The organism is Vibrio sp. 2130-1, assembly GCF_033339515.1.
Genome location: NZ_JAWOUT010000005.1, coordinates 114,930 through 172,600 on the forward strand (window position 1 = coordinate 114,930; position 57,671 = coordinate 172,600).

At 43.6% G+C, this 57,671-nt stretch carries 40 protein-coding genes (2 of these 40 cut by a window edge); 16 read left to right on the forward strand and 24 right to left on the reverse strand.

The window, feature by feature from the left end; genetic code table 11:
* Both R7Q09_RS09185 and R7Q09_RS09190 read left to right on the forward strand, forming a co-directional pair.
* A protein-coding gene (locus R7Q09_RS09185) for a trypsin-like serine protease (protein WP_248486631.1) crosses the window boundary here: on the forward strand, positions 1-1,022 show its 3' portion. The gene continues 310 nt to the left of window position 1, outside the view; 1,022 of the gene's 1,332 nt are visible here — the last part of the coding sequence; its start codon lies beyond the left edge, outside the window; the stop codon is at positions 1,020-1,022.
* Positions 1,023-1,407: 385 nt separating this feature from the next.
* A complete protein-coding gene (locus R7Q09_RS09190; protein ID WP_213877667.1) occupies positions 1,408-2,853 on the forward strand; it encodes a bifunctional NUDIX hydrolase/phosphatase PAP2 family protein in 1,446 nt (481 codons plus the stop codon).
* A 160-nt stretch (positions 2,854-3,013) separates the two neighbouring features.
* On the opposite strand, the gene R7Q09_RS09195 is transcribed toward R7Q09_RS09190, so the two are convergent.
* Positions 3,014-3,823, reverse strand: coding sequence for a Cof-type HAD-IIB family hydrolase (locus R7Q09_RS09195; RefSeq protein ID WP_258657527.1), 810 nt, complete (start codon positions 3,821-3,823; stop codon positions 3,014-3,016).
* Positions 3,824-4,039: 216 nt separating this feature from the next.
* On the opposite strand from R7Q09_RS09195, the gene queE reads away from it, so the two are divergent.
* A complete protein-coding gene (queE, locus tag R7Q09_RS09200) occupies positions 4,040-4,690 on the forward strand; it encodes a 7-carboxy-7-deazaguanine synthase QueE (protein ID WP_005377296.1) in 651 nt (216 codons plus the stop codon).
* Between the two features lie 308 nt (positions 4,691-4,998).
* Here the strand turns inward: queE and queC are convergent, their stop codons facing one another.
* The 3 genes from queC to eamB all read right to left on the reverse strand — a co-directional run bounded on the left by queC (position 4,999) and on the right by eamB (position 6,954).
* Positions 4,999-5,655 (reverse strand): 7-cyano-7-deazaguanine synthase QueC, encoded by a 657-nt coding sequence (gene queC, locus R7Q09_RS09205; protein ID WP_005377298.1) that lies wholly within the window; start codon positions 5,653-5,655, stop codon positions 4,999-5,001.
* A gap of 67 nt (positions 5,656-5,722) precedes the next feature.
* Positions 5,723-6,061, reverse strand: coding sequence for a helix-turn-helix domain-containing protein (locus tag R7Q09_RS09210; protein ID WP_005388200.1), 339 nt, complete (start codon positions 6,059-6,061; stop codon positions 5,723-5,725).
* A gap of 308 nt (positions 6,062-6,369) precedes the next feature.
* Positions 6,370-6,954: a cysteine/O-acetylserine transporter gene (eamB, locus tag R7Q09_RS09215; protein WP_005388201.1), complete on the reverse strand. Its 585-nt coding sequence runs from the start codon at positions 6,952-6,954 to the stop codon at positions 6,370-6,372.
* Between the two features lie 112 nt (positions 6,955-7,066).
* Between eamB and R7Q09_RS09220 the strand changes: the two genes are divergently transcribed.
* Positions 7,067-7,966 (forward strand): LysR family transcriptional regulator, encoded by a 900-nt coding sequence (locus R7Q09_RS09220; protein WP_025768138.1) that lies wholly within the window; start codon positions 7,067-7,069, stop codon positions 7,964-7,966.
* Between the two features lie 1,229 nt (positions 7,967-9,195).
* Here R7Q09_RS09220 and R7Q09_RS09225 read toward each other — a convergent pair.
* From R7Q09_RS09225 to R7Q09_RS09235, 3 genes are all read right to left on the reverse strand, one after another.
* Positions 9,196-10,125 carry a LysR family transcriptional regulator gene (locus R7Q09_RS09225; protein WP_318070757.1) on the reverse strand — a complete coding sequence of 310 codons (930 nt, stop codon included), beginning with the start codon at positions 10,123-10,125 and terminating at the stop codon, positions 9,196-9,198.
* Between the two features lie 145 nt (positions 10,126-10,270).
* Positions 10,271-13,411 carry an efflux RND transporter permease subunit gene (locus R7Q09_RS09230; RefSeq protein ID WP_005377311.1) on the reverse strand — a complete coding sequence of 1,047 codons (3,141 nt, stop codon included), beginning with the start codon at positions 13,409-13,411 and terminating at the stop codon, positions 10,271-10,273.
* A gap of 12 nt (positions 13,412-13,423) precedes the next feature.
* Entirely contained in the window at positions 13,424-14,593 is a 1,170-nt protein-coding gene (locus R7Q09_RS09235) for an efflux RND transporter periplasmic adaptor subunit (protein WP_258515497.1), read from the reverse strand.
* 378 nt (positions 14,594-14,971) lie between these two features.
* On the opposite strand from R7Q09_RS09235, the gene R7Q09_RS09240 reads away from it, so the two are divergent.
* Both R7Q09_RS09240 and R7Q09_RS09245 read left to right on the forward strand, forming a co-directional pair.
* The gene (locus R7Q09_RS09240; protein WP_005377321.1) at positions 14,972-15,895 is read left to right on the forward strand and encodes a LysR family transcriptional regulator; all 924 of its coding nucleotides are present in this window, start codon (positions 14,972-14,974) and stop codon (positions 15,893-15,895) included.
* Between the two features lie 140 nt (positions 15,896-16,035).
* Positions 16,036-17,010, forward strand: a complete 975-nt coding sequence (locus R7Q09_RS09245; protein ID WP_025768142.1) for a porin — start codon at positions 16,036-16,038, stop codon at positions 17,008-17,010.
* Between the two features lie 610 nt (positions 17,011-17,620).
* Here the strand turns inward: R7Q09_RS09245 and R7Q09_RS09250 are convergent.
* Positions 17,621-17,965 (reverse strand): DUF3316 domain-containing protein, encoded by a 345-nt coding sequence (locus R7Q09_RS09250; RefSeq protein ID WP_005377323.1) that lies wholly within the window; start codon positions 17,963-17,965, stop codon positions 17,621-17,623.
* 461 nt (positions 17,966-18,426) lie between these two features.
* Here R7Q09_RS09250 and R7Q09_RS09255 point away from each other — a divergent pair, with 461 nt between their 5' ends.
* From R7Q09_RS09255 to R7Q09_RS09270, 4 genes are all read left to right on the forward strand, one after another.
* Complete coding sequence (locus R7Q09_RS09255) at positions 18,427-19,215, forward strand: transporter substrate-binding domain-containing protein (protein WP_005377324.1); 789 nt, start codon at positions 18,427-18,429, stop codon at positions 19,213-19,215.
* A gap of 135 nt (positions 19,216-19,350) precedes the next feature.
* Positions 19,351-20,298, forward strand: a complete 948-nt coding sequence (locus tag R7Q09_RS09260; RefSeq protein ID WP_054579516.1) for an amino acid ABC transporter permease — start codon at positions 19,351-19,353, stop codon at positions 20,296-20,298.
* Between the two features lie 14 nt (positions 20,299-20,312).
* The gene (locus R7Q09_RS09265) at positions 20,313-21,047 is read left to right on the forward strand and encodes an amino acid ABC transporter ATP-binding protein (RefSeq protein ID WP_170893395.1); all 735 of its coding nucleotides are present in this window, start codon (positions 20,313-20,315) and stop codon (positions 21,045-21,047) included.
* Between the two features lie 276 nt (positions 21,048-21,323).
* A complete protein-coding gene (locus R7Q09_RS09270; protein WP_213867138.1) occupies positions 21,324-22,226 on the forward strand; it encodes a homocysteine S-methyltransferase family protein in 903 nt (300 codons plus the stop codon).
* 147 nt (positions 22,227-22,373) lie between these two features.
* On the opposite strand, the gene R7Q09_RS09275 is transcribed toward R7Q09_RS09270, so the two are convergent.
* Positions 22,374-23,366, reverse strand: coding sequence for a zinc-binding dehydrogenase (locus R7Q09_RS09275; protein WP_005377328.1), 993 nt, complete (start codon positions 23,364-23,366; stop codon positions 22,374-22,376).
* A gap of 346 nt (positions 23,367-23,712) precedes the next feature.
* On the opposite strand from R7Q09_RS09275, the gene R7Q09_RS09280 reads away from it, so the two are divergent.
* Complete coding sequence (locus R7Q09_RS09280; RefSeq protein WP_250157774.1) at positions 23,713-24,786, forward strand: permease; 1,074 nt, start codon at positions 23,713-23,715, stop codon at positions 24,784-24,786.
* Positions 24,787-24,884: 98 nt separating this feature from the next.
* Here R7Q09_RS09280 and R7Q09_RS09285 read toward each other — a convergent pair whose 3' ends face one another.
* Positions 24,885-25,646 (reverse strand): transporter substrate-binding domain-containing protein, encoded by a 762-nt coding sequence (locus R7Q09_RS09285; RefSeq protein WP_005377331.1) that lies wholly within the window; start codon positions 25,644-25,646, stop codon positions 24,885-24,887.
* Positions 25,647-25,766: 120 nt separating this feature from the next.
* Positions 25,767-26,285 carry a cysteine hydrolase family protein gene (locus R7Q09_RS09290; protein WP_005377333.1) on the reverse strand — a complete coding sequence of 173 codons (519 nt, stop codon included), beginning with the start codon at positions 26,283-26,285 and terminating at the stop codon, positions 25,767-25,769.
* Positions 26,286-26,399: 114 nt separating this feature from the next.
* On the opposite strand from R7Q09_RS09290, the gene R7Q09_RS09295 reads away from it, so the two are divergent.
* Complete coding sequence (locus tag R7Q09_RS09295; protein WP_054579521.1) at positions 26,400-27,311, forward strand: GlxA family transcriptional regulator; 912 nt, start codon at positions 26,400-26,402, stop codon at positions 27,309-27,311.
* A gap of 201 nt (positions 27,312-27,512) precedes the next feature.
* Here R7Q09_RS09295 and R7Q09_RS09300 read toward each other — a convergent pair whose 3' ends face one another.
* The 3 genes from R7Q09_RS09300 to R7Q09_RS09310 form a co-directional block, all read right to left on the reverse strand.
* On the reverse strand, positions 27,513-28,562 hold the full coding sequence (locus tag R7Q09_RS09300; protein WP_213867136.1) for an alcohol dehydrogenase family protein: 1,050 nt from the start codon (positions 28,560-28,562) through the stop codon (positions 27,513-27,515).
* Positions 28,559-29,080 (reverse strand): TetR/AcrR family transcriptional regulator, encoded by a 522-nt coding sequence (locus R7Q09_RS09305; RefSeq protein ID WP_042523849.1) that lies wholly within the window; start codon positions 29,078-29,080, stop codon positions 28,559-28,561. Before R7Q09_RS09305 ends, R7Q09_RS09300 begins: the two co-directional genes overlap by 4 nt.
* Before the next feature lie 143 nt (positions 29,081-29,223).
* Positions 29,224-30,405 carry an MFS transporter gene (locus tag R7Q09_RS09310; RefSeq protein ID WP_017635963.1) on the reverse strand — a complete coding sequence of 394 codons (1,182 nt, stop codon included), beginning with the start codon at positions 30,403-30,405 and terminating at the stop codon, positions 29,224-29,226.
* Between the two features lie 159 nt (positions 30,406-30,564).
* Between R7Q09_RS09310 and R7Q09_RS09315 the strand changes: the two genes are divergently transcribed.
* On the forward strand, positions 30,565-31,449 hold the full coding sequence (locus R7Q09_RS09315; RefSeq protein WP_005377338.1) for a LysR family transcriptional regulator: 885 nt from the start codon (positions 30,565-30,567) through the stop codon (positions 31,447-31,449).
* Between the two features lie 115 nt (positions 31,450-31,564).
* Here the strand turns inward: R7Q09_RS09315 and R7Q09_RS09320 are convergent, their stop codons facing one another.
* Positions 31,565-32,470, reverse strand: a complete 906-nt coding sequence (locus tag R7Q09_RS09320; RefSeq protein ID WP_064353954.1) for a TIGR03571 family LLM class oxidoreductase — start codon at positions 32,468-32,470, stop codon at positions 31,565-31,567.
* Between the two features lie 132 nt (positions 32,471-32,602).
* Entirely contained in the window at positions 32,603-33,508 is a 906-nt protein-coding gene (locus R7Q09_RS09325) for a LysR family transcriptional regulator (RefSeq protein ID WP_005377343.1), read from the reverse strand.
* A 112-nt stretch (positions 33,509-33,620) separates the two neighbouring features.
* Between R7Q09_RS09325 and dkgB the strand changes: the two genes are divergently transcribed.
* On the forward strand, positions 33,621-34,421 hold the full coding sequence (gene dkgB / locus R7Q09_RS09330; protein ID WP_064368441.1) for a 2,5-didehydrogluconate reductase DkgB: 801 nt from the start codon (positions 33,621-33,623) through the stop codon (positions 34,419-34,421).
* 198 nt (positions 34,422-34,619) lie between these two features.
* On the opposite strand, the gene R7Q09_RS09335 is transcribed toward dkgB, so the two are convergent.
* From R7Q09_RS09335 to R7Q09_RS09360, 6 genes are all read right to left on the reverse strand, one after another.
* Entirely contained in the window at positions 34,620-35,312 is a 693-nt protein-coding gene (locus tag R7Q09_RS09335) for an SDR family oxidoreductase (protein ID WP_053304419.1), read from the reverse strand.
* A 106-nt stretch (positions 35,313-35,418) separates the two neighbouring features.
* Positions 35,419-36,117, reverse strand: coding sequence for an IclR family transcriptional regulator (locus R7Q09_RS09340; RefSeq protein WP_104979219.1), 699 nt, complete (start codon positions 36,115-36,117; stop codon positions 35,419-35,421).
* 87 nt (positions 36,118-36,204) lie between these two features.
* A complete protein-coding gene (locus tag R7Q09_RS09345; protein ID WP_170897342.1) occupies positions 36,205-38,175 on the reverse strand; it encodes a diguanylate cyclase domain-containing protein in 1,971 nt (656 codons plus the stop codon).
* 187 nt (positions 38,176-38,362) lie between these two features.
* Positions 38,363-38,716 carry a DUF2750 domain-containing protein gene (locus R7Q09_RS09350; protein WP_005377352.1) on the reverse strand — a complete coding sequence of 118 codons (354 nt, stop codon included), beginning with the start codon at positions 38,714-38,716 and terminating at the stop codon, positions 38,363-38,365.
* Positions 38,717-38,891: 175 nt separating this feature from the next.
* The gene (locus tag R7Q09_RS09355; protein WP_171343397.1) at positions 38,892-39,506 is read right to left on the reverse strand and encodes an OmpA family protein; all 615 of its coding nucleotides are present in this window, start codon (positions 39,504-39,506) and stop codon (positions 38,892-38,894) included.
* A gap of 2 nt (positions 39,507-39,508) precedes the next feature.
* Complete coding sequence (locus R7Q09_RS09360) at positions 39,509-40,819, reverse strand: TolC family outer membrane protein (protein ID WP_017821962.1); 1,311 nt, start codon at positions 40,817-40,819, stop codon at positions 39,509-39,511.
* Between the two features lie 400 nt (positions 40,820-41,219).
* On the opposite strand from R7Q09_RS09360, the gene R7Q09_RS09365 reads away from it, so the two are divergent.
* A complete protein-coding gene (locus R7Q09_RS09365) occupies positions 41,220-53,345 on the forward strand; it encodes a tandem-95 repeat protein (protein ID WP_318071337.1) in 12,126 nt (4,041 codons plus the stop codon).
* 88 nt (positions 53,346-53,433) lie between these two features.
* Here the strand turns inward: R7Q09_RS09365 and R7Q09_RS09370 are convergent, their stop codons facing one another.
* Positions 53,434-54,048, reverse strand: coding sequence for an OmpA family protein (locus tag R7Q09_RS09370; RefSeq protein WP_031781371.1), 615 nt, complete (start codon positions 54,046-54,048; stop codon positions 53,434-53,436).
* Positions 54,049-54,050: 2 nt separating this feature from the next.
* Positions 54,051-55,367, reverse strand: a complete 1,317-nt coding sequence (locus tag R7Q09_RS09375) for a TolC family outer membrane protein (protein WP_195723090.1) — start codon at positions 55,365-55,367, stop codon at positions 54,051-54,053.
* A 401-nt stretch (positions 55,368-55,768) separates the two neighbouring features.
* Here R7Q09_RS09375 and R7Q09_RS09380 point away from each other — a divergent pair.
* Positions 55,769-57,671: part of a Calx-beta domain-containing protein coding region (locus R7Q09_RS09380; protein ID WP_318143696.1), annotated on the forward strand (this coding region is incomplete at its 3' end). Its footprint extends 58 nt past the window's final position; the window shows 1,903 of its 1,961 annotated nt.

A 57,671-nucleotide genomic window follows, 5' to 3' on the forward strand; every position in this document is an offset into this window, starting at 1 on the left:
ACGTCAGTGAGATCCATATGCACCCGGCATATCGCCGCGCGACGCTTTCTCATGACCTCGCGGTATTGAAGCTCGACTCTGTGCCTCAAGGTGTTTCTTCAGTTGAGATTGCGAATGGCAGTCTAACGCAATACGCGAGCATCGGAGATTGGCTTAGTGTTGCTGGCTTAGGGCGAACTTCTGAAGGAGGAAGCTCTCCGTCTCGATTGCAAGAGGTTGACGTCCCACTTGTGTCGGATATGACTTGCCGTCAAGCCGGTGGCAACTACACAACGGTTGGAGAAGTGTCATTCTGTGCGGGTATTCCTCAAGGTGGGATAGATTCTTGTCAGGGAGATAGTGGTGGTCCAATCGTCATTAATCGCAGTGGTGTAATTACTCAACTTGGTGTGGTCAGTTGGGGAATAGGTTGTGCTCGTCCTGGTATGTATGGGGTTTATAGCGATATCGCTGCTATGCGCAATTTTGTCGATGGTGTTATCGGAACAGCAACACCACCAAAAGAAAATGTTTCTGTTGGATACACCACCGAACAGACACTGGCATCATTTAATGTTGGGGAGTTACAGCAACATAGCTTGGTTATCCAGAATTCAGGGAGCACCACGTTCACTGTGGAAAATGTTCGCGCGTTTGCTTCGGGTGTTACTGATGCAGCTGTTATTGCCAATGATCAGTGCTCTCAGGCGACGTTAGCAATGAATGCAAGTTGTCGTGTTGATGTTGAATTTGGTGCTACTCAGAGCGGAGAAGCAAGAGTGGTTTTGAACTTCAACATTGATAAGACCAGCACACAATACCAAGCGTTAGTATCCGCTCAAGCGAAAACGGTGACAACGCCTCCCACAGATAGCTGTACAACTGTATGGCAAGCCAGCTTAGTGTATCTCAAAGGAGATACGGTCACTTGGAATGGTAAAGTTTGGCAAGCGCAGTGGTGGACTCAAGGTGATAATCCAGCAGACTCAGGGCCTTGGGGTGTTTGGCAAAAAGTAGGTGATGCGAATTGCACGTCTAACTAACTATCGGGCCAGTGAATTTGATTCGTTGACCATGAGATAAGATTCATTCTTGGTTTCAACGATCAGTACATAGTTATCATAACTGGGGTTTATTGTTTGCGAATAATAAGCCCTTTTTTATTGTGTCAACTATGAGAACCCACAAAATGTGTATGACTTTGTCCTGACGTTATCTTTATATAACTGGCAGAATTGCGATCAACATTTTATGTTTTGTCTGATTTTTGTCAGGTTTGCATTAAATTATTCTCCAGTGAGCGTTGAGATCAGGTTTTACGCGATCAACTCAGTTTGGCATAACTCGTTACTTAATTTTTGTCGAAAAAGATAAGATTAACTGCCATGATTCATTGGTTATCATTATGTTTATTTAAGGTCATATTTTGTGTTGAGACAGCTGTTATTACTCATCCTTTGTTTTATTTTGTTACCTGTTTCACCGATCTCTACGGCTAAAGCCACTGCGAGCGAAGTTAAAGGAGCGCTCTGTATTGTTCGCGCTGATGACAAGTTAGTGCTCGTTCATGAAGTATTAACGGATAAGATTTCTCTACCTGGCGGAACCATTATTGATGGTGAGTCTCCACAAGTTGCTGCTCAACGAGAAACGTGGGAAGAAACCGGTATAGTGGTTACGGTTGGAGAGGAGCTTGGCAGAACGGACACTGCGGTTTTTTACGACTGTATATCAGACTCTGACATTATCGCTTTTTCTATGAATAATTCTTTAGGTGGAAATGAACTGCCTATTTGGTTTGCCCCTCATTATGGAGTAGAAGTTGCGTCAGCGATGCTGCTTAGCCCATCTGAATTACCATCATCTTTGTATCGTTACCCTGAGCAATGGCCACAAGTCACTCAGTTTTTTGATCAAGCTACCAAGCAATCAGTATCTTATGTGACTCAGCTGATCGAATCCGCGCCTTCATTTCGTCAGGTTGAATTGGCGTGGCTGATAGATTTACAGAGTTGGGTAGGGGCGTTGTCAGAAACGAGTTACGAGGTAGCTAGTCAGATCTCGAAACTGGTTATAGACCTGACAGAACCGACGGTACTACTCTTTCTATTTCCTTTTGCCATGATGTGCTTTGGTAGCCGGTTTGTGTACCGACTCTTTTTTGCAATTAGTGCAACGTCGCTTATGGCGCTTGTCGCTCAACAAGGCTTTTCGCTACCGCGCCCACATGTCTATATACCAATGATGGAGTTAACGCACAGCTTTGGCTTTAGTTTTCCTAGCTTGCCTATCGCTGTGTGGTTTTGTGTGCTGACGTTCTTGTTTCATAGAACCCAGTATTTTGGTTTGAATGGAACAACGGCAGTCTTCGTGTTCATCACTCTTACTGTGGTGTTAGGTAAGTTTTTCCTCGGCAGTGCCTTTATTTTAGATATGTTATTTGGCGCGCTGTTAGGCAGCTTGGTGGCTTGGCATGTTCTTCGATTGGAAACAAATCAAGATGTGGACGTTGATCAAGTTCTAAGCTCAAAAGGCGTCTGGTTCATTATGACTGCGGCAACAGCAGTCATCTCCGTCATCTGGCCACTACCTGTGTTTGGTAGCTGGTTAGCAATTTTAATCACTGCATCAGCGTTGGTCATGACATTTAAAGAGTCGAAAGCACATTTAGATACTCGGCAGATGATCTTTGTGACGCTGGCATTGTTGCTTGTTGATCAACTCTATTTGTACTCGGCTAATATCGTATCGTTTAGCGGTTTGTGGTCATTAGTCTTGTCGACGTTACATTATCCATTATTAATGTTGTTATTTATGCTGCTTGCAAGGAAGCTGACTTGTGAAAACCAACCGAGCAAAACGTTGCTAGATTGATGGCTGTATTTGTTATCTATTAGTATTTGAGTAAAAACAAAGCCTTGCATTACAGCAAGGCTTTTACACGTTTAGTCCACGAACAACGCCGCTTGCCTATCTTGGACGGCTAGGGGTGTTAAACGTAAGAGGCTTAACGCAACAGACATGGCGGAAAGGGCTATGCATTGAGCACGAACTTTTCTATAGCTTTAGCGACACCGTGCTCATCATTACTTGCCGTAATGTAGTCAGCGATTTGCTTGGTTTCTTCCATTGCATTTGCCATCGCGATACCAAGGCCAGCGTATTTCAGCATGTGGTGGTCATTTTCTGCGTCACCCATACAGATAACTTCTTCCGGTTTAATTCCCAGATACTCGGCAATTGCGGCAACACCAATACCTTTGTTGCTCGCAGGGTTAAGAAACTCAAGGAAAAACGGAGCGCTTTGAACAACCGTAAACGCTTCGCGCATTTCAGCTGGCAGTGCTGCTATAACTTCTGTTAGTTTGCTTGGCTCTGCAACCATCATAGCTTTGATGATTGGATGATCGTCTTCTAGTGATTCGAAGTTCATCTCGGTGACATTTAAGCCATTTATCTTTGCTTCAATATCGGTGTAAGGGTTGTGTTCGTTGGTGATTAAACCATGAACTTGACTAAAAGCATGGACGTACGCACCTAGCTCTTCGGCTTTTCGCGCCACCAATTTTGCAGCTTTACCATCTATGATTTGCTGGTGGATGATGTCGTTTGTGCCTACGTTCTTGACCATCGAACCGTTGTAGTAAAGAACAAAATCCCGATCGGAATGGATATTCAGTTCGTTGAGCTTGTCTTGCATTCCTTCTAATGGGCGACCAGAAGCGAGAACGACAGTAACGCCTGCTTCTCGAGCTTTTGCGATCGCTTGTTTGTTTTCTTCAGAAATGGCTTTATCACTATTGAGTAGCGTGCCATCCATATCTAGTGCGATCAGTTTATACATCATTTCTTACCTTAAAGTTTTTTGGGATCTGTCAGTGAAAAAGGCTTGGTTTAACGTTAACCAGAAACCTGCATTCATTACGCTATGAAACTACAAAATGGTCTATTTTAACAATTAATTTTTGGTTTAAATTGACCTAGACACGCGTGTCCATTATGGTCTTCGCCTCGAAATGTTATGAGTTGAGTGAGTTCTGCGTTGTATAAGCTAAATGAGATGTTTGAAACTATCCAAGGGGAAGGGGTTTTCACTGGAGTCCCTGCTGTTTTTGTTCGGCTTCAAGAGTGTCCGGTTGGTTGCTCATGGTGCGATACCAAACAGACGTGGTATGCAGATGAGAATGATCAACGTCAAATAGGCGATATTCTGGTGAAAACGGAAGACTCTCCGACGTGGTGTGTTGCATCTGCCGAGAACATCGTAGAGCAATACCAACAGCAAGGCTTTAATGCTAAGCATATCGTGATTACTGGTGGAGAGCCTTGTATTTATGATCTGCGCCCTTTAACAAAGGCGTTTGAAGATATGGGGTGCCAATGCCAAATTGAAACCAGTGGCACATCAGAAGTGATTACTTCAGAAAATACGTGGGTGACAGTGTCACCAAAAGTGGCAATGAAAGGTAAATTGCCAGTGCTTAATAGCGCGTTAGAGCGAGCAAATGAGATTAAGCATCCAGTCGGCACCCAGAAAGACATCGACCACCTTGATGACCTTTTAGCAAATGCGAACGTAGCGGCCGAGACTATCATTGCACTACAACCAATTAGCCAGAAGCCTCGTGCTACGCAATTGTGTATTGATACGTGCATTGCCCGCAATTGGCGTTTGTCTGTTCAAACTCATAAATATTTGAGTATTGCTTAGACGAGGCTCGTCATCATTCGAAGTGGCTTTTCTATCTAATCCCGGTTTCGCGAGTAATGCCGTTGGTAGCTTTGCTATCGAAACATTGTCGATATATCTAAACAATTTATAGCGTTGTAAAAGCTAAGAAGTGTTGGCTGTTGTGGTGTGGTGCTATCTTTGGTTCGACAATCGTTTCGCATTTAATTGATGCCACCAATCTGGCGGCATCAAAATGAAGCTCTGTTGGCTGGAGTTTCACGATGAGATAAAACGTTTAGAAGCTAACGCAAAAGGTTTTATCCCAGCGCTATTACCGCTAACAAAGACTATTTGCTCGCTAAGTATTCTTCTAAGCCGCTTTGTCGCAGTAGGCACGCTGGGCATTCACCACAGCCTTTACCAACGATTCCGTTGTAACATGTTAAAGTATTGTTTTGGACAAACTCCAACATATTGTGCTTATCAGCTAAAGCCCAGGTCTCGGCTTTAGTAAGCCACATTAAAGGAGTCTTAATATTGAAGGCTTTATCCATACCTAAATTGCAAGAGAGATTTAGAGAGCGAATAAAGTTGTCTCGGCAGTCAGGGTAACCACTAAAGTCTGTTTCGCAGACTCCCGTAATGATGTCTTGAATGCCAAGCTGGTAAGCATGGATACATGCGTAAGTAAGAAAGAGAATGTTTCTCCCTGGAACGAATGTATTGGGTACGTTAGCGTCGCTTAAGTCATTAGATACCGGAATGTTGTCTCTTGTCAGCGAGCTTATCGCTAACTCATTAATTGATTTTACATCCAGGACTTTGTGGCTTTTGATGTTAAGTTGCTTACCTAATTCGATAGCGATATCTATTTCATCTGAATGACGCTGGCCATAATCAAACGTTATAGCATGAACTTCATCATATGTATTTAATGCATCGATTAAGCAGGTCGTAGAGTCCTGCCCACCGGAAAAAACCACAAGTGCTTTTGTTGTAGCCATGTTGAACCCTTAGTTATGCTCTTTGATTCTTTGGTATTGATACGTATTCTTAGGCGTTTAATCCCAATTACGTACTCGACTTCGTGGCGATTGCGTCTGCAATCAGCTGGGCTGTGCTCTCAAGCACTCTTTGCTTGTCATCATTTGACAGCTTGTGGAGATTCACAGCAAGTTCAGCGGTGATTTCATCTTCACAAAAAAAATAGTTTAGAGGCACGTTTAGCTCATCTGCGATAAGTTTGAGCGTTTTTACGTCGGGAGTATGGCGCTCCCTTTCGTATTGATTCATCCTTGCACTTGCAGAACTATCATCCATGCCGATACGGATGCCCAGTGCTTTTTGGGACAGATTCGCTTGTTTACGCGCATGCTTAAGGCGGGCTGGGAGTGGGTTATTAAACAACACTTAAAGTTCATACGAAGGACTTGGATGACTAAGATTATCTTAGTTTTTCTGATTTGTGTATACTAAGTAATACTTAGTTATTACCGAGGTCGCCAAGGCCGTGTATGTATAGCTAAACAAGATTTCGTATCTTTAGGTTGATTAAGTGACGTTGAATCTATTTCTTCAAAAACTGCCGTATGAAGGAGTGGGAGGAGCGAGTAAGGGCACGAGAAACCGCAGCTATTTGTAGAGCAGAATTTGCTCTTCACATAAACGTAGTCGTCTAAGTTGAAGAGCAATATTGTTCTTGATGATCAACTATATACTTAAGTAAATAACTGTGTCGCACAATAGATCAGAGCTGCTGCTAAGCTCATATTTATGACTTTGCCATATCTCTGGAATTGCGATTGAAGTAGCTTTCCTGCAACGGCCCAAACTACGTTGCTAAGGAGTGCGATCAAAGCAAGAATGAGGCTAGTCGCTAAGATCCAGTAGATATTCTGAGTGTGGGGCAGTACGAACGTAGAAATAGAGGTAATTCCATAAAGAATGATTTTCACATTAACGAACTGCAAACCGAAACCTGTTAAGAAACTGATACCTTTAGAATTATCCGATGAAGTTTTGATCTCACTCGTAGCAAGCCCCCAAGCCAACCAAACAATATAAGCTGCTCCAATCCATGTTAGCCAAGGTGTAATCACGGGCAAGAGGCTGATCATGTTATACGTGAAAGCGCCACAAAGTAGCATCAAAACAACATAGCCACAAAACATCCCCGAAATCACTTTTGTAGAGCGTTTTAGTCCATATTGCGTCGCGATGCTGAGCGATAAAATGTTGTTTGGCCCTGGTGTAATTGAAGTAATGATTACGTAAGTAAAAAATGCGGTGTAGATGGCGGTCATCTCTATCTCTCCTGTTTTTACTGCACTATACTTCGCTACAATTGATTAAAAAATTGAATAAATTAAAACTTAGACTTTTAATTTATTGAACTGTTGGTTGTGGAGTCTAGTCATGAATCTAAAACGCTTTCTTACTTTTAAAGCTATTGTTGAAGAAGGATCGTTTCTAAAAGCGTCACAGAAGCTTTATTGCACGCAATCAACCGTCACCTTTCAAATCAAGCAGTTGGAACAAGATCTGTCTTTGCAGCTGTTCGAAAAAATAGGGCGTAAGATGGTTTTGACTCAAGCAGGAGAAAAGATACTGCCTTACGTCTATGAACTGGCGCGAGTGATGGAAAATATTGAGGGAACAGCACAGCAAGAAAACTCGGAGCCGACCGGTGAATTGAAAGTGCTGGTTGCTGAGACTCAACTTGCTTATAAGATGGCTAATGTTTTAAAAGAGTTCAGGATCAGAGCGCCCAATGTCCGACTCTCTCTGCAATCACAAAATTGCTATCAGATTCGAGATGAGTTGATAGCGGATAAAGCTGATTTAGGTGTGTTTTATCGAGTAGGTAATGACGATACGCTCAAGGTCCACGAGTTTGAGCAGGAGCCACTGGTATTGGTTGCTTCACCGCTTTTAAAAGGGCTAGATTTAAAGAAGAGAGAGCAACATATTGATTTAGGGTTTATAAGCAATGGCCCTAAGTGCCTTTTTCGACGGATGTTTGAGAGCATTATTCAGGAGCGTGATATTAGCATCGACAACATGATCGAACTTAGCAGTATTAATACGATCAAAAATTGCGTTGAGAGTAATATTGGTATCTCTTATTTACCTCGTTTTACGGTTGAAAAAGAGTTGCAAGAGGGCAGTTTACAAGAGCTTGAGTTCACCGAATTTTCACAGATGATCAAGCCACTTTGTGCTTATCATGCTGGGAAGTGTGTGACGCCGGCGATGGAAGTCTTTATTGATTGTATGCGTAACGAGTATGAACGGTTTTCTACTCAGAGCCGGTGATCTTTAATATGTTCTATCTGACATAGTTTCGTTTTTACTCCTTTTTACTTTTTAAGTGGCTACTTCTAATTTATTGATTTTTATTGCTTTGTTGTGAATCCGACTGTTGTGGGATGATAAATGGGATCTGATGTGAAGAGCTATTTATTGACGGAAAGAGATAAGATATAAAAACGACGGCGTGTGATAACTAGATTAGATAAGGTTACATAATTAACAGTGTAATAAATGCCATTCTTTATGGATTATTTTCAACGAGACTTAATTGTTACGGTTCGTTATTATTAACTCGTTAACGCATCCATTGCTAGGAAGTTAACTTACGCATATTGTTTTTTTCATCATTTGCAGCAAATATAATTTGCTGCTTTTTTTTAGCCAAAAAAGTTCAAAGCTTGAACTACAAGCTCTGAACTCTTATTTATACTTAGTGATTTTCTACTTTAATAAGTAAAACACCGTTTAAAAGTATCGCGTAACCTAGTAACTCTAAGCTTTCTTCGACCAAGTTTTTCACGTCTCTATTGTATGAGTTCCCCATAAACTCGACCCAAAAATCACCATACCCTGCAAAGCGTGAGAATAAGAAAACAATGAAAAAGCCAATCGTTAATGTCGTGAAGCTAGAATGAGAAATGAAAAATTTGACCTCATTTTTTATGTTAACTATGTTATTAAAACAAAAATAACAGACCGAGACTATTATAATCCAAGCAGGGTACTTCCATGAACCGTGAGAGAAATACTGCTCTATGTGGTAGTCCATTTCTCTAACGAATATAACCATAAAAAATGAAGACATTATTACTAATATGTGTTTGAGTTCAAGATATTCCTTAGATTTATACAAACACATTAACGATGAAAAAAGCACAAATGCTATTTGAGTCATTTCTATAAGAGAGTTCTCCGATGTGCTTTTGTCCATTTGTACGCTAAAATAAATCGTTGCTAACGTATAAATAACCAAAAAAATAAGATAAGATATTTTATATACTAACAAACTAGTGACCGAGGTGTGTTTTTCTTTAATATACATCGTAACTTGTATAGGTGATGGATTTGTTAGTATTATAAACCAAGAATGTTTTATATTTAGTGAATTAAGCGCCATTTAGAATGGAACTTAATTCACCTAACATTAAACTTCGTTGAATCTTAAATTCTTTCTGGTTTAACTTGTTGATTTTATTTGATTTTTTCTGTTAATTTTGGTTAAATAGAATCACCTAGCTTTTATTGAAATGCTTTTCCCATATTGGTGGTATGCCAACTTCTTCTTGAACGATATCAATGAATGCCCTAACCAATGGTGATTGCTGACGGTGTGAGTACATGGCATAAATATCACCAAAATCTTGAGTTTCATATTCTGGTAAAAGTTGGACTAAATTAGAAGACTCTAGGTTTTTAGGAAGCATAAATTGACCTATAAGTGCTGCGCCCAGACCTGACTTTACGCTTTCAATTATTAGCTCAGCTTCATTGACCATGTATGACCCTGATATTGGGTATGTATCTAAACCATCTGATTTTGCTTTGTCGTAGAATTTAAGTTTATCGACAATAAAATTACCATTTGAATAAATAATAAAAGGTAGCTTAACTAAATCATCAGGCGTTTCTGGGTTACCATGTTTTTCAATTAAATTTCGAGAAGCAATGATTGCAGTCGTATTTTTTGCTAATTTTCTTGCTACCATTGATGAATCCCTCATAGGTCCGATTCGAAAAGCAATATCAAAATTACTTCTAATCACGTCTACATGAAGATCATCTAGCATTAGTTCAACACTTGCTTTTGGGTACTTATGTAAAAACTTCTCTATCGAAGGTTGTAGATAGAGTTTTCCAAATAATGTTGAGCTTGAAATTCGTACTTTCCCTGAAGGCTCAGTCTGAAAGTTCTCCGCTATTTGTTGAGTATCATCAAGGAGTTGAGATATTTGGTCTGCTTTTTCAACTATTTGCTGGCCGACTTGTGTTAATGAAAGAGAGCGAGTCGTTCTGTTTAATAGCCTAACGCCTAAGTGCTCTTCTAACTGCTTGATGTGTTTAGACAAAACAGAGCGGTCGATATTCATCCCATCTGCTGCTTTTGCAAAAGATCCAGCTTTAGAGACTTCTAAAAGCAGGTGTAGTTTATTTGCTAAATCCACAATGTTTATCCACGTTAGATATTAGCGTATTAGTTTCATGTATAACTGCTGCTCTGTCTAGAAATTATTAATATACTTAATAACCAAAAGAAAAGGGAGCTATAGCTCCCTTTAGTATGAATTTAAATGAGTATTTATATTATGGTTATAGTGTTTGACGTTTTTTGTTTCGACTCACTAACATGTAAAAAACAGGTGTGAGTAGTAATCCAAATACCGTTACGCCTACCATACCCGAGAATACGGCAATACCCATTGCTTGTCGCATTTCCGCTCCGGCCCCTGTACCAATCATTAATGGAATAACACCAGCGGTAAATGCAATTGATGTCATTAGAATCGGTCGAAGACGTAAACGACATGCTTCCAAAATCGCTGATAAGGTATCTTGGCCATTGTCTTTAAGTTCTTTAGCGAACTCCACCATCAAGATGGCATTTTTACACGCTAGAGCCACAAGGACAATCAAAGCAATTTGTGTGAATATATTGTTGTCACCACCAATGAACCAAACACCTGCTAGTGCAGAAAAAATGGTCATAGGAACGATCAAAATGATAGCGAATGGCAGTTTTAAACTCTCGTACTGCGAAGCTAGCACCATGAAAACTAACAAAACAACAAGTGGGAATATATACACCATCGTGTTACCAGCCAAAATCTGCTGGTAGGTTACATCAGTCCATTCATAAACCATTCCCTCTGCTAGGTTTTGATCCAGTACTTCCTCAATAGCCGTTTGGGCTTGGTCAGAGCTGTAACCAAAAGCAGGACTGCCGTTTAGTTCTGCACTAGGGTAGCCGTTATAGTGCATCACGCGGTCAGGCCCAATCGTGGGTATGATCTCCAGTACAGCGCCGAGAGGAACCATTTGTCCGGCAGCATTTCTTACTTTGTAGTTAAGTATTTGGTCAGGTTCGAGACGATAGTTCATGTCTGCCTGGGCATTCACTTTGTATGTTCTACCAAACATATTGAAGTCATTGACGTACAACGATCCTAAATAAACTTGAAGCGCATCAAAAACCTGCTCTAGAGGAACACCTTGCAGCATCGCTTGTTCACGATCTATTTGGATGTCCATCTGCGGCACTTGTATACGAAATGTGGAATATAATCCCATCAGCTCGGGTCTTGTTGATGCCTCACTTATTACCAAGTTCAATTGCTTGAAGAGCTCATCAAACCCCTTGTTCGCACGGTCTTCGATTTGAAGCTTAAAGCCGCCAGTTGAGCCAAGTCCTTGGATTGGTGGTGGTGGAAAAATCGCAACGAAGGCTTCATCAATGATTGAAAAGCTCTTATTCAAAGATGCAACAATCGCATTTGCTCCGAGAGTTGGATCATTTCGTTTATCGAAGTCCTCAAGCGTAACAAAAACGATGCCACTATTCGGACTGTTAGTAAAACCATTAACCGATAAGCCTGGGAAAGAAATCGTTTGTGCTACGCCAGGTGTTGCCAGCGCGAGGTTTTCCATTTCTTTAATAACGGACTCTGTTCTATCTAAACTTGCTGCATCTGGAAGTTGGGCGATCGCAACTAAATACTGCTTATCTTGTTGAGGAATGAATCCACCAGGAACCGCTTTGAATAGAGAAACCGTTCCCCCGAGTAACGCAATGTATACCACCACAACAACAAGGCTAAAACGAATCAGCTTCTTGACCAGAGCTTGATATTGGTTCGAGCTATACTCAAAAATTCTATTGAATGGCGCAAAAACATACTTACCAAAAACCGCATCCAATAGCTTGGTTAGCCGATCGGGTTTTGCGTTCTTATCTTGTAATAGCAGTGCTGATAAAGCAGGCGATAACGTCAACGAGTTAATTGCTGAAATAATCGTCGAGATCGTAATTGTTAGTGCGAACTGCTTATAAAACTGACCGGATAACCCTGTAATAAAGGTCGTCGGGATGAACACCGCACATAATACTAAAGCAATTGCAATAATTGGCCCGGTAACTTCGGTCATTGCTTGTTTCGTTGCTTCTAGTGGTGCAAGACCATTATGGATGTTCCGTTCCACGTTTTCGACGACGACAATGGCGTCATCGACGACGATGCCTATGGCGAGAACAAGTCCAAACAACGAAAGCGTGTTAATCGATACTCCGAGCATTTGCATTACGGCGAACGTACCGATTAATGAAACAGGCACCGCAATGATAGGGATGATAGACGCGCGCCATGTTTGCAAAAACAAAATGACTACAACAACAACTAGTACAATTGCCTCTAGCAGAGTATGAACCACCGCGTCTATCGATCCACGAACAAAGACGGTCGGGTCGTAGGCTATTTCATATGAAACTCCAGCTGGAAAGGCTGCTTGTAAACGGTCCATGGTTGAACGAACCTGATTAGATAGCTCAATAGCATTAGCACCAGGGCGTTGGAATACGGGCATCGCCACCGCTGGTTTACCATTTAACAAGGCGCGCAGTGCATAAGAGTTTTGACCTAGCTCTACGCGTGCAACGTCTTTAAGACGTGTCAAAGCCCCTGTTTCGTCAACTTTTACTACAATGTCGTTGAATTCATCAATATTCTCCAAGCGGCCTTTTACGTTCAACAAAACTTGGAATTGGTTTTCATTAGCGGCTGGTTGCGCACCTAATGAGCCTGCTGCCACCTGTTGGTTTTGAGATCGGACGGCGGACACAACGTCCATTACGGTTAGATTTCTAGAAGCGAGCTCATCTGGATTTAACCACAAGCGCATTGAGTACTCGTCACCACCGAAAAGGCGCACATCGCCGACGCCTCCGAGCCGAGCTATCTCATCTTTCAAGTTTAAATTAGCGTAGTTAGCTAAATAACTGACTTCACGGCTAGAATCTGGAGAATATATATGCACAACCATAGTGAGATCAGGAGAGGCTTTTTCGGCAACAACTCCTAACCGTTGGACGGCTTCTGGTAATCGGGGCAAAGCTGTAGTGACGCGATTTTGAATTTGAACCTGAGCTTTGTCCAAGTCCGTACCTAAAGCAAAGGTTACGGTCAATGTCATTCTGCCGTCACTGGTTGCCTGTGAAAACATATATAACATGTTTTCTGTACCATTAATTTCTTGCTCCAGAGGCGTAGCAACTGTTTCTGCGATTACTTTTGGGTTCGCACCAGGATAGTTTGCTGTAACTACTACTGTAGGAGGGACAACCTCTGGATATTCACTCACAGGCAACTGTAAAAGTGAAATTGCGCCTACTATTAATATCAATAGCGATAACATAGAGGCAAATATGGGTCTTTGAATAAAAAAGTGTGCAAATTTCATTCGGTTGTCTTCTTAGTCTTGAGCTAAACGTTTATTTGGCAACGATGTTGAGTTTGAAGCCATAATCAATGAGGTGTTGCTAATATCTAGCGTGACATTTTTTGGTGTGATTTTGCTATTTGGGCCAACTTTTGCTGGGCCATTTACCGCAATAATTGAGTCGGCGTTCAAGCCATTCTCGATAGCACGAAATGTTCCGTAACGTTCGCCTAAGGTTACGATGCTGTATTGCAACGTATTCTCTTCATTGAGTGTTAATACAAAGCGGTTTTCTAGATCTGTGCCAATAGAACGCTCTGGAACGAGAACTCGTTCAACTGGTTTGGTTGTTGATATCTGAACTCGGCCAAACGATCCCACTTTTAAGTTTGATTTTGTTGCATCGAATACCGCTCGAACCTGCAAAGTACCGGTGTTTTCGTTGATGGAGTTGTCGACAAAGTCAACGCGTCCAAAAAACACCTGCCCATTTTGTCCAGATAGTTCAAGACGAGTAGGTAAGTTAGAGTCGGCATTGATTGTCGAGAAGTAACGGTTCCAAGTTCGCTCATCGACATCAAAGTATGCATATACCTGATCGTTAGAGACAATGTTTGATATAACGCTTTGATTTGCGTTTACATTGTTTCCTTTAGTAATGAATGCTCTTGAAATAGTGCCGCTAATAGGGGCATATATCTTCGTAAACTCAAGATCTAACTTTGCGGATTCTAACTGAGCACGCAAGGCCATTAGTTCTGCAGAGCGTTGCTTTACTGCGGTATCTCGGGCCTCTGCTTGTTCCGCTGAGATGGCTTTTCGCTTAACCAGTTGAGCGGCTCTCTTTTGTTCGTTTGCTGCTTGCTCTAGCGCAGCTCGAGCACTCTTAACTTGCGCTTCAAGTCGTGAGACCTGAGCTTTGAAGGTTCGATCATCAAGAGTGACGAGTAAGTCGCCTTTGTTGACACTCTGTCCGTCTTTGAACTCTACCGTTTCAATAACTCCGGAAACGCGTGGCATTAAAGAAACTTTCTCTGGTGCTTGAAGCCTTGTTGTAAAGGTGAACCACGATTGAACGGGCTCATAGATGACTTTGGAGACGTCTATCGTAGGTAAGGGAGTATTAGGTTGTTTGGTTATCTCTTCGTCTGCACAAGCAGCTAAAACGGATAAAAGGCCAATGCCGAAAACTTTCTTTAACATTTGTCGCGCCCTAAATGATTCTGTTCATACTAAAAGGAACGGCATTGTATTCATTGTACCTATGGGTAAATAGGCCCTCAGCGAACATAGAGTAGTGATAAAAATGCACGATTAAATATTGGTCAAAATGCTCGCTTTTTGGTTTGAAAAAGGTCAGTTTAGGGTTTTCAAGACGTGGAGTATTGTTAAATGTAATAAGCCATAATAGATAGGAATAACTAAACAGAAGCTAAAGATAGCGACGAAAATTAAAGCTTTTTTAATTCGTGCATTATTTGCAATTCACTGATGCAATTTGAACCATAAAAAATTGAAATTAATTTTGTAAAATCCATTTCCCATCACATAAAGAATAAAAACTAAATAAGGAATTGTGCAGTGGATCTCGCAAGCCAACTTGAATTACTACTGGATGTCTCTGAATACGGAACTTTTGCTAAGGCTGCTGACAGAAATCATATAGATCGTTCAGCTTTGTCAAAACAGATCAAAAAGCTAGAGGATGAATTGGGCTTACGGCTGTTAAACCGTTCCACGCGTTCGCTATCCCTGACTAATGCTGGTGTTGAGATGGTGGCGCAAGCTAAGAAAGTAAGAGAGGTTCTAACTGAAACTCGTAGTATTGCTGCTACATTTCAGGATGAACCGAAAGGTAATCTGAAAATATCAAGCTCCACTTTCTTTGGCAGAGCATACTTAAATCAGGCAGTTAAAGAGTTTATAAAACAGTACCCAAACATTACTGTAGAGCTGCTGCTCGATGATAATCGAGTCGATGTTATCCACGAAGGTTTTGATGTTGTGTTTCGTATCGGACCAATCCGAGAGTCCAACATGATAGTACGTAAGTTGGCAAGCAATAATATGGCACTGGTTGCATCGAAGAGTTTTATTGACAAGTATGGAACCCCGAGCTCTCCAGAAGAGCTTATAAAAATGCCAGCAGTAATATACTCTAATGCTAACTTTAAGGCGGATAAGCTACGTATAGCTCCAAGCCAGTCATCAAGCGACGTTAGAACGTATAATATCAACGGGCAGTACTTCGTGAATGAAACTGAGCTAATGCTCGATGCCGTAAAATCTGATCTAGGGTATGCTTTAATAGGGCAGTTCTTTCTTCAGGAGAGTTTGAGTAAACAAGATCTTGTACAGTTGCTTCCTGATTATAATCTTCCCGCAATAGGGGAAATATATGCAATGTATACTCACCGAAATCAACAACCATTAGCCAAACTGTTCATTGATACTGTTCAAAAAATAATAGGGACGCCTCCTGTTTGGATGGATTATCTCAACTAATATGAGTACTAGGACATAATGTTTTAGATTGAGGGCTTGTTTATATTTATCCATAGAATATGGTTGAATTTGCACTTTAAAAATAATTGCCACTGTTCATAATTTCACTCGATTCAAACAACACAAGTAGTGGTAATTAAATGAAAATGACAAGAACGTCGATCGCAATCGCTGCACTTTTTTCTGCAAGTGCTGCAAATTCAGCCGTAGTTTATGAAGATCAAGAATCAGTATTAAATATTCATGGCCGAGCGCAAGGGATGTATTATTTCTCTGATGATAAAAATGCAGACGGAGATAATAGCTACATTCGTGTAGGACTTGCAGGTGAGTCTAAAATAAATGAAGATCTTTATGCCTTCGGCTTATATGAGTTGGAATTTAAGTCTAATCGCAGAGATGCTGATGGGATTGAAGATGATGAATTTGATATCCGAAAAGGCTATGTAGGAGTTGGTGCAGATTACGGAACAGTAAGTTATGGACGTCAATACGGTGCGGTCACTTTAGTATCTGACTACACGGATATTTTCCCGGAGTTTGGTAATGAAGCTGCTGGCGTAAGTGCGGATCTATATGGTACCGGTCGCTCCGATTCAGTATTTAAGCTAACGACAAGCTATGAAGGTTTGAATATTCATGTTAGCTATCAGGCTGAAAACGATGAAGTGTCAACAGATGCAGCCTCTTATGGTGCGGCGGCGGACTACAAGTTGCCATATGGCTTCAAAGTTGCGCTTGGTTACAACGAAGGTGAAGGGCAATCGGGTGCAGAAGATGCAGAGCTGCTAACGGGTGCTATTGCATTTGAATACGACAAGTTTTATGCCTCTGTTTTATACAGTGATGGTGAAAACTGGGCTAAAGATGGTTCTGAAAGTAATATTGATTACACCGGTATTGAAGCAGTTGCCACTTATGAAATAACAGATAAGCTTTGGGCACTTGTTGGCTATAACAATCTAGAGCGTGATGATGAAGACGTCGTCGATTACTACTCACTAGGTGCAGAGTACGATTTGACTTCTAATTTTAAAGCACTAGCAGAATACAGAATTACAGATGTAGACAATGAAGACGATATTCTTGCAATAGCTGCGAGATATTCATTCTAAAAAATTAATAAATATAAAAAGCCTGAAACTATTTTCAGGCTTTTTTATTTATCGGTGTAATTTTATAAGTGCTGATTTTAATCCATATATAATGGATTATATTGATCGTTACTTGTTAAAGTGTTTTGGATATAATTGTTTTGTTAGCTAGTCCACTGCTAGTTTTCATTTTCATATTTTTTTAATGATGATTTTTTTCTTTGGCAACAAGAAGTATCTTGTTGCCTTTTTTTATTTTTACGTCTTATGGTTAATTAAAACAAAAAGAGTTTTTTATATATTGCTATAAACGAGAAAAATATAACGACAATTGTCAATCTTAGGTTGAGTTAATCTTCATAAAAAAGTGAACTCAATTTCAAGGGTCTTTTTCATTTAAGTGATGTGGAATCCATATGGCGAACCAAGTGAATGATAAAGCGCCAAACGACGAAATGTATCTCAATGAAGATTGGAAAAATTATTTTTATGTAAACGATAGAGGTAGGGATTGATACTGTTTATGTAAGGAGAGAGCGATTTATGAAAAGCCGTCGTTTCAATGTGATTAGACACCTTTACTTTCTTAAAATAGGAAGGGCTCTAAGAAAGTAAAGGTGCAGATGATTTTTTAGTTTTTACCGCCGTCACTTGTTCTGAAGTGATAATCGAAGTTTATGATTGCACGATATTTAACTTCATCACGGTTAAGTGCGTATTCTTCAACTCTCACCTTACTATCATCGATTGCAATATCACGAGGGAAACCGCTTCCAATGATGTTTAGACGATTTCTAAGTTCATGTTTTGATAGCGTTTGGTATTCATCGACAAGATCAAACGCAGAGCTATAAGCGGCATCTTTTGTCGTAAAGTCATTGAGAACAACTTTGTTTGTAGAGTGTTCGACATGAATACCAGCAGTAGCAGATAAACTGAATAATAATAGTGATGAGAGCGTCATTAGTTTTTTCATATAGTCACCTTTTTATTTGTATTACAAAGTCAAGATGTCCAACGAATCCTTGTTAATATCTCTCGACAAAGGTGATAGTGCCATTATAGAAATGTGCTGTACATCACATTTGTGACCATTGACTATGGAAGAATTGTCAACAATAAAACTCAAGCACTTTTGACATTACGGTCAATGTGAAAAAGCGAATATCTGTATGGTTTCGTTAATAATTAAACCACTTTCGGAAACGCTGACTATTCAGTCAAAGCGTATGTTTGTTGTCGTTATAGTGACCTGCCTACAACTTAATCACTTAATGCATGCAATTCAATTGCAATGCCTTGGTATAGATTTTCATTCAGATCTTCCGTCTTAGTGACGATTCTACAAATTCTAGTGATTAAAAAGTCATTATTTGTGGTTTTTTATTCTATTGTCGTGTATAAAAAAACTTTACAACAAATGATAAAGGAATATCCATGAAAAAGTTATTGTGTTTTGCTGCACTGGGGTTAGCTGTTTCGACGACGGTTAATGCAGACCCAATTTTAGACGACATCAAAAGTACAGGGGAGCTAAAAGTCTGCTTTGATTCTGGGTATATGCCTTTTGAAATGACAGCAAAAAATGGGCAGTACATCGGGTTTGATATCGATTTGGGTAAACAAATGGCGCGTGCCATGGATGTTAAGTTTGTGCCGGTGAACACTTCATGGGATGGCATTATCCCAACACTGTTGACTGGTAAGTGTCACATGATTATGGGCGGGATGACGATCACACCTATGCGAAATACTCAGGTGAATTTCGCTGATCCCTATGTGGTTATTGGCCAATCCATTCTCGTAGATCTCAAACATGAAGGTAAAGTGTCTAGTTACCGTGATCTCAATAGTCCAGAATATGTTGTTGCAACTAAGCTTGGGACAACGGGTGAGCAAGCGGTAAAACGATACCTTCCGAAAGCTAAGATAAATCTATACGAAACCCAGTCTGAAGCGGTACTTGAGGTTGCCAACGGAAAGGTAGATGCGTTTGTTTATGACTTTCCTTACAACTCTATTTATGTGGCGGAAAACAAAGGGCAGTTAATGCACTTGGCTAAACCGTTTACTTACGAGCCTTTGGGTTGGGCTGTGCCGCAAGGAAATCCAGATACGCTTAACTTCTTAAACAACTATTTACGTCAAATTAAGGGCGATGGAACTTACGATCGCATTTACGATAAGTGGTTTAACGACGATAAATGGTTAAAGCAAGTTAAGTAATCATTTTGTTATTGTAGAGGAGCGGTTAGCTTCTGGCTCGGTTCATCGCCAACCAAACGGTTCGTGCTGTGAAGCTAACGCTTTTCTTTATTCAAATACCCAACCAACTTTAATCAAAGTCATTCTCGGAATCACATGCAAAATAACTTTAAATCCCTATTGTGGAACGCTGTTTTTGTTCTTGTTTTGCTATCAATTTGCGGTCTTGTCTATCTGTCAGGTAAGCGAATCGATTACAGCTGGAATTGGGAGCGTGTCCTTCCTTATATTGCCACTAACGCTGCTTCATCCATTACCGCGCCTGTCGATGGGAACATCATTCTCGACGAGAATAACCAACTGGCTCTGGAAAGTATTCATGGTGATATTGTTCTTGAACTAAGCCAATATAAGTCTGTCGACGTCTATGAAGGTGATCTTATTTTTGAAGGAGATACCTTAGCAACTATAAAAGAGTGGCGCTCTGGCCCAATTTTAGATGGTGTTGTGACGACCATTAAAATCTCACTCTGGTCACTTATCATTGCTCTAGCGTTGGGCTTAGTTGTCGGACTAATGCGTATATCCAGCAATCTGGCATTAAAAAAGCTGGCGCTTGTGTATGTCGAGGTCATTCGTGGAACGCCTCTTTTAGTACAGATTTTTATCGTTTACTTCTTTATTGGTACTGTGCTTGACCTTGAGCGTTTTACTGCGGGAGTGATAGCGCTCTCCGTGTTTACCGCCGCTTACGTCGCAGAAATTGTGCGGTCAGGAATCCAGTCAATCCCAAGAGGACAAATGGAAGCGGCGCGTTCACTAGGAATGAATTATCCCAAAGCGATGATTTATGTCATTTTACCTCAAGCGTTTAAGCAGACATTACCTCCCTTAGCCGGGCAGTTTATCAACCTGATAAAAGATTCCTCACTTGTCTCCGTGATTTCGATTACTGATCTGACAAAAGCGGGCAGGGAAGTCGTAAGTGGTAGTTTTGCCCCATTTGAAGTTTGGTTTACCGTAGCGGCCCTTTATTTGCTTCTGACTAGTACCTTATCTTGGGCAATACAAACGTTAGAAAAGAAATTGGCAGCAAGTGATTAATGGTGGAGTCATTAATGGAATACATTATTTCAGCAAAAACAATTAATAAAATTTACCCTAATGGCTGCCATGCGCTCAAGGACGTATCGGTAAATGTAGAAAAAGGGGAAGTGATTGTCATCGTAGGACCGTCAGGTTCTGGTAAGTCAACATTCTTACGGACGATCAATCAATTAGAGACAATAAATAGTGGGTCTATTATCGTAGATGGTATCGATATGTACCACAAATCTACGGATATCAATAAACTACGCGCTGATGTGGGCATGGTATTTCAAGGCTTCAACCTTTTTCCACATAAAACGGCGATAGAGAACGTCATGTTGGCACCTTTAAAGGTTTCTAAACGTGACCCTGAATCGGTGAAGAAAGAAGCAAAAGATTTGCTTTATAAAGTCGGTCTATCGGAGAGAATGGATAATTATCCTAATCATTTATCAGGTGGGCAGCAGCAGCGCGTCGCAATCGCTCGTGCGTTAGCAATGAAGCCCAACATTATGTTGTTTGATGAACCCACATCAGCACTAGATCCTGAAATGGTTGGAGAAGTTCTTGATGTGATGAAAGATTTGGCCAAGGACGGAATGACGATGGTCGTGGTTACTCATGAAATGGGTTTCGCAAAAGAGGTCGCTGATAGGGTGTTGTTTATGGAAGATGGTGAGCTTTTGGTTTCTGACTCTCCTGAGCGATTTTTTGATAACCCCACCAACCCTAGATTGCAGAAGTTTTTATCTAAAGTCTTATAATAAAAAGAAAATTTGATTGAGGGCGAGTCCCTCAATCACTTCATGCACTATTGTGGCTCGTAACGTTCGCCTCGCCGAGAGACATAGATAATGGGCTTTTTACTCGAAGTTAATGGCGATAACATTAGCTTGGTCCGAATGAAAGGTCTGGTAAATACTAAAGTGTTTAATCAGCCATTAAGTCTTTGTTCACTTTAAACATAACAATTTCATTTTGAATTGATAAAAATTGTGTTTGAATAGAGCTTATGGATGTTTGGCGGTATGGATGTCTAAATGAAGAAAGTAACAATTTTAGATGGTGGCATGGGGCGAGAGTTGAAACGTATTGGCGCCCCTTTTTCTCAGCCGCTTTGGAGTGCACAAGCGCTAATTGAATCACCACAACATGTAAAAATGGCCCATGAGAATTTCATAGACGCTGGCGCTGAGATTATCACTGTCAACAGTTATGCATGTGTCCCATTTCACTTAGGCGAGGAACTCTATGCAAAACGGGGGACTGACTTAGCAAAATCTGCAGCTAAAATTGCCAGAGATGTAGTCACCAGCTCTAACGGTAGAGTGCTCGTTGCGGGTTCTCTTCCTCCTGTAATGGGGTCTTACAGGCCTGAATTATTCGAGCCGAAAAGGGCACTGGAAGTGGCTTCTGAGTTATTTGAAGCTCAAGATCAATATGTTGATATTTGGTTAGCTGAGACCGTGTCTAGCCTCGCTGAAGTTGAAGTTCTATCAATAATTTTAGCCAAAACAGATAAGCCCAATTATCTTGCTTTCACCTTAATGGATGAGCCTAACTCTTTGCCTCGCCTTCGCTCAGGGGAATCTCTTAAAGTCGCGGTTAATACGCTGTTGAAAACAAATGTTTCAGGTATCTTTTTCAATTGCTCTATTCCTGAAGTTGTCGAGCAAGCGATCATAGATACACAAGCAGTATTGAGTGAGTCAGGTAGAGAATTGACGATAGGTATTTTCGCAAATAGCTTTGCTCCGATAAAGCAAGCGCACCAAGCCAACGAGACCATTCAGGAAGTTCGTCATTTCTCTCCGACTGAATATCTTGAGTATGCTAAAAAGTGGCATGCGCAGGGAGCAAGCATTATTGGTGGTTGCTGTGGGATTGAACCACGTCATATTAAATTGCTAGCGACTTGGAGAGACACTCTCGAAAACGCCTAATTTTGGTGAAGCGCAGGGAAGTATGGCAAGAGGTTTTGTTTTTCATTCATCGTTATAGACAAAATAAAGGTCTTTCATATCTGGCAAAGTAACAAGATGCTTTAACTTGCTCATTACTTTGCCAGTTTGCCTCGAGATCTTTATTAATTATTTTTGGTTCAGATTAACGACAATCTTTCCAACTGTTCTCTGATTTCGCATGTCCAAGAGTGCGTTACCTACATCCTCTAAGCCGATGATCTTCAGTTTCGGTACTTCCAATTCTCCATTTTCTAATAGCTCAGACACTTCCTTTCCGGCATTAACGATACTTGCAAACCCTCTCTCGCCAAAGACATGACCAGAGCCCAAACTTATTTGGTGGAAGCCCAAGCCTTTTAAGAAGGCATCTGGATATTGAGAAGGGTCGACAGTCTTGACGAGCTCCACCATTTCGCCCTCAAAGGTTAACACCGAGGCTGCAATTCGATCGTTATCACCGCCTACACAATCGAGTGCAACCTCAACGCCATGATTTCCGGTAATGTCCATTACTCGCTGAACTACATCTTCATGATGATAATCAATCGTATGGGTTGCTCCTAACGAGGACAAATATGCGTGATTAGCTTCTGAACTAGTAGCAATGATCTGTTCAACACCAAATGTCTTTGCTAACTGAATAGCAAAGCTTCCAACGCCGCCAGCACCTCCGGCGATAAAAATGCTGCTTCGATTTGAAATATCGAGCTTGTCTACCAAAGCGCGATATGCGGTCCAGGCTGCGCAAGGTGTAGATGCTGCCACTTCAACCGGAACCTGAGGGTGCTTTATGAGCGTTCTTGAATCATGGATAGCAAATTCAGCGAATCCACCGTGATGGCGTCTCATGTTTCCGTGATACAACACTTTATCGCCAACCTTCCAATCAACGACCGCATCGCCTACAGAGACTATTTCTCCTGATACGTCTAACCCGCCAACAAAATTGTTATCCATGTTAGTGACCATGTCTGACCAATAATGAATTTTTGCATCGACAGGGTTCAAACCAACAGCGTTAACTTTAACCAATACATCAAATTGGGTTTCTAGTTTTGGTGTAGGTAATTCGGATAAAGAGAAAGTATCGTTATCTCGTTGGTAAGTTATCGCTCTCATAGGTTTTCCTTATTATTAAGAATGGTCGAAAGTCATACTAACTCAGAGGGTGCTGCTGCAATAATTATGGTTTTTTCTTATTTTGATAATTTTAGGTTATGTTTGATAAAAAGGAATCGAGATGCTCTGAAATTATCACCGACAACCAGTCTGCATAGCTAACGACATGTAACTTTATGATAAGTAATGACTAGTTTTATTATTCCATTTTTATGGAAATATTCTGTTGATTTTTTGTTTTGTGATTCTATAATTCCAGAAATATCGAAATAAAGGCTTATCTATCAGGTAAGCTCGTTAGCGAAAAATGACTAGGAGAGTAAATGTGAATACAGAAATTATAACTATGGCTAAAGAAGCGCTGGATATGTTTGCGTTTCTAGCAACCGAACTTATCATCTTATTTCTGGCAATTAGCTACATTGTCGGTGTGTTGCAAGATTTTCTAACGCCAGAAAAAATTCAATCTATTCTCAGCTCGAAAAAGGGTAAAGGTTACTTCATTGCTGCGTTGCTAGGTTCGATTACGCCTTTCTGTTCGTGTTCGACCATTCCTTTCTTAAAAGGCTTGTTGCGTGCAAGAGCAGGTTTTGGACCTATGATGGTGTTCCTATTTGCAAGCCCGTTGCTTAACCCAGTGATTATTGGCTTGTTTGTGGTGACTTTTGGTTGGAAAGTTGCGGTATTTTACTTTGCTATCGCGATGTCAGTATCAGTGGTAGCAGGCTATGTACTTGAAAAACTAGGGTTTGAACGTTACGTCAAACCAGAAGCATATCAAGCGGTAGGTTCTTCTTCGTGCGGTACTTCTTGTGGCGATTCAAGCAAGAAAAAAGAAGAAGCGAGACCAGCATCAATCTGTGGTACCAGCGCCTGCAATGAACCTACGCCAGTTGCGGCGAAAACATCTTGCTGTGGTGATGCACCAAAACCTGAACCTAAAGTGGAAGTGTCTTGCTGCTCATCAGACGGTAGTGCAACAGCGACAGTCGTGGAAGAGAAAGAACCTAGCCGCTGGGTACGTATTTGGCAATCAACTTGGAAAGACTTTAAGCAAGTGTTCCATTATCTCATGATGGGCATTGCGATTGGTTCATTTATCTATGGCTTCATCCCGACGGAGTTCATTGCGGAGTTCGCTGGTGAAGCGAAGTGGTACGCGATTCCGGTCGCAGCAATCATTGGTATTCCATTGTACATCCGTGCAGAGGCGGTCATTCCACTTAGCGCGGCACTAGTACAAAAAGGTATGGCTCTTGGATCTGTTATGGCGCTTATTATTGGTAGTGCTGGCGCAAGTCTTACAGAAGTGATTTTGTTGAAATCAATTTTTAAGAACCAAATGATCGCTGCCTTCCTAATCGTTATCTTAACGATGGCCATGGGAGCGGGTTACTTATATACGTGGGCTTTTTTATAAAAATAACCCTCGGGCGACTGCTCGAGGGCTCCGTTTTTGTCGCCATATAGGGAAAGGGAAGTTTCCTATACCGCGCAGGCTATAAAAAGATAAAGAGGTTACTCGTAAATACTATAGGAGAAATACTTGCTGGCGATGGTTTTATGCTTACCGCTCTGGATCAATTTTTGTATTCCGCTATCGAGTAATGCTTTTAATTCTTTGTCTTGTTTTCTCACTGCTACGCCAATGCCACGGCCGAACCACTTTTCCTCAGTAAACGCTGGTCCAGTAAAGTGATAGCCTTGACCTTGTGCAGTTTCAAGAAAACCAGCACTTAAACCGATTGAGCCGCCAAATACAGCATCTAACCGTCCATTGAGTAGATCGGTAAATGCCTCATCGAACGTACCATAACGACGAATATCAATATCTGGATACAAGGCCGAAAGGTACTTATCACCAATTGTGGCTCTTTGAACTCCAATAGATAAACGATTTAGGCTGCCGTCATCCATGTTGATTTCTCTATCATTTTTCATTACAAAACGAGTCGGTACTTTTGCATAAGGGACGGTGAAATCGACTTTCTTTTCTCGTTCTTCTGTGATTGTCATTGCAGCAATAATCGCATCGTTCTTGCGACTAAGGAGAGAAGGGATGATGCCATCCCAATCCATTTTTGAGATAACGCACTTTACTTCTAACTCTTTGCATAACGCGTTAGCGAGGTCGACTTCAAACCCTTCTAGCTTTCCCTCTTTTGTCGTCCAGCTAAATGGAGGGTAAGCCCCTTCAACAGTGAAGCGAATTTGTTTCCACTCTTTCGCATGGCTGAAAACTGAAAATAAGCTAATAAACAATACGACTATCCATTTCATAAACGTTTCCTTGTAACTGTTTGGAAACCAATGTTTAACACAAAGTAAGCAAATATCAATGAAAGTGCATATATGTGTGACCTTTCGCCCGCATTGTGTGAGCGAAAGGTTTTACGTGTATTACAGCTTATCTTCAATAGTTACGAGGGGAACTCTCGTTGAGACAGCGTGAAGTGCAATGTTGTGAATCATTTCATCGACCGTGGTACAGCTATCCATTAAGATCGAAACATCATACTTGTCCGCAGATTTTGAGATAGCAGTATGTGTCACGCAGTTTTGTGTCATCATTCCGCATACAAGTAACTCCGTTACATTTTTGCTTGCCAATACTTCTTCTAAACGTGTTCCTTCAAAGCTATCTGCGAAGTGCTTTACCACGATTTCGGAATTCGGCGCTAAAGCAAGAACTTCTGGGTGAATATTGGCACCGTCGCTGCCTTCATTGAAGAACGGGGCAATACCCATGGCAGGATCGGCAATATGCTGAATATGAATCACAGGAATGTTTTGCTCATTGGCTTTAGTTATTGCTCTCTTAACATTGTCTAAAGTTGATTCTGTATTCCATAAAGGAAACTTTCCTTCTGGGAAATAGTCGTTTTGCAAATCAATTACAAGTAGGGCTTTTTGAGTCATTTTCTTTTCCTTTTATTCAGGATCATTGCGGTACGAATAATATAAAGACTTTTAGCTACCTTCTTTAGAGTCTAAAATGACACAAAAGAGTCAAAAAGCGACACTTGAAGATAAATGAAAATAGCACTCGTTAATTACCCAGATAGCTCGCAAGCCTCCGTATATGGTTTAAGCGAACTCTTCGAGATGGCAAACCGTGCGGCGGCTAAATTGGGCGTTGATGTGCACTTTGAAGTAGAGATATTGGATCACTGGTCAAACACGCACTTCGATGTGAAAACAGCGGTAATGATTCCGCCTAGCGGCACTGGTCAATATTACTTAGAACCAGAGCCAGAGCTACTCGACTGGTTAAATGTCCAATATAGTAAAGGTGCGATTTTAGCCTCCGCCTGCGCTGGTACTTTTATTCTTGCTCAAACCCAGTTGTTGACCAATAAGTCTTGTACAACACACTGGGGCTTGGCTCCTTCATTAGCGAGTCAGTTTCCCGATATCCACGTAAGACAAGAAGCCATCCTTATTAACGAAGGAACGATCATTACGGCTGGGGGTATGATGTCATGGGTGGATTTAGGCTTGGAATTGGTTTCCTTATTTGCGTCACCGGCAGTAATGCGCCTGTTAGGCAAAATGTTGGTTATTGATACTGGTCCGAGAGAGCAACGCTTTTATCAACAGTTTACCCCAAACTTCCAACATGGTGATGAGGTAATTGTTCAACTACAGCACTATATAAACGATCATTATCAAGGAAAACTGAGCAATAAAGAGCTTGCAGAGTTGAGTTGTTTAACAGAAAGGACATTGCAGCGACGCTTTAAAAAGGCGACAGGTTTCAATGTTAACCAATATATACAAAGCTTAAGAGTACAAAAAGCTTGTGATTTACTTGAGTCGACAACCCTAACATTTGACGCAATATCATTTAGAGTGGGTTACCAAGATGTGAGCGCGTTCAGGAAAATATTTAATAGGATCGTAGGTTTAACACCGAAGTCGTTCAGATCTCGGTTCTGTTCATGAACGCCAGAAGTAAGATAATGTTGGTATTAAACATTTATAACTCAGAAACAAACACATATTTTTACAAGCTGGCTTAGCGTGATGAAAAGGGATAACAAGCTAAGCCAACCGTAGCGATCTTCTAAGTATTGAGAACTTTTTAGGATGCTTAAAGTGTTCTCAAATTACAACGACTTGTATAGGCCGCTGTTAATCGAAAAGCTATGTGATTTCCAAAACCAGTTTCCCAGTATGTTGCTTGCGTGAAAATACTTCTTGCGCTTGACCTATCTGGTTTAAGGGAAATGACTCCGCGACTAAGGGGCGAATTGCGTTCTGTTCGATATAGCGAACCAAGTTACCGAATACTTCTGGTGCCAAAACGGTACAACCAAATAACGCTAGGTCTTTAAGGTAAAGAGTTCTTACATCCAGCTCGACAATTGGACCGCCTATGGCGCCGGAAACAGCGTATCTTGATCCTGGTTTTAGTACCTGAAGAAATTGTGGCCACTGCTCTCCTGCGACCAGATCAATCACTACGTCAACGCTGTTTTCTCCGAGAGTCGCCGGCAAATTTGCATCGCGAGGGATAACTTGGTTTGCTCCTAATGCCGTGATCTGTTCTTTCTTTTCTGGGCTGGCGATAGCAATGACGTATGCTCCACGCGCCTTCGCCAGTTGGATTGCGGCAGAGCCAACACCACCGGATGCCCCTGAAATCAGTACGGTATCGCTCGCTGTGACATTAGAGCGGACAAGCATGTTCTCGGCAGTTGAATAAGAACAAGGGAAGGAGGCCAAGTCGATATCCGATAAACTACTATTCACTGCATATGCATGTTCACTGTCAACAACAGTGAACTGAGCAAAGCCACCATCACATTCTGAACCGAAGTACCAAGGCGAGCTAAGTGCTTGACTGTTGAAGCGCGTAATACATGGTTCGATAAGCACACGCTGGCCGACTCGTGATGGGCAGATATTCTCACCAACAGCGACGATGGTACCGCATACATCGGCACCTTGGATTCGAGGGAGAGATAGCGCGTCTCCTGACCAACTTGCATCCATGCTATTGGCGTCGTTTTTAGAATACCATGCTGTTCGGGTATTGATGTCGGTGTTATTGACTCCGGCGGCGGCAACTTGGATCAATACATCATCAGGCGAGGGGACTGGCACAGGTATATCATCGCGGTAACGAAGCATATCTGGCCCACCATGACCGATAAGTTGGACGCCTTTCATTACTTTCGGGATTGTGGTCATTGATTGTTCTCCTTCATTAGTTCTAGCAGAGTGTGTTCAGCGGATGCAAAGGCAGCGTGACCGAGAACCGGCCATGCGTTGGATAAACCTTCATGTAACAAGAAGAGTGTGGTTGCGAGGTCTTCTCGCTGACTTAGTTGGAGCATAAGCTGACGGACCGCCAATTTGTGTTGTTTTACTGCTTGATTAATCGATAGATTTTCTGGATAGGCTGCTAATGCATTGATGGACATGCAGCCATTCGGTGCAAACTCCTTCATCCAATCCTCGAGGCGAGTGAATAGGTGTAATACAGCCGGTGTTCCATTGGCAGGGGCGTCTTCGAGCAAAAAACTCAAATACCTTTGATGGCGATGCTCGAGAGCTGCAACAATCATCGCTTCCTTGGAGGGGTAGTATTTGTACAGGGTTCTCAGGCTGACTTCGCAGGCGTTTTTGAGTTGGGGTACGCTCGGCTCGGCGAAGCCATACTGACTGAATGCTTTTTCTAGGCTTGCTGCGATTTTTTCTTTCACTATTTGACATACCAGGTAGAACGTTTGTTTTACCTAAGGGTAGAATAAACTTTCTACCTCAGTCAATGGTGTATTTAAACTCTGTATTGAAAGCCCGACGTAATGCCGGGCTAACTTAAGTGATTTTTATCGATTCGGAACGTGAATCAGTGTGCCGTTGCGTGCTGCTCTCCACGCTTGTCTAGCATTCCGCTGAAACGGGTTAGTAGTAGAGCACCTAATACTACGATCGCGCCAATCCAAGGTGTGTGCATCAGCCCAGCATTGGCCACGATAAGGCCACCGCCCCAAGAACCCAGTGCAATACCTACGTTAAATGCAGCAATGTTGAGACCAGAAGCGACGTCGACTGCATCAGGTGAATATTTCTCTGCTAGTTTGACAACATAAACTTGAAGTCCTGGAACGTTACCAAAGGCAAAGGCACCCCAGACAAGAATGGTCACTACTGCAGAAATTGGATTAAATGCTGTGACACTAAACACGAGCAATACCACAATTAGGCCCGAGAAAATCGCTGTCAGAGCTTTGATTGGCCCCATAGAGTCGGCCATCTTTCCGCCCCAGATGTTGCCGAATGCGACTGATACACCATAAACCAACATAATTAGGCTGATAGCGCTAGAGCCAAACCCCGATACTTCTTCCAAAATAGGAGCCAAGTAAGTGAAGGCTGTGAACGTACCACCGTAACCTAGCGCGGTGATTGCGTACACCAAAAGTAGACGAGGCTGAGTCAAGACTTTCACTTGCGATGACAGCTTGGTTGCTGGTGGTTGTTTCAGATTACTCGGCACTAGCAGAGCGCTTCCTATCAGTGCGATGATTCCAAGGATCGCGACGATTAGGAAGGTTGCCTGCCAACCAAATGTCTGGCCAATCCAGGTGCCAAGTGGCACGCCCGTCACTAGAGCTACGGTGAGACCGGTAAACATAATAGCAATTGCGCTAGCGGCTTTTTCTTTTGACACTAGGCCAGTTGCGATAGTCGAGCCGATCGAAAAGAACACACCGTGTGCAAGCCCGGTCAGTATCCTTGCTGTAACTAGTGTGTTGTATCCAGGTGCTTGCCAGGCTAACAGATTGCCAAGAACAAACAGTGCCATAACAGAAAGCAGAACGTACTTTCTTTTCCAGTTACCAGTCAGCGCTGTTAAAACGGGAGCACCAACCGCAACACCAAGTGCGTACAGGCTAACTAAAAGACCCGCTGAAGGTAATGATACGTTGAGGTCGGAGGCCATAGTCGGTATCAGACCGACAATTACAAACTCCGTGGTTCCAATAGCAAAGGCGCTAAGCGTCAATGCAAGTAAAGCTAAAGGCATAACAACTCTCTCTTATAATCATTGAATATGAATGGATAAACGAATAGCCCGTTTCCATGTCGTGTATTATTAAAGAGTTATTCGTTGCGAAAAATGGTGTTTATTACAAAATACTTTTGTTATAAATGATGAAAGTGCGCAGTTAAGAAAGGGGATGAAATGTTAACCCGATCAGATGAATTAGAGATTCTTATGGCAGTTGTGGATAGTGGTGGATTTTCTTCCGCTGCTGATGCACTAGGTATTCAAGTCGCTAGGGTATCTCGTGCGGTTAGTAAAGTTGAATCACAGCTGGGGGTAACCTTGCTGAATCGCACGACGCGCAGAGTGGAAGTTACTGAGGAAGGGCATCAGTTTGTTGAAGCGGTTCGCTTAGGTTTACTACAAATACAGCAAGCTGAAGAAGAGATCATCACACGAGGTGAATTACCCAAGGGGCGCTTAAGAGTTGATGCCGCTAGCCCATTTGTTTTACATCAACTCGTGCCGTTAATTCAGCCATTTAAAGAGGCTTATCCTGATATTCAACTCGATCTTACCTCTAATGAGGGTTTTGTGGATCTATTGGAAAAAAGAACCGATGTGGCGATACGTATTGGACGATTATCGGATTCAACACTGCATGCTAAACCTTTAGGAACAAGCCCACTATTTATCGTTGCCACGCCTGGTTATTTATCTAAACGAGGTTTCCCTGAAGCGGTGAGCGATTTGCGCAGTCATAACTTGATCGGTTTTTCTGGCGCTAAAGTGTTAAATCAGTGGCCATTACGAGGGTTTGAGATGATAGAGCCTGATATCCTATCCAGCAGTGGTGAAACGGTTAGACAGTTAGTGTTGGCAGGGAACGGCATTGCATGTTTATCTGGCTTTATGGTGAAAGATGATCTTGATTCTGGACGGTTAGTGGCATTGTTTGAATCGGAAAAAATCACAAATACTGGACGAGAACAGGTCAATGCTGTCTTCTACAAATCTTCTTCAGTCTCTAAACGTATTTCCGCGTTCATCGACTTTATTCAACCAAGACTTACTTTAAAATAACTCTATTATTGTTGTTTTAACAAAAGAGTTTTGTCGTTATTGCAGCTTTTGTTTTTCCAAGTGCCAAGCCTAGCGTGCCACCCCTTAGTAAGGTGGCACATATTTTTATTTGATCTTAGTTAAAGCGTGGCAACACGTACTGAGCGATCTGTTCCATTGATTTCTCAATTGGTTGGCTATTACGACGGAAATGCAACCCGATGTGATTGACTCCTGCTTCTTGCATTTTTTCTAGCTCATCGCTCAAGCCATTGACTCCGGCCCGGATACCAAAATGATGCCGAACGACTGGTGCATTTGGGTTATCGACTAAATCAAGATGAATAAAGCTGGCGTAGGGTTTGTTTCCCGCTACGGAGCGCCAAAGTGCAACGCGGTGTTCATGATCATCAGGTGTGCCTGGGTAGGCGAGCCAGCCGTCTAGGTTTTCTCCTATCCATTGTGGACTTTGCTGCGCTAACCCTGCGACATAGATAGGAATATCAGCAAACTCGGGTAATAACTGTAGATCGTTACCCAGCTTATCATTTTGCGTATCTTTCAAAATCTCTACACTTTCTCGAAAAGCTGAGCCACGGCTGTCAAAGTTGGCATTAAAAACGGGATATTCACTAGGGCGGTCTCCACTAGCCACACCGAGTATCAGGCGGTCACCACTTAACTCGTTGATGGTCGCAGCGGCTTTTTTCACTAGCCAAGGTTGTCTTAACGGTAATACTATCGCTGCTGTCCCTAGTAGAATGTTGTCGGTGCACGCAGAGAGATAGCCAAGATAACTGAACGGTTCATAAATTTGTGCCGCGTCTCCAAAGTTAGGGTCGTACAACGGGACATCTCTCACCCACGCTACGTTAAAGCCTAACTTATCGGCTAACATAATACGCTGTTTATGTGCACTCATGTCTGGTACGCCGAACGGTTTTCGTTGGAGCAGGCGTTTTTTCTGGCCTTCTTGGGTCCAGTCATTATCTAGGGGGAGCTCAACCCCGATGGTGAATCTGTTACTTAAATCTTTATGCATTATGAAGCCTGACTATTACTGTGAGTACTAGGAGGCAAGGTGCCTCCCTGATATTCAGGACACTATGAGATTTTTGTTGTGAGAAAAAGCGGCAAAAAGACAAAAGTGTTTTGCCACAAACAGCGGTGGTCTTTAAAGGAACTGGTGGTTCTCTACCTTGATTTCTTGCTTGATGAAGTCAATAAAAGAGCTGATCCGGCGTGAGGTGCTGGCATTTTTGTAATACACCGCATGAACGGGCTGTTCGACATTATGCGTGTGTTCACTAAGCACGCCCACTAAGCGACCAGCTTGTCGGTCAGAGTAGGTCATAAAGTCAGACAGGCAAGCTATCCCCGCACCATGTAAGGCTAAACATCTTAGCGTCTCGCCATTATCAGATCTTAGGCTACTCATAATACGCAGAAGTTTGTTCTTATCATCCATGATCGGCCATTCCTTAAGATACTCCGGCTTGTTGAATCCAAGTAGCTTGTGATTGAGTAACTGATCTATTGAGGTTGGAGTACCATGTTGTCTTAAATACTCTGGACTCGCGACGATTCGAATCCGACTTTTACCAAGAAATATCGCGCGCATGGTTGAGTTTTGTAGCTCACCGATACGAAAAGCAATATCGGTTTTTGTTCCCAAAAGGCTAATATTTTCCTCATTGGAATTGAGATCGATTTCGACTTCCGGATACAAGCTCTGATATTTAGCAATGTGCGGCGTTAGTACGTGCAGTAAGAAGGGGGTAGCTGCGTTTATTCGTAGGAGGCCAGAGGGCTTATATTTCTGGCTTTTCAGTTGTGCTTCGGCATTCTCTACTGCTTCTACAATATGTCTGACTTTATCGAGATATATCGTTCCTTCGTTAGTAACATCTAACTTACGGGTTGTGCGATTTAACAAAGTCGTTTCGAGTTTGGCTTCTAGCCGAGATACCGATCGACTCACCGCCGAGACGGTCATCGATAAAAGTTCAGCCGCAGAGCTGATTGAACCCGTATCGACCACGGCCATAAAGGTGCGCATTTCATCTAGAGTAGCTTTCATTGTTGAATATATTTCAAATTAGATTTGAGTATTGTTAACTTTACGGAAAGTTTCTTGCGGCGTAAAGTTTTGCTTCGAATCAACTATAAAATCGATAATTCAGGAGATTTAGATGAAAGTACCATCATTTGGCGTCGGCACGTTTCGTTTAGAGGGTGAAGTAGTTAAGGATTCAGTCCGTAATGCGTTAGAAGTGGGTTACCGCGTAATTGATACTGCACAGATTTACGGTAATGAGGCAGAAATCGGTGAAGTATTGACACAGTCCGGTATTGCACGTGATGAGCTATTCATTACGACCAAGATCTGGGTTGATAACATGAACACGGAACAACTCATTCCAAGTCTAAAAGAGAGCTTAGAAAAGCTAAATACAGATTATGTGGATTTGACCTTGATCCATTGGCCTGGCAATAATAATAACTTGAACGAATACATGGCTTCATTACTTGAAGCTAAATCGCAAGGGTTAACCCGTAATATTGGCGTATCCAACTTTAATATTGACTTGTTGCAACAAGCGATAGAAGTGGTCGGTAAAGAGAATATTGTTACTAACCAAATCGAGCTTAGCCCTTATTTGCAAAATCGTAAGTTGGTCAGCTTCATGCAGGAAAACGATATTCAGGTAACGTCTTACATGACCTTGGCATATGGGAAAGTACTTAGGGACCCAACTATTGCAGGTATTGCTGAGGACTATCAGGCCACGCCAGCTCAAGTCGCGCTTGCTTGGGCTTTGTCAAAAGGTTACGCGGTGATCCCGTCTTCAACTAAACGAGAGAATTTGGCAAGTAACCTGAAAGCACTTGAACTTAATCTGAGTGAAGAGGCGATCGCTAAGATAGATGCGCTGGAAAGAAATGGCCGCGAAGTAAACCCTGAAGGGCTAGCGCCTGAGTGGGACGATTGAGTGAGTTTCACGGGAAATCATTGCCTAAATGATGCCGCTGCAATCGCTGACTTCCTCAGCGCTTGACGGTGGTACAACACAATAGACGATAACGGCTAGCTTGTCTGACGATAGCGCGTGCTTTTATCTTTTTGGCCTATTGGTTTATTGTATTCTCCCGGCCTTCAATTTGGCCGGGAGACGTCATTTAGAGATCATTTACCATTCGATTGTAGAGCCATCAAATACGCGGAAGCTTCCGGATTGCTCAAGTGTTAGCTGTTCTGCGACCGAAACAATACCAGCAACACTTTCCTCGGCAGAAAAGGTTGCGTCCTCACCGCCCATATCGGTTTTTACCCAGCCGGGATGAACTGCGACAGTTTTTACTCCTCGTGATTCGAGATTGCGTGCTGCTGATACTAGAACCTGATTAAGCGCTGCTTTAGATGCTCGATAACTGTACATGTTACCTGAACTGTTATCGCTTAAACTCGCAACTCGGGTTGAGATTCCCACGATGGTTTTGTGCTGACTTTTCGCAACGTTGTCTTGTAGGGCTTGAATTAGCAGGGCAGGTGCGACGGTATTTATGTTTAGTACTTCTAGCCATTTTTTCTGGGTCATTTCGCCAAGCTTTGCACACTCTTCGCCTAATACACCTGCATTAAGAACTAAATGATCGAGCGGACGATCCGCTAATTGAGTGGCTAACTGATCGATATCTTGTTGGTTAGTGACGTCTAGAGCCATCAGTTGAAGTTGATTGGATTGGGTTACTAGTTCATTGAGCTGCTTAGCATTTTCTGGTGAACGACAAGTTGCGATAACTTGCCAACCTTTTCCAAGGTAGTGGCGGACAAATTGCAAGCCTAAGCCACGGTTAGCGCCAGTGATTAATACAGTAGACATCGCTTCTCCTACGTTGTTGAGTTGAACAACGACCATATTAGAGGCGACGTATAAGCATGTAATCAAAACAGTATAAAAATGGCCTAGGATTCGACATTGTCAAATCTTAAAATTTGAGAAAGATTCTTGCAAAGTGTTTTAGCCTAGTGACCGTCAGTTCGGAGGCAGCACCGCTAACACCTGCAACAGCAACGACTTTACCATCCAAGTAAAGGGGGATCGCTAAGCAATTGAGGTTTGGCTCTGCCTCTTCTAAATCGAGTGCGTAACCTGATAATACAACCTGATTAAGTTCAGTTTCTAACGTGGGGGATATTTGGTTTTCAAGGCGTAATGTTCGACGAAGCTCATCATCAAAACTAAGAAAAACTTTGCCGATCGCAGATGTTGTGAGTCCTTCTCGTTTCCCTCTCGGGCTACGGATAGTAAGAGGGTTATCCTGCTCTATAGCATCGATATACAAGTACTCTTTAGCGCCACTTTGTACAGCGAGGTAAGCTGTGTTGTTAGTCATTTGGGCCATTTTTTTCAGCAATGGAACAAAATGTTGTCGGATAGCTTCGTTTTTTTGTTCAATCGGCTTAGACAGTTCATAGCATCTAAACCCTAGGCTGTAGCTATGGTTGTGTTTGGATACATATCCAAGAGAGTGTAGAGTCGCAAGTAACCCGTGAACAGTCGTCTTATTTAACTGGATCGCATTACTGATAGTCTGTAATGATAGGGGAGATTCACTCATCGAGAGCAACTCGAGGATTAGAAAACCTCGCTCTAGAGACTGAATGTTTTTTCTTGCCTTGGGCACAAAGACTCCTTGATGATGATGTTGCATCTGAATGGCTTACTGATGCTTCCACCTATAACAAACCACTACGCTGGTGGTTTGGTTTTATTAGAGAATATACTCAGCACTTAAACTGATCGGCTCGTTGTATGCGTCCACAAGGGAGTTTTTTCCTTGCTTCTTAGCATTGTATAACGCTTGGTCTAATATCGAATAGAGCTCATCAAAGTTGGTGAGTGGCATTGAGGTTGATAGATAGGCCAGACTCGCAGATATATTCAATTGATGGTTATTAAGCGAATGTACACTCTTTTCTGAAATTGTTTTATGCAGACTTTGTATTCTAAAGGGAACGTCAATCTCATCGACGTTTTTCAATAGCAAGATAAACTCTTCTCCACCTAAACGACCCAAGTACTCTCCCTTATTAAGTTTAGCTTTAAGCGCTTTGCACACCTGTTGTAGTACTAAGTCGCCAGTCGGATGACCATACTGATCATTAATCGCCTTAAAGTCATCTAGATCGATTAATGCTAGAACGTAGCGGAAGTCTCCTTCAGCTTTGGAGGTTTGGCTTTTAATCGTCTCTATAATTGCCGCTCTGTTTAATGCACACGTTAAGCTGTCTATTTTGGCTTTTAAGCGTGTTTGTCGCTGAACCATCAATGCCAGAGCGAGGAGAACCAATAAACAGAAAACAACAAAATTATAAGTGCGTTGTTGATCTGTGAGTTTTTCAAACTGGTACTGACTTAGAAGAGTTTCGTTGTTCAACTGCGCGACTTGTAGATCATATTCATACTCTTTTTTAGTGAGATCTAGTGCCTCTAACGCCTTAATATTACTCGCGTCTCGGTTCGTTAGTTCAATCGTCGAGTAGGCCTTGTGATGCTCCAGCGCCTTTTTGTAATCATTTTGAGCTTGGTATGCTTTTGAGAGGAGTAATTGGGCTTGCGCTTGCAATAAGGGCCTAGCGTTTTTTACCGCTAATCTTAACGCTATTGTAGTGTGTTCAATCGATTTTTCGGGTGTATGGTTCTTTAAATATGCCAATCCAGCAGCCAAATGACCCTCTGTTTCAAGGTGCGTATTCTCATAAGTTTGGGCAATGTTTAATGCTCTTCCAATGTAATCTACCGCGGTATCTAATTGCCCAGAATCGGCCAAAGCAGCAGATAACCCTAAATAGGTCAACCCTTGCCCGTATGGGTAATGAAGTTGTTCGAGAATCGTCAATGCATTTTTGTAGTGGCTGATGGACTTATCGAGTTCTTTGGATTTTCTGTACATCGCTCCTAGACTATGTTCGACTTGTGCAACTTCAAGAGGTGTCCCTTCATCTTGGCGAACCAGTAGGGCTTGAATGAGATATTGCTCTGATTGTTCAAATTGCCCCAGCTCTGCAAGTAAATTGCCGACGTCATTGTAAATCCCTGAAGGATCGCTTTGCGTCGACATGTTGGCCATCAACTGTCGATACAAACTTAAGGCTTTTTCATAGTCACCGCGGTAATTGTAGTTATTTGCTATTACGCGCAAAGCAAGATCAACAGGGAAGTTTTCTTGATGCTTATGATTTAAGTGGCTCTCTAAGGATGAGCAATAAAAGTTTGCTTTGTGATAACGACCTTGTTGATTCAGCGTATAACAAAGTTGATAGTTCATCAGAGCCTTGCCTTCGGAATCGGATATTTTCTTCATTGTCTGTCGCAAAGAAGAAAAGCTATCTACTGAGGCCTCGTAACTACCATGCTTACGTTCCTTTAAGGCAAGAATATATTCTGATTCTAATTGAGAAAAACGGTTGTCTAAGACTTGACTGCTGCCGTAGTAAGGCTGATTTATGTTTGACATATATTCATAAATCAATCCACTTACGTAGAGCTTTTCGCTGTCCGATTTCGCTGTATGGTAGCGATCTTGAAGCATGCTCAATGCCGACTCAGGGTTGCTTCGTAGTGTGGTTTGGTAGACAGAGTGCCACTGTGTGATATTTTGGTTTGGTTCAATATCTTGAGTGTCGCTTGCATATACTGGAGTGAGCAAAAGTGACGCAAGCAAGGGATAGAGCACGCGCATGTTTAAACGAGCCTTTAATTTAAGGTGCCTTTAAAGTTGAGTTATCATAGCGCTTTTAACGCATCAGCGTTGTGATTAAGTTGGGTGTACTAAGAAAAAGAGTAGTAAAACTATGCACTTGGTCGAGATATTGAAAGAAGAGGCATAAAAAAGAAAGACCTCAACATAAAGTTGAGGTCAGAAATCTTTAATCAATGTAAAGCTTTGCTAGATCTTGAGGTTCCATTTCTTTGCCTTCTAACTGATCGTTCCAGTTAGTTCCAACAAGAACACCATCTTCAGCAAGAGTCAAAAGCCAATCTTCAACAAAGATATCTAATGGGATTTCTAGTACAGTAAAATCTGCCCATTCTTCAACATTATGTGCTTCTGCATCTTCTTTAGAAGACCAGAAAGGCATGACTTCGCTGTTTTCGAATTCAGTTGAATCGCAAGATAGCCAACCTTCTTCATTGCGTAAACCCCAAACCAATTGGTTTTCTTTCGTTTCTGCAACAAAAAGGTCAAGGTTCGCTTGGATATCTGATGTAAGTTTGCTCATTTCAAAACTCTCGTTGTTATGACGTGGCTAGAGTAACACTAAAGTGCCGATTCCTAAAGCATAATACGGTTGTCGAAATGAGTAAAAATAAAGGAGCCGAAGCTCCTTTTCTGAGGTTAAGTATTCACTCGTTTTTGTTTGCTTTGTGCTTGCAGAGCAAACAAAAACAGGTACTTTACCTTTCTGGAAGAGTTGTGAATATTGTCCACTCTCTTTTTATCTCGCCTTTGTAACCAACGACTGATGCGGTGACTCGACGATTTAAAGCATGGCTGACTTCATCGCTCCCTTGCTGTGCTAAGTGAGTGTCACCAAAACCAACAATGCGGACTCTACTCGGTTCGATGTCGTAGCTTAGTAGGGCTTCACGGACATTGCGTGCTCGTCTTTCAGAAAGATCTTGGTTATGCTTCGAACCACCAACTTTACTAGCATAGCCGTGCAGCTCTATCGAAGTAGTAGGGTACTCTTTTAAAAAGTCGGAAAGCTCTCGAACTTGTCTTCTGAAGACTGGATTGATCTCATCAGAGTCGTTAGCAAAAAGTATCCGCACTTGCATGTTATCTGATGCTTTAATGTATTCTCCACAACCGTCGTTGTCGACCTCTGAGCCTTCAGGTGTACCTGGGCACATATCTCGAGCATTGATGACACCATCGTTATCGTCATCTTGCAAATCTGCTATTTGTTCTGCATTTGGTACAGGACGATACTCATATTCGTCTTCAGCAACAACGTGTTGAGTGATGGCGAGCATACCCAATGCAAATAGAATCTTCACTGGTTTCATGATCAGTACTCCACCTTTTCATTCCATTCTGTAGGTACATCGACACGCAAGGCATTTAACAATTGGCCAGTCGCGTTCATAACGCGGTACTTGGCGTACTGCTCTGAGTATCGAGCATCCAAGTAGTTCTTTCTCGCTTCGAAAAGTTCGTTTTCAGTATTTAACAAGTCCAGCAGAGTGCGTTTTCCAATGCGATACTGCTTTTCGTAGGCGATGACAGTTTCAGAGGCCGAATCTACGTGATCCGCTAGGAACTCTTTTTGTTGAAGTGTTAAATCTAACGCACTCCAAGATAGACGAAGGCCTTCTTCTACTTGGCGGTATGCACGTTCTCTTAGGTCTTTTGCTTTGTTTAGTTGGTAGGCAAAACTTTCAGCGTTGGCTACGTCACTACCACCGTTAAAGAGGTTGTAACGCATGCGCAACATCGCTGTTGTCTCTTCGCTGCTTCCTTCAATACCGCTTGCATCATCACGCCATGTTTGAGCCGCTTCTACCGATATCGTTGGGTAGTAAGCTCCCTTAGATTGCTTGTATTGGAACTTTGCAGAGTCCACATCAGCTACCGAGATTTTGATTACTGGGTGTGACTCGAATGCCAAGTCAATCGCTTCATCGATGGTGTAGGGAATAAAGTTTTGGTCCGCTCTTGGGAAAATCAATCCTTGTGGTGACTGTCCGACAAGGCGTGTAAAGGTGGTGTGGCTGTCATATAAGTTGTTCTGAGCTGCCACCAAGTTACCGTGAGCCTTTGCTAAACGAGCCTCTACCTGGGTTAGGTCTGCTGTAGAACCGATACCTGAGTTAACTCGCTTTTTAATGTCTTCATAGATCTTCTTATGCACTTTCAAGTTATTCTCGGAAAGTGTAAGAATTTCATAAGCTTTTACTGAGTCTAAATAAACTTTCGCGACCTCTAGAGCGGTGTCTTGGGCATCAGCTAGAAGTTGATAACGGACCGATTCAGCATCAGCTGCTGTTCGATCCATATCATTAAGTGTCGCTGAACCATCCCATATTAGCTGGGTTAGTGTCACGGTGGCTTCTTTTCTTGTCAGATCGGTTGAATCTCGCCCTGACTCTGCAGGTTTGATTCCTTCGTAACCGATACCGGCATCTAAGTCTACGGATGGGAGGTAAGCACCACCAGATGCTTCATTCACATACTGCTTGCTAACGAATTCATTGAACGCACTTTTGATGTCAGGATTGGTTTTTAATGTGTTTTCAACCGCTTGCTCTAGCGTTTGCCCAAAAGCATGACTAGCGGTGAACATACCAATACAAAAGGCGTTGGCACGAGTCCACTTCACTGTGATTCTCCTAGATAATGGTAAAAATTCTCGAGGTGATAGGGCTTATAAGTGGAATACTTATAAGGGCGTCAATAATTTAGCGCACAATAACATTAATATGCGATGAAGTAACCTGTTGATTCGCTGTTCATTTGTTTCAATTTTGATAAATCAACCTACTAAATCTGCCTAAAACTTGAATTAAGATCTCAAATTAAAGATGGAGGTAATGGCTAGAAACGAGTGTCCAGATTTTAATAAAATAAAACACTTATGCATCTGGATTCTTATTGATGTATGACACATAATTACTTTATTGAGCATCAAATTGCTGTTATTGCACTATATATTCGGGCAATATATAGCAAATTAGTATTGTTAGTCAAAAACTTGACAGTTATTTAGGGTTAAGGTTTATATGGATCGTACAGCATTAGTGCCACTCGGTAATCAAGTCGTCGTAATAGGTTTGGATGGGCAGCTGAGAGTCCTTGCAGAAGGACAGCAGCCTCTACCAGGTGAAGTGATAGTGGCAATGACAGATGCTGCGCCTCAAGACCTGAAAATTCAGCTTGCTCAAGAGCAAGGTTTAAAAGATATTTCAGACGATGTAGCACAGATTATTAGTGCTATTGAGCAAGGTCAAGACCCTTCTGCTATTGATGAAGAACTCGCACCTGCAGCGGGTGAAAATAGTGGCTCCAGTTTGCAAAATAGTGCCACGATTGTACGAGATGGTACTGAAGTGCTAGCCTCAACAAACTTTGAAACTATTGGCCTAGAATCCCTCGGCTTATCTGAAACACAAGCGTTGACCTTAAATGACTTCTTCACAACAGGTATCGAGACAAGTGGGGATGGCTCAAGTAAGCCACTTACTAATTCTCCAGTGACATTAAGCGCTGTTGAGGAAGATAGCGATCCAATCACGATAACTACTGAAGAATTACTATCTAATGTCAATATTGATGATGCCGATACTCTTGTCATTACAAACGTCACTATTGAGAGTGGGAATGGCACCTTAATTGATAACAGCGATGGATCTTGGACTTACATTCCAGAGGCTGATGATGACACTGAAGTGTCATTCTCCTATGACATTATTGATAACGATGGCGGTGTTATTAATGGCACTGCTAACTTAGATATTACGCCTGTTAATGACGCGCCAATAGCAACTAATGATGCGATTCAAACTGACGAGGATTCCCAGGTTGTAATTGATGTGCTCGCTAACGACAGTGATATTGAAGGTGATGATTTAATCATTACCTCTGCTTCTGTACCAGAAGAGCAAGGTATCGTTGAGATTATCGATGGTAAGCTTGTTTTCACTCCGGCTGAAAATTTCAACGGTAATGCAACGATTAGCTACACCATCTCAGATGGTGAGTTAGAGGATGAAGCCCAAGTTTCGGTAACAGTAAACTCAGTTAACGATGCGCCTATTGCCTCTAATGATACAACAATTACAGAGGAAGATAGCTCAGTAACGATTGATGTCCTGCCAAACGACACCGATATTGATGGCGATACGCTGTCTATCCAATCGGTGTCTGTGCCTGAAGCACAAGGCACAGTCGAGATTGTTGATGGCAAACTGGTGTTCACACCGGCTGAGAACTTCCATGGTGACGCTGAAATCACTTACACCATCACCGATGGTGCACTGACCGACCAAGCCACGGTCAACGTCACCGTGAATGCGGTGAACGACACGCCTGTGGTTGAAAGCAGCATCGCAGACCAAACCTTGGCAGAAGACTTTACGCCATACAGCATCGATCTGAATACCGCCTTCAGTGATGTGGATAACGCCGATGGTGAGTTAACGTTTAGTGTCTCTGGCAACAGTAATGTCAATGTCTCAATAGAAAATGGCATTGCTACGTTCACTCCAACCGCAGACTGGAACGGCTCAGAAGCATTGACCTTTACTGCTACCGATCCAAGCGGTGAAAGCGTCAGCCAAACGGTGAACTTCACAGTTGCGCCTGTGGCGGACATCGTGGCAGACAAAGCGACGGTTGTGGAAGATACGCCAACCATCATCAAGGTCTTAGATAACGACACGTTCGAAGGCGACGACAAAGTGGTGTGGCTCGATACCAATAACGGTCCAGCTAACGGCACGGTCTCGGTCAACCCGGATGGCAGCGTCACTTACACGCCAAACGACAACTACCACGGGGCAGACAGCTTCACCTACATCGTCACCTCCGGTGGGGTATCGGAGTCCACCACGGTGAACGTCGATGTCACACCAGTCAATGACGCGCCAGTGGCAAAAGATGATACCGCTGTCACTGACGAAGACACGCCAGTGGCGATTGATGTCCTGCCAAACGACACCGATATTGATGGCGATACGCTGTCTATCCAATCGGTGTCTGTGCCTGAAGCACAAGGCACAGTCGAGATTGTTGATGGCAAACTGGTGTTCACACCGGCTGAGAACTTCCATGGTGACGCTGAAATCACTTACACCATCACCGATGGTGCACTGACCGACCAAGCCACGGTCAACGTCACCGTGAATGCGGTGAACGACACGCCTGTGGTTGAAAGCAGCATTGCAGACCAAACCTTGGCGGAAGACTTTACGCCATACAGCATCGATCTAAATACCGCTTTCAGCGATGTGGATAATGTTGATGGCGAGCTGAGCTTCAGCGTTTCTGGTAATAGCAACATTCAAGTGGCGATCGTCAATGGCATTGCTACGTTCACTCCAACCGCAGACTGGAACGGCTCAGAAACCTTAGCGTTTACGGCTACTGATCCAAGCGGTGAAAGCGTTAGCCAAACGGTGAACTTCACAGTTGCGCCTGTGGCAGATATTGAATCTGACCGCGCGACGGTTGTGGAAGACACACCAACCATCATCAAGGTTTTAGGTAACGACACGTTCGAAGGCGACGACAAAGCGGTGTCGCTGGATAGCAATAACGGTCCAGCCAACGGCACGGTCTCGGTCAACCCGGACGGCAGCGTCACTTACACGCCAAACGACAACTTCCACGGTACAGACAGCTTCACCTACATCGTCACGTCCGGTGGGGTATCAGAGTCCACCACGGTGAACGTCGATGTCACACCAGTCAACGATGCGCCAGTGGCAAAAGATGATACCGCTGTCACTGACGAAGACACGCCAGTGACAATTGATGTCCTGCCAAACGACACCGACATTGATGGCGATACGCTGTCTATCCAATCGGCTTCCGTACCTGAAACACAAGGTACAGTTGAGATCGTTGATGGAAAACTGGTGTTCACACCGGCCGAGAACTTCAATGGTGACGCCGAAATTACTTACACCGTCACCGATGGTGCACTGACAGACCAAGCGAAGGTGGCCGTTACCGTTAACCCAGTAAACGATGCGCCAACCATCAAGGTCGATGCTGTAGAAAGTATCACTGAAGACGCAGTGAGTACCGATACGGTAGTGGCAACGTTGGAAGTCGCTGATACCGATACGCCAGAAGAGCAATTAACCGTTTCTTTAGAAAACAACTCAAACGGCTACTTTGCGCTAGTTGGCGATGAAGTCAAACTGACTCAAGCGGGTGTTGACGCGGTTAACAACGACGAACTCAACCTTAAAGACCTAACGATCAGCGCATCAGTATCGGATGGTGTTAATCCAACGGTTAGCGACAGTGATAGTTTGATTGTGAATCGCGTTAACGATGCACCAACAGTCGATAATGTGATTTCAGATCAAGTGTTAGCAGAAGATTTTACGATCTACACGATTGATTTAAACGACGCATTTAAAGACAGCGACTCCGCACTGAACTTTTCAGTGTCCGGCAACAGCAACGTGTTGGTTTCGATTGAAAATGGCATCGCGACCATTAGCCCAACGGCAGACTGGAACGGCTCAGAAATCCTAACGTTTACGGCTACCGATCCAAGCGGTGAAAGCGTCAGCCAAACGGTGAACTTCACAGTAGCGCCTGTGGCGGACATCGTGGCAGATAAAGCGACGGTTGTGGAAGACACGCCGACCATCATCAAGGTCTTAGGTAACGACACGTTCGAAGGCGACGACAAAGTGGTGTCGCTGGATACCAACAACGGTCCAGCTAACGGCACGGTCTCGGTCAACCCGGACGGCAGCGTAACCTACACGCCAAACGACAACTACCACGGTACAGACAGTTTCACGTACATCGTCACATCTGGGGGCGTCAGTGAATCCACCACGGTGAACGTCGATGTCACACCAGTGAACGACGCGCCAGTGGCGACCAATGACAATGCCGTTACTGACGAAGACACGCCAGTGACGATTGATGTTCTGCCAAACGATACTGACATTGATGGCGATACGCTGTCTATCCAATCAGCGTCCGTACCTGAAGCGCAAGGCACAGTCGAGATTGTTGACGGCAAGTTGGTGTTCACACCAGCTGAGAACTTCCATGGCGACGCCGAAATTACTTACACCATCACCGATGGTGCGCTGACTGATCAAGCGACGGTCAACGTCACCGTGAATGCGGTGAACGACGCGCCTGTGGTTGAAAGCAGCATTGCAGACCAAGCCTTGGCGGAAGACTTTACGCCATACAGCATCGATCTAAATACCGCTTTCAGCGATGTGGATAACGCCGATGGTGAGTTAACGTTTAGTGTCTCTGGCAACAGCAACATTCAAGTGGCGATCGTCAATGGCATTGCTACGTTCACTCCAACCGCAGACTGGAATGGCTCAGAAACCCTAACCTTTACCGCCACCGATCCAAGCGGTGAAAGCGTTAGCCAAACGGTGAACTTCACAGTTGCGCCTGTGGCGGACGTCGTGGCAGACAACGCGACGGTTGTGGAAGACACGCCGACCATCATCAAGGTTTTAGGTAACGACACGTTCGAAGGCGACGACAAAGTGGTGTCGCTGGATACCAATAACGGTCCAGCCAACGGCACGGTCTCGGTCAACCCGGACGGCAGCGTAACCTACACACCAAACGACAACTACCACGGTACAGACAGTTTCACGTACATCGTCACATCTGGGGGCGTCAGTGAATCCACCACGGTGAACGTCGATGTCACACCAGTGAACGACGCGCCAGTGGCAAAAGATGATACCGCTGTTACTGACGAAGACACGCCAGTGACAATTGATGTCCTGCCAAACGACACCGACATCGATGGTGATACGCTGTCTATCCAATCAGCGTCTGTGCCGAGTGACCAAGGTACAGTCGAAATTGTTGACGGCAAACTGGTCTTCACACCGGCTGAGAACTTCCATGGCGACGCTGAAATCACTTACACCGTTACCGATGGTTCACTGACTGACCAAGCGACGGTCAACGTCACCGTGAATGCGGTGAACGACACGCCTGTGGTTGAAAGCAACATTGCAGACCAAACCTTGGCGGAAGACTTTACGCCATACAGCATCGATCTGAATACGGCCTTCAGCGATGTGGATAACGTGGATGGCGAGCTGAGCTTCAGCGTTTCTGGCAACAACAACGTGTTGGTGTCGATTGAAAATGGCATCGCGACCATTAGCCCAACGGCAGACTGGAACGGCTCAGAAGCGTTGGCGTTTACTGCCACCGATCCAAGCGGCGAAAGCGTTAGCCAAACGGTGAACTTTACGGTTGCGCCAGTGGCGGACATCGTGGCAGACAACGCGACGGTCGTGGAAGACACGCCAACCATCATCAAGGTCTTAGGTAACGACACGTTCGAAGGCGACGACAAAGTGGTGTCGCTGGATACCAATAACGGTCCAGCCAACGGCACGGTCTCGGTCAACCCGGACGGCAGCGTCACTTACACGCCAAACGACAACTACCACGGTGCAGACAGCTTTACCTACATCGTTACCTCCGGTGGGGTATCGGAGTCCACCATGGTGAACGTCGATGTCACACCAGTGAACGATGCGCCAGTGGCAAACGATGATACCGCTGTTACTGGCGAAGACACGCCAGTGACGATTGATGTCTTGCCAAACGATACTGACATTGATGGCGATACGCTGTCTATCCAATCGGCGTCTGTGCCGAGTGACCAAGGGACAGTCGAGATTGTTGACGGCAAACTGGTCTTCACACCGGCTGAGAACTTCCATGGTGACGCTGAAATCACTTACACCGTTACCGATGGTTCGCTGACTGACCAAGCGACGGTCAACGTCACCGTGAATGCGGTGAACGACACGCCTGTGGTTGAAAGCAACCTCGCAGACCAAACCTTGGCAGAAGACTTTACGCCATACAGCATCGATCTAAATACTGCCTTCAGTGATGTGGATAACGTGGATGGCGAGTTAACGTTTAGCGTCTCTGGTAATAGCAACATTCAAGTGGCAATCGTCAATGGTATTGCTACGTTCACTCCAACCGCAGACTGGAACGGCTCAGAAGCGCTGACCTTTACGGCCACCGATCCAAGCGGCGAAAGCGTTAGCCAAACGGTGAACTTCACGGTAGCGCCTGTGGCGGACATCGTGGCAGACAACGCGACGGTTGTGGAAGACACGCCGACCATCATCAAGGTCTTAGGTAACGACACGTTCGAAGGCGACGACAAAGTGGTGTCGCTGGATACCAACAATGGTCCAGCTAACGGCACGGTCTCGGTCAACCCGGACGGCAGCGTGACCTACACGCCAAACGACAACTACCACGGTACAGACAGCTTTACCTACATCGTCACCTCCGGTGGGGTATCAGAGTCCACCACGGTGAACGTCGATGTGACGCCAGTCAACGATGCGCCAGTGGCGACCAATGACACGGCGATGACTGACGAAGACACCGCTGTCACGATTGATGTCCTGCCAAACGATACTGACATCGATGGCGATACGCTGTCTATCCAATCAGCGTCTGTACCTGAAGCACAAGGTAAGGTTGAAATTGTTGACGGCAAGTTGGTGTTCACACCGGCTGAGAACTTCCATGGCGATGCTGAAATCACTTACACCGTCACCGATGGTGCGCTGACTGACCAAGCGACGGTCAACGTCACCGTGAATGCGGTGAACGACACGCCTGTGGTTGAAAGCAGCATTGCAGACCAAACCTTGGCAGAAGACTTTACGCCATACAGCATCGATCTGAATACGGCCTTCAGCGATGTAGATAACGTGGATGGCGAGCTGAGCTTCAGCGTTTCTGGCAACAGCAACATTCAAGTGGCGATCGTCAATGGCATTGCTACGTTCACTCCAACTGCGGACTGGAACGGCTCTGAAGCGTTGACCTTTACTGCGACCGATCCAAGCGGTGAAAGCGTTAGCCAAACGGTGAACTTCACGGTAGCCCCTGTGGCGGACATCGTGGCAGACAACGCGACGGTTGTGGAAGACACGCCGACCATCATCAAGGTCTTAGGTAACGACACGTTCGAAGGCAACGACAAAGTGGTGTCGCTGGATACCAACAACGGTCCAGCTAACGGCACGGTCTCGGTCAACCCGGATGGCAGCGTCACTTACACGCCGAACGACAACTACCATGGTACAGACAGCTTCACGTACATCGTTACGTCGGGTGGGGTATCGGAATCCACCACAGTGAACGTCGATGTGACGCCAGTGAACGATGCGCCAGTGGCAAACGATGATACCGCTGTTACTGACGAAGACACGCCAGTGACGATTGATGTCCTGCCAAACGATACCGACATTGATGGCGATACCTTAAGCATTGATTCGGCATCTGTGCCGAGTGACCAAGGGACAGTCGAGATTGTTGACGGCAAACTGGTCTTCACACCGGCTGAGAACTTCCATGGTGACGCTGAAATCACTTACACCGTTACCGATGGTGCATTGACTGACCAAGCGACGGTCAACGTCACCGTGAATGCGGTGAACGACACGCCTGTGGTTGAAAGCAGCATCGCAGACCAAACCTTGGCGGAAGACTTTACGCCATACAGCATCGATCTAAATACCGCCTTCAGCGATGTGGATAATGTGGATGGCGAGCTGAGCTTCAGCGTTTCAGGCAACAGTAATGTCAATGTCTCAATAGAAAATGGCATTGCGACTATTAGCCCAACGGCAGACTGGAACGGCTCAGAAAACCTAACGTTTACGGCTACCGATCAAAGCGGCGAAAGCGTCAGCCAAACGGTGAACTTCACAGTGGCGCCTGTGGCTGACATTGTGGCAGACAACGCGACGGTTGTGGAAGACACGCCGACCATCATCAAGGTCTTAGATAACGACACGTTCGAAGGCAAGGACAAAGTGGTGTCGCTCGATAGCAATAACGGTCCAGCCAACGGCACGGTCTCGGTCAACCCGGACGGCAGCGTGACTTACACGCCAAACGACAACTACCACGGTACAGACAGCTTCACCTACATCGTCACGTCCGGTGGGGTATCAGAGTCCACCACGGTGAACGTCGATGTGACGCCAGTCAATGACAAGCCTGACAGTGAGGACTTTACGCATGTGACTGACAAGCCTGTGACGCAAGTTGTATTTGATACTGATACGAAACCTTTAGGTGATGGCGACTCTCAGGATCATATAGCGGATATTGAAGATGACTTAAATGGCAACGACTTGCATGTGCAGATTACTGAACTACCGACCTCAGGAACATTGTTCTTCAGAGATAACAACGGTGAACTGCATGAAATAAAAGAAGTCAGTGACACTCTTTATGAAAAAGATAGCCTTTACTATGAAGCTGATAATGTGGGTTTCTTATTAGGTATCAAGGATCGCCCAGATACACCAAATAGTTCCGAGTCTACAACAGATTTCAATAATTGGGGGCTAAGTGAGGACGGAGGTCCATCACACTCCCGTACTGAGCATTTAGTTAATGGTTCCTCCATCACTATATCTTCTGATAGTGGTGAACTTGCTCAATACAACCGCCAAGTGTCACATATCGGAAACGGTATTGCTGACAATGATGGGCAGGGTATTGAGAAAGGCGAGACAATTACGATCGATTTGTCTAATAACCCTGTGGGCAGCGTAAACCTTGGCTTAGATGGATTAGGTGGATTGTTTGATTACGGTGATGACAACGCTGCGCTTATTACGGTTACGTATTTAGATTCAAATAATATCGAACAGACTCAAACGTTCGAGTTCTTGAAGCCTGAAGGCAACTTCATGCTATTCCAAGAAACAAGCGTTGGTTTTGGGCAAGAACTAGCTCTTCCTGAAGGTTCGGTCATTACTCAGTTAGATTTTTCTACGAAAAATGAAGGGAACTGGGAGTTACGTTATGTAGAAGGTATTCCTGCCGGAGATAGCTTTGGATATGTGGCAGTCGATTCTGAAAGTGGAGTTAGTGATCCGTCTACGGTCAATATCGTTAACGAAATACTAGATGGTAATGTTGCGGAAAATGGACCTGTGGTGGAGAGCATTGCAGGTGTTACTGTTGTTGAGGGTGACGATGTCACGTTTTCTGTTTCTCTAAATAACGCGACAGATCAGACCGTTAAGTATCAAGTGGATTTCTCTGCAGAGGGTTCTAGTGTGAGCTCTCAAGACATTGATTTGTCGAACGCAACTTTTACTAATGGCGTGAAGTATTTGGGTGGATACCTTATTGTTCCAGCCGGAGTGAATGGCTTTGAGATTACCATTCCAAGTATTGATGATCAGTTGGTTGAATCAACAGAGAGTCTTGTGATTAAAGTCGGAGATGTATCTGGCGTTGGCTATATTGATGATAATGATGTTCCGCCAGCAGTTCAAAGCAACGAAATTTCCGGATTAGAAGACGAAGCTATTGTTATAACACTAGAACATTTAGGCATCGTTGATAGTAGTATAAGTGTTGAGTTTGACACTTCTGCTCTAAATGGCTCACTGCAAGTGAAAGGTTCTGATGGTTGGGAAGCGGTTTCTGGCAGTGTACTCGCTTCTGATATCGAAAATGGTCTTGTTCGTTATGTTCCTGCTGAACATGAATCTGGTGCAAATGTTTTCGATAAAGACGGTGTTGGGAACGGCTTGGATACTTACGAGCAGATTCATTTCACTGTTAGTGATGGCAATTCTTCTGCTTCAGGTACGTTGAGTATCGACATAGAGCCTGTCGCGGACCCAATTAAGATTGACCTTACTTTCGGTCCAGTAACGTCTGTACCTGTGACACTAGGCGGAAGCTGGTCTACAGACGAAGAACTTAAAGATCTGCTTGAGGCAAGTAATTTACCAGGGCTTGACTTTGAACATGTGGTGACACAAACGTTTAATAACGGACATGTTGGTAATGACTTAATGCTAAGCGGTGACACTGAATCGCCACTGAGCTTTGTCGGAGATCAACAAGCAGGTGCGAACGTTGATGCTCAAGGCAGTGATATCTTTGTGACTGGAGGAGGTAATGATTCTATCTATGGCGGTATTGGTTCATTAGATGATCAAGCGGAGACGGACACAGTTGTTTACTCTGGCAAGTTGTCTGATTACAACCTCAACTATTACCCTGCGTCTGACCACTCAGAGGTCCCGTATTGGATTGTCGAAGATAGCCGATTTATTGATACAAAAGATGTTGTTTCGAGCACTCATAAAGAGTCGGGTGACCACCTTTATGAAATTGAACAACTTATCTTCCAAGATGCCATTATCAAGCTAAATAACAACACAGGAGAGTATGTTGTACTTACAGAGCAGCAAGTCTCTTTTGAGCTGAACCTTGATCTTATCGATGTGGATGGCAGTGAGTCATTCATTAACGATAGCGTCACATTAACGGGAATTCCTTCAGGGCTAACATTAGAGGTGAATGGCAAAACGGTTACTGAAAACAGCGATGGTTCTTACACGGTTGACCTTTCAAGTGAACCAAATCAAACCAGTCATCAACTAAGCGGTACGATTACTGTACCAGCCGATTACAATGGTTCGTTAGATTTTGATGTAACAGCGACGGCAGGAAGTGTTGAAGTTAATAACAATACTCAAATGGGAACGGACACGGCTTCTGTTTCAGTTCGAGATTATGATTTTGTTTCCGGTACGCATGGTGATAACAAGATAGCTGGATCTGATAGCAATGATGTGATTGTTGGCGATGTTCAAGGATTACAGATTGTCGAGGGGCAGGACTACAACATTGCTTTTATGCTCGATACATCAGGCAGCATGGGTTACGACGTTGGTCTAGCGCTAGGTGAGCTAAAAACAGTGCTGAATACTCTTACCGAAAGTGCTAGTGGCCCTCATTCGGGCAAAGTGAACGTTTTATTGACCACATTTGCTACTGGGAGCTCTCAGGTACTTGAATTAGATTTGAGTGCAGACAACGCAACATCGCAAATAGAGTCTACATTGGATGCAATTTTACAAATCGGTGATGGTAATACAAATTATGAAGCCGGGTTCCAATCTGCACTAGACTGGTTTGCTAATGCCGATAGTGGCGCAACAAACCTAAGTTATTTCATATCTGATGGTCAACCAAACCAAGCTACGGATAACAATACGAGTTGGTTTAGTGGTTGGGAGGGTGTCGTACTTGGCGTGTCAGAACAAAAGTTAGTGACGCTAGCGGATGTCTTGCCAAGTGATTACAGGTTTGGTGATACAGTCACATACAACAATAAAACAATCATAGATTTTCGCGGGGCGGTGTATTCGCTCTCTACTGGTGAACAGGTGGGGAGAATGCTTAACTCATATGTCTATGATGATTATGGAAATAATGTTCTATCTCAAGCGAATAACGCATATCAAGCATTGGCTGAATTTAGTGAGGTTCGTTCGATAGGTCTTGGTCGCTACTTAGATGAAGATTCGTTAGAAAACTTCGACTCTGATGGTGTAGTAAGAGCTAACATAGATGTAAACCAACTAGCAGAAGTGATCCTTGGTAAGGAAGTTTCTTTGATGCAAGGCAAAGATGAGATTAACAGCCTTGATGGAAATGACATTATTTTTGGTGATGCCATGCGTTTCGACGTCGATGGTGAGCAAGGAGTTTCCGCGCTGCAAAACTACGTAGCTTCTCAACTAGGTAAGGATGTTTCGTTGGTTACCAAAGAAGAAGTTCATCACTACATTACTGAAAACCAAGCAGAATTTGAACAGTCTCGTTATTACGACCAGGCAGATACCATCTCTGGTGGTTCAGGAGATGATATTTTGTTTGGACAAGGCGGTGACGACAAGCTGTTCGGTGGTGCAGATAATGATATTTTAATTGGTGGTTTCGGCAATGATATTTTGACAGGGGGGGACGGTGAAGACATCTTTAAATGGATTGATGTGTCCAATGAACGCGACACTGTCACTGACTTCAATAAAGATGAAGACACTCTAGACTTCTCTGATCTCTTTGATGACTTATCTAAAGATGAAATTGGAGAGCTTCTTAATGATCTTCAATCAGGTGATCATACCGGTGATGTCGGAGAGTATCACGTAGAAGTGGCACCAGATGGCAGCTCTGAGGCAAACCTGAGTATTACAAAAGGTAGCTCGACATTAGACATCCATTTTGACGGTGCAAGCGTTGATGATGTGACTCAAAGCTTGATTGCAAGTTTAGAGGCGCAATACAAAGATATGTAGTGGCGTTACCATTTAGGTAAAATTGAAAATCAAAAAAGGTCTAGCAATTTGCTAGACCTTTTATTTTTACGTTCTGTTTATGGTTGTGTTAGCTTTTTGGAAGTGTAGTGAAAACGGTCCACTCTTTCTTAACTTCGCCCTTGTGACCAATCACTGTTGCGGTTACTCGACGGTTTAGCGCGTGACTCACTTGGTCAGTGCCTTGTGTTGCAAGCACTGTGTCTCCATAGCCCACAATGGTAACTCTATCCCCACTAATACCATTCGTCATGAGTTCTTTTCTAACGTTCTCAGCCCGGCGCTTGGATAAGTCGAGATTGTGTTCTGCAGTACCAGTGCGACTAGCATAGCCCTGAATCTCGATAGACGTATTTGGGTACTCTTTCAAGAAATCGGACAACTCACGAATTTGTTGCGTAAAGATAGGGTTTATAACATCGGAATCGTTCGCAAATAGGACTCGAATTTGCATTTCTTGTGAGGAGTCGACATACGAACCGCAGCCATCGTTATCTATCTCGGCTCCTAAAGGAGTTCCCGGACACAAATCGCGCTCGTTAATAACACCGTCTGAGTCATCATCTATATGATCAGCCCACTGATCGGCAATTGGCGTATCGATGTAATCATACTCATCGCCTTTATCGGATGAACTGCATGCCGAAATCATCAATGAGAGTGCAATAAGAGTTATGTGTTTCATAATTAATACTCCACTTCTTCTAGCCATTCTTTAGGCATTTCGACCCTTAATGCACTCAACAGTTGACCTGTTGCGTTCATCACTCGATATTTGGCGTACTGCTCTGCGTATTTAGAATCTAAGTAGTCTTTACGCGCCTCAAAGAGCTCGTTTTCAGTGTTCAATAGATCAAGCAGTGTCCGTTTACCGATGCGATATTGCTTCTCGTAAGCAATTACGGTCTCAGACGCAGAGTCTACATGATCTGATAGAAACTCTTTTTGTTGTAATGTTAAATCAAGCGCACTCCAAGAAAGTCTTAACCCTTCTTCAACATTGCGATAGGCACCTTCACGCAAGTCTTTTGCTTTATTTAGCTGGTAGGCGAAGTTTTCTGAGTTCGCTGCATCACTGCCGCCATTGAATAGGTTGTAGCGTAGGCGCAGCATGGCAAGTGTCTCATCACTGCGACCTTTTAAACCATCAGCGTCGTCACGCCATGTTTGCGAAGCTTCAATGGAAATGGTTGGGTAGTTAACACCTTTAGACTGTTTGTATTGAAACTTAGCCGAGTCTACGTCTGCGAGTGCGACTTGAATAACGGGGTGCAGTTCAAATGCCAAGCCTACCGCTTCATCAATTGTGTACGGAATAAAGTTTTGGTCCGCTCTCGGAAAGATTAGCCCTTGCGGTGTTTGACCGACTAAACGAGTGAACATCGTGTGAGAGTCATACAGGTTATTTTGAGCAGCGGCTAAGTTGCCGTGTGCTTTTGCCAAACGTGCTTCTACTTGCGTTAAGTCAGCGGTAGAGCCGATACCCGAGTTGACTCGTTTTTTAATGTCATCGTAGATATCTTTGTGAACAGCCAGGTTGTTTTCAGACAGCTTGAGTATTTCGTAAGCTTTTACAGCATCTAGATACACTTTGGTGACTTCAAGTGCTTTATCCGATGCGTCGGCCAAAAGTTGAAATCTTACTGATTCAGCATCCGCTGCGGTTCGGTCTATATCATTAAGAGTCGCACTGCCGTCCCAGATAAGTTGGGTTAGTGTCACCGATGCTTCTTTTCGAGTGTAATCTGTATCTCCACGTCCCACCTCGTCAGAAGGGTCTAATCCTTCATACCCAATACCCGCATCTAGATCAATAGAGGGTAAGTAAGCACCCGAAGATGCTTCATTTACGTATTTTCGGCTCGTAAATTCATTAAATGCACTCTTAATGTCAGGGTTGTTTTTTAACGTCAATGCTACGGCTTGCTCTAAAGTTTGACCGAAAACGGGTATAGACACCATTAAACTACAGCAGCAAGCAATATTTAGTCGGTTCCATTTCACGGTATTTCTCCTAAAAATTCGTGTTGCTTTTTGCTATTTCATCTCATAACTGAGACGAAACATCATAAATAACAGTGCTTGAGTAAGGGATTTATCAACCTACTGTTAAAACAAAGCTTTTGTTTCAAAAATCCAAGATTTCGCCTTTTAAAACCTTAGCACATATGTCGAATGTTGCTTAGCAACATAGCAAGTTTAGCTCGGAGAAAAGCTTGAATTCTTAATATCATAGCGTTTCACGGCCTGTGTCACTCTGCGCTTTTTTGTAACTCTGCCCCTAGAGTTATCAAACGTCCTACAAGCTACACATACAACGAAAATATGATGATTTTGACTAAACTATAGACGTAAATGTAGGGGTGACAAACTTTTGACTTGGTTTGAAGTGGGGCGAGGTAGATATGGAACGTGTAACTTTTAGCTCATTGGCGGGCAACATTGTCGTTATCGGGTTGGACGGTGAGATTAGGACTTTAGGTCAGGGTCAACTACCTCAACCAGGAGAGTTAATAATCGATGAAGTATCAGATACTTCTGAACTTGTTATCGAGCAGGTGACACCACAAGGAAGTTCAATAAATGTAACTGATGATATCACTGCGTTAATTGAAGCAATTGCGAGTGGGGAAGACCCGACTGAGCTGGGTGAAGAGTTTGAACCTGCTGCAGGTGAAGGAAACGGGTCTAGCCCACAGAATACGGGAGCTATAGATCGCACAGGTGCTGAATTACTCGCTAGTACCAATTTTGAGACAGTGGGAACTGACGGAACAGGATTTTCAAGTACTCAGGTAGAGACGCTACTCGATATTCTCCAAATACAACCACCAGAACCAACAGCAACCCCCATTCCTGCAACGATAATTGTTCAGGAAATATCCAGTCCGACTATCAACGAAGGTGATCAGGTTGTATTCGATATTACTTTAAACCAAGCAACAGAGGACAATACTGATGTCACTTTGTCGCTACTTGATGGCACCGCAACTGGCGGTTCAACTGACGAGAGCGGAAGTGACTACGTTAATGAGCGTGTTCTCATAACATTTTCTGATGGTACAACGGAAGAAATCTTGGTTGATGATAACGGTACTTTTACAGTCTCGGTCCCATTAGGTGAAAGCGGGTTTACGGTTTCTCTCGACTCTATAGATGACTCTATATTCGAAGGCCCAGAAACGTTTACGCTTTCTGGCACAACAGAAGAACAAAATACACCTGCAACCGGGGTGGCAACCATTGTTGATGATGGTAGTGGGCCAGGTTTAAGTCCTGATGATGATCGCCCAACGGTAACGATGAGCGATGCAGGGATAGTTAATGAGGGTGAAACGGCTAGCTTTAAAGTGTCGTTATCTAATCCATCAGCTATAGATGTTGAGGTTGAACTGACTCTCAACTTAGGTGACACCGAAGCCGGTGACTTAGGTCTCTTAGAATACAACACGGGAAATGGCTGGGTTGCAGTGCCAAATGATGGTGTGGTGACGGTGCCAGCCGGGCAAACCGAATTTGATGTGCGTATCGCTTCCATTGATGACACCGTTTATGAAGGCCCTGAAGACTTCAGTGTGACCGTGACTGGCATTGGCGCAGTACAAGGCAGTGATACGGGTACGGCAACGATAGTGGATGACGGTAGTGGTCCAGGACCTGATCCCGATGATGACCGCCCAAGTGTGACTATTACCGATGCTGGCATTATTAATGAAGGTGATACGGCGAACTTCAAAGTGACGCTATCGAATGCCTCCGAGTCCACTGTTCAAGTCGAGCTAGGCCTCAACTTGGGTGACACTGAAGCCGGTGACTTAGGTACCTTAGAATACAACGCGGGAAGTGGCTGGGTTGCAGTGCCAAATGATGGCGTGGTGACCGTGCCAGCCGGGCAAACCGAGTTTGATGTGCGCATTGCTTCTATTGATGATGCCGTTTATGAAGGCCCTGAAGATTTCAGTGTGACAGTAACTGGCATTGGCGCGGTGCAAGGCAGCGATACAGGTACGGCAACGATAGTGGATGACGGCAGTGGTCCAGGACCTGATCCCGATGATGACCGCCCAAGTGTGACTATTACCGATGCTGGCACCATTAATGAGGGTGAGACTGCGAACTTCAAAGTCACTTTATCGAACGCGTCTGAAGCGGAAACGCAGGTGGAACTGGGTCTTAATCTTGGCGATACCGAAGTTGGAGATTTGGGCACCTTAGAATACAGCACGGGAAGTGGCTGGGTTGCAGTGCCAAATGATGGTGTGGTGACGGTGCCTGCCGGGCAAACCGAATTTGATGTGCGTATCGCTT

Excerpts from the sequence above, each read along its gene's own strand:
- R7Q09_RS09230 (WP_005377311.1), bottom strand. The coding sequence starts at position 13,411 with ATGAAATTTGCACACTTTTTTATTCAAAGACCCATATTTGCCTCTATG.
- R7Q09_RS09370 (WP_031781371.1), bottom strand. The coding sequence starts at position 54,048 with ATGAAACACATAACTCTTATTGCACTCTCATTGATGATTTCGGCATGC.
- R7Q09_RS09220 (WP_025768138.1), top strand. The coding sequence starts at position 7,067 with ATGAATCTAAAACGCTTTCTTACTTTTAAAGCTATTGTTGAAGAAGGA.
- R7Q09_RS09315 (WP_005377338.1), top strand. The coding sequence starts at position 30,565 with ATGTTAACCCGATCAGATGAATTAGAGATTCTTATGGCAGTTGTGGAT.
- R7Q09_RS09275 (WP_005377328.1), bottom strand. The coding sequence starts at position 23,366 with ATGAGAGCGATAACTTACCAACGAGATAACGATACTTTCTCTTTATCC.
- dkgB (WP_064368441.1), top strand. The coding sequence starts at position 33,621 with ATGAAAGTACCATCATTTGGCGTCGGCACGTTTCGTTTAGAGGGTGAA.
- R7Q09_RS09195 (WP_258657527.1), bottom strand. The coding sequence starts at position 3,823 with ATGTATAAACTGATCGCACTAGATATGGATGGCACGCTACTCAATAGT.
- eamB (WP_005388201.1), bottom strand. The coding sequence starts at position 6,954 with ATGACCGCCATCTACACCGCATTTTTTACTTACGTAATCATTACTTCA.
- R7Q09_RS09250 (WP_005377323.1), bottom strand. The coding sequence starts at position 17,965 with ATGAAAAAACTAATGACGCTCTCATCACTATTATTATTCAGTTTATCT.
- R7Q09_RS09260 (WP_054579516.1), top strand. The coding sequence starts at position 19,351 with ATGCAAAATAACTTTAAATCCCTATTGTGGAACGCTGTTTTTGTTCTT.
- R7Q09_RS09255 (WP_005377324.1), top strand. The coding sequence starts at position 18,427 with ATGAAAAAGTTATTGTGTTTTGCTGCACTGGGGTTAGCTGTTTCGACG.
- R7Q09_RS09235 (WP_258515497.1), bottom strand. The coding sequence starts at position 14,593 with ATGTTAAAGAAAGTTTTCGGCATTGGCCTTTTATCCGTTTTAGCTGCT.
- R7Q09_RS09365 (WP_318071337.1), top strand. The coding sequence starts at position 41,220 with ATGGATCGTACAGCATTAGTGCCACTCGGTAATCAAGTCGTCGTAATA.
- R7Q09_RS09295 (WP_054579521.1), top strand. The coding sequence starts at position 26,400 with ATGAAAATAGCACTCGTTAATTACCCAGATAGCTCGCAAGCCTCCGTA.
- R7Q09_RS09310 (WP_017635963.1), bottom strand. The coding sequence starts at position 30,405 with ATGCCTTTAGCTTTACTTGCATTGACGCTTAGCGCCTTTGCTATTGGA.
- R7Q09_RS09290 (WP_005377333.1), bottom strand. The coding sequence starts at position 26,285 with ATGACTCAAAAAGCCCTACTTGTAATTGATTTGCAAAACGACTATTTC.
- R7Q09_RS09355 (WP_171343397.1), bottom strand. The coding sequence starts at position 39,506 with ATGAAACCAGTGAAGATTCTATTTGCATTGGGTATGCTCGCCATCACT.
- R7Q09_RS09320 (WP_064353954.1), bottom strand. The coding sequence starts at position 32,470 with ATGCATAAAGATTTAAGTAACAGATTCACCATCGGGGTTGAGCTCCCC.
- R7Q09_RS09350 (WP_005377352.1), bottom strand. The coding sequence starts at position 38,716 with ATGAGCAAACTTACATCAGATATCCAAGCGAACCTTGACCTTTTTGTT.
- R7Q09_RS09245 (WP_025768142.1), top strand. The coding sequence starts at position 16,036 with ATGAAAATGACAAGAACGTCGATCGCAATCGCTGCACTTTTTTCTGCA.
- R7Q09_RS09285 (WP_005377331.1), bottom strand. The coding sequence starts at position 25,646 with ATGAAATGGATAGTCGTATTGTTTATTAGCTTATTTTCAGTTTTCAGC.
- R7Q09_RS09280 (WP_250157774.1), top strand. The coding sequence starts at position 23,713 with ATGGCTAAAGAAGCGCTGGATATGTTTGCGTTTCTAGCAACCGAACTT.
- queC (WP_005377298.1), bottom strand. The coding sequence starts at position 5,655 with ATGGCTACAACAAAAGCACTTGTGGTTTTTTCCGGTGGGCAGGACTCT.
- R7Q09_RS09325 (WP_005377343.1), bottom strand. The coding sequence starts at position 33,508 with ATGAAAGCTACTCTAGATGAAATGCGCACCTTTATGGCCGTGGTCGAT.
- R7Q09_RS09270 (WP_213867138.1), top strand. The coding sequence starts at position 21,324 with ATGAAGAAAGTAACAATTTTAGATGGTGGCATGGGGCGAGAGTTGAAA.
- R7Q09_RS09265 (WP_170893395.1), top strand. The coding sequence starts at position 20,313 with ATGGAATACATTATTTCAGCAAAAACAATTAATAAAATTTACCCTAAT.
- queE (WP_005377296.1), top strand. The coding sequence starts at position 4,040 with ATGTTTGAAACTATCCAAGGGGAAGGGGTTTTCACTGGAGTCCCTGCT.
- R7Q09_RS09345 (WP_170897342.1), bottom strand. The coding sequence starts at position 38,175 with ATGCGCGTGCTCTATCCCTTGCTTGCGTCACTTTTGCTCACTCCAGTA.
- R7Q09_RS09335 (WP_053304419.1), bottom strand. The coding sequence starts at position 35,312 with ATGTCTACTGTATTAATCACTGGCGCTAACCGTGGCTTAGGCTTGCAA.
- R7Q09_RS09300 (WP_213867136.1), bottom strand. The coding sequence starts at position 28,562 with ATGACCACAATCCCGAAAGTAATGAAAGGCGTCCAACTTATCGGTCAT.